The 54,390-nt window shown below is 65.8% G+C and carries 59 protein-coding genes and 1 tRNA gene (2 of these 60 only partly in view); 13 read left to right on the plus strand and 47 right to left on the minus strand.

Annotated elements, in window-relative coordinates; genetic code table 11:
• The 10 genes from K3551_RS16235 to def (K3551_RS16280) all read right to left on the minus strand — a co-directional run.
• Positions 1-95 carry the start of a LysE family translocator gene (locus K3551_RS16235; protein ID WP_259915679.1) on the minus strand. Its footprint begins 523 nt before the window's first position, so only the first 95 of its 618 coding nucleotides appear in the window; the start codon lies at positions 93-95; its stop codon lies off the left edge, out of view.
• Positions 96-144: 49 nt separating this feature from the next.
• Positions 145-270 carry a hypothetical protein gene (locus tag K3551_RS16240; protein WP_259915681.1) on the minus strand — a complete coding sequence of 42 codons (126 nt, stop codon included), beginning with the start codon at positions 268-270 and terminating at the stop codon, positions 145-147.
• 410 nt (positions 271-680) lie between these two features.
• A complete protein-coding gene (locus K3551_RS16245) occupies positions 681-1,496 on the minus strand; it encodes an N-acetyltransferase (RefSeq protein WP_259915684.1) in 816 nt (271 codons plus the stop codon).
• A gap of 34 nt (positions 1,497-1,530) precedes the next feature.
• On the minus strand, positions 1,531-2,481 hold the full coding sequence (ispH, locus tag K3551_RS16250) for a 4-hydroxy-3-methylbut-2-enyl diphosphate reductase (protein WP_259915686.1): 951 nt from the start codon (positions 2,479-2,481) through the stop codon (positions 1,531-1,533).
• Positions 2,482-2,505: 24 nt separating this feature from the next.
• Positions 2,506-2,937 carry a GNAT family N-acetyltransferase gene (locus K3551_RS16255; protein WP_259915687.1) on the minus strand — a complete coding sequence of 144 codons (432 nt, stop codon included), beginning with the start codon at positions 2,935-2,937 and terminating at the stop codon, positions 2,506-2,508.
• The gene (locus K3551_RS16260; RefSeq protein ID WP_259915690.1) at positions 2,934-3,179 is read right to left on the minus strand and encodes a hypothetical protein; all 246 of its coding nucleotides are present in this window, start codon (positions 3,177-3,179) and stop codon (positions 2,934-2,936) included. Before K3551_RS16260 ends, K3551_RS16255 begins: the two co-directional genes overlap by 4 nt.
• Positions 3,176-4,759: a GMC family oxidoreductase gene (locus K3551_RS16265; protein ID WP_259915693.1), complete on the minus strand. Its 1,584-nt coding sequence runs from the start codon at positions 4,757-4,759 to the stop codon at positions 3,176-3,178. The genes K3551_RS16260 and K3551_RS16265 overlap by 4 nt, the downstream gene beginning before the upstream one ends.
• A gap of 116 nt (positions 4,760-4,875) precedes the next feature.
• Positions 4,876-5,112 (minus strand): hypothetical protein, encoded by a 237-nt coding sequence (locus K3551_RS16270; RefSeq protein ID WP_259915695.1) that lies wholly within the window; start codon positions 5,110-5,112, stop codon positions 4,876-4,878.
• A gap of 57 nt (positions 5,113-5,169) precedes the next feature.
• Complete coding sequence (gene fmt / locus K3551_RS16275) at positions 5,170-6,087, minus strand: methionyl-tRNA formyltransferase (RefSeq protein WP_259915696.1); 918 nt, start codon at positions 6,085-6,087, stop codon at positions 5,170-5,172.
• Between the two features lie 40 nt (positions 6,088-6,127).
• Positions 6,128-6,616 (minus strand): peptide deformylase, encoded by a 489-nt coding sequence (def, locus tag K3551_RS16280; protein WP_259915700.1) that lies wholly within the window; start codon positions 6,614-6,616, stop codon positions 6,128-6,130.
• Between the two features lie 107 nt (positions 6,617-6,723).
• On the opposite strand from def (K3551_RS16280), the gene K3551_RS16285 reads away from it, so the two are divergent.
• Positions 6,724-7,614, plus strand: coding sequence for an NAD-dependent epimerase/dehydratase family protein (locus tag K3551_RS16285; protein ID WP_259915708.1), 891 nt, complete (start codon positions 6,724-6,726; stop codon positions 7,612-7,614).
• On the opposite strand, the gene K3551_RS16290 is transcribed toward K3551_RS16285, so the two are convergent.
• The 3 genes from K3551_RS16290 to def (K3551_RS16300) form a co-directional block, all read right to left on the minus strand.
• Complete coding sequence (locus K3551_RS16290) at positions 7,611-8,060, minus strand: peptide deformylase (protein WP_259915709.1); 450 nt, start codon at positions 8,058-8,060, stop codon at positions 7,611-7,613. The genes K3551_RS16285 and K3551_RS16290 overlap by 4 nt on opposite strands.
• A gap of 108 nt (positions 8,061-8,168) precedes the next feature.
• The gene (locus tag K3551_RS16295) at positions 8,169-8,609 is read right to left on the minus strand and encodes a hypothetical protein (RefSeq protein ID WP_259915711.1); all 441 of its coding nucleotides are present in this window, start codon (positions 8,607-8,609) and stop codon (positions 8,169-8,171) included.
• Entirely contained in the window at positions 8,602-9,120 is a 519-nt protein-coding gene (def, locus tag K3551_RS16300) for a peptide deformylase (protein ID WP_259915712.1), read from the minus strand. Before def (K3551_RS16300) ends, K3551_RS16295 begins: the two co-directional genes overlap by 8 nt.
• 141 nt (positions 9,121-9,261) lie before the next feature.
• Here def (K3551_RS16300) and K3551_RS16305 point away from each other — a divergent pair, with 141 nt between their 5' ends.
• The gene (locus K3551_RS16305; RefSeq protein ID WP_259915714.1) at positions 9,262-10,446 is read left to right on the plus strand and encodes a MalY/PatB family protein; all 1,185 of its coding nucleotides are present in this window, start codon (positions 9,262-9,264) and stop codon (positions 10,444-10,446) included.
• Positions 10,447-10,449: 3 nt separating this feature from the next.
• On the opposite strand, the gene K3551_RS16310 is transcribed toward K3551_RS16305, so the two are convergent.
• Complete coding sequence (locus K3551_RS16310; protein ID WP_259915715.1) at positions 10,450-11,289, minus strand: hypothetical protein; 840 nt, start codon at positions 11,287-11,289, stop codon at positions 10,450-10,452.
• Positions 11,290-11,400: 111 nt separating this feature from the next.
• Here K3551_RS16310 and K3551_RS16315 point away from each other — a divergent pair, with 111 nt between their 5' ends.
• Positions 11,401-12,150: a helix-turn-helix transcriptional regulator gene (locus K3551_RS16315; protein ID WP_259915717.1), complete on the plus strand. Its 750-nt coding sequence runs from the start codon at positions 11,401-11,403 to the stop codon at positions 12,148-12,150.
• Positions 12,151-12,159: 9 nt separating this feature from the next.
• Here K3551_RS16315 and K3551_RS16320 read toward each other — a convergent pair.
• Together K3551_RS16320 and K3551_RS16325 are read right to left on the minus strand one after the other, a co-directional pair.
• Positions 12,160-12,236 (minus strand) — tRNA-His (locus tag K3551_RS16320).
• Between the two features lie 53 nt (positions 12,237-12,289).
• Complete coding sequence (locus K3551_RS16325; protein ID WP_259915718.1) at positions 12,290-12,772, minus strand: GNAT family N-acetyltransferase; 483 nt, start codon at positions 12,770-12,772, stop codon at positions 12,290-12,292.
• A 44-nt stretch (positions 12,773-12,816) separates the two neighbouring features.
• Here K3551_RS16325 and K3551_RS16330 point away from each other — a divergent pair, with 44 nt between their 5' ends.
• The gene (locus K3551_RS16330) at positions 12,817-13,017 is read left to right on the plus strand and encodes a DUF6324 family protein (protein ID WP_259915720.1); all 201 of its coding nucleotides are present in this window, start codon (positions 12,817-12,819) and stop codon (positions 13,015-13,017) included.
• Positions 13,018-13,040: 23 nt separating this feature from the next.
• Entirely contained in the window at positions 13,041-13,865 is an 825-nt protein-coding gene (locus K3551_RS16335; protein ID WP_259919656.1) for a serine hydrolase, read from the plus strand.
• Positions 13,866-13,894: 29 nt separating this feature from the next.
• On the opposite strand, the gene K3551_RS16340 is transcribed toward K3551_RS16335, so the two are convergent.
• Positions 13,895-14,353, minus strand: a complete 459-nt coding sequence (locus tag K3551_RS16340) for an MmcB family DNA repair protein (protein ID WP_259919658.1) — start codon at positions 14,351-14,353, stop codon at positions 13,895-13,897.
• A 580-nt stretch (positions 14,354-14,933) separates the two neighbouring features.
• Positions 14,934-15,527, minus strand: a complete 594-nt coding sequence (locus K3551_RS16345; RefSeq protein ID WP_259915725.1) for a 2-hydroxychromene-2-carboxylate isomerase — start codon at positions 15,525-15,527, stop codon at positions 14,934-14,936.
• Between the two features lie 208 nt (positions 15,528-15,735).
• Here K3551_RS16345 and K3551_RS16350 point away from each other — a divergent pair, with 208 nt between their 5' ends.
• Positions 15,736-16,770 (plus strand): ribose-phosphate pyrophosphokinase, encoded by a 1,035-nt coding sequence (locus K3551_RS16350; RefSeq protein WP_259915727.1) that lies wholly within the window; start codon positions 15,736-15,738, stop codon positions 16,768-16,770.
• Between the two features lie 18 nt (positions 16,771-16,788).
• Here the strand turns inward: K3551_RS16350 and K3551_RS16355 are convergent, their stop codons facing one another.
• The gene (locus K3551_RS16355; protein ID WP_259915728.1) at positions 16,789-17,031 is read right to left on the minus strand and encodes a hypothetical protein; all 243 of its coding nucleotides are present in this window, start codon (positions 17,029-17,031) and stop codon (positions 16,789-16,791) included.
• A gap of 99 nt (positions 17,032-17,130) precedes the next feature.
• Between K3551_RS16355 and K3551_RS16360 the strand changes: the two genes are divergently transcribed.
• Positions 17,131-18,237, plus strand: coding sequence for a class I SAM-dependent RNA methyltransferase (locus tag K3551_RS16360; protein WP_259915729.1), 1,107 nt, complete (start codon positions 17,131-17,133; stop codon positions 18,235-18,237).
• A 66-nt stretch (positions 18,238-18,303) separates the two neighbouring features.
• Here the strand turns inward: K3551_RS16360 and K3551_RS16365 are convergent, their stop codons facing one another.
• The 19 genes from K3551_RS16365 to hmgA form a co-directional block, all read right to left on the minus strand.
• Positions 18,304-19,221 (minus strand): dihydrodipicolinate synthase family protein, encoded by a 918-nt coding sequence (locus K3551_RS16365; RefSeq protein ID WP_259915730.1) that lies wholly within the window; start codon positions 19,219-19,221, stop codon positions 18,304-18,306.
• Entirely contained in the window at positions 19,211-19,879 is a 669-nt protein-coding gene (locus tag K3551_RS16370; RefSeq protein ID WP_259915731.1) for an aspartate/glutamate racemase family protein, read from the minus strand. Before K3551_RS16370 ends, K3551_RS16365 begins: the two co-directional genes overlap by 11 nt.
• Positions 19,876-20,268, minus strand: a complete 393-nt coding sequence (locus tag K3551_RS16375) for a VOC family protein (protein WP_259915733.1) — start codon at positions 20,266-20,268, stop codon at positions 19,876-19,878. The genes K3551_RS16370 and K3551_RS16375 overlap by 4 nt, the downstream gene beginning before the upstream one ends.
• A complete protein-coding gene (gene hydA / locus K3551_RS16380; RefSeq protein ID WP_259915734.1) occupies positions 20,265-21,653 on the minus strand; it encodes a dihydropyrimidinase in 1,389 nt (462 codons plus the stop codon). The genes K3551_RS16375 and hydA overlap by 4 nt, the downstream gene beginning before the upstream one ends.
• Before the next feature lie 55 nt (positions 21,654-21,708).
• Positions 21,709-23,085, minus strand: a complete 1,377-nt coding sequence (gene cysG / locus K3551_RS16385; protein WP_259915735.1) for a siroheme synthase CysG — start codon at positions 23,083-23,085, stop codon at positions 21,709-21,711.
• Positions 23,082-24,017, minus strand: a complete 936-nt coding sequence (locus tag K3551_RS16390; protein WP_259915737.1) for a glycosyl transferase family protein — start codon at positions 24,015-24,017, stop codon at positions 23,082-23,084. The genes cysG and K3551_RS16390 overlap by 4 nt, the downstream gene beginning before the upstream one ends.
• Positions 24,014-26,596 (minus strand): nitrate reductase, encoded by a 2,583-nt coding sequence (locus K3551_RS16395; protein ID WP_259915739.1) that lies wholly within the window; start codon positions 26,594-26,596, stop codon positions 24,014-24,016. Before K3551_RS16395 ends, K3551_RS16390 begins: the two co-directional genes overlap by 4 nt.
• Positions 26,593-26,931: a nitrite reductase small subunit NirD gene (gene nirD, locus K3551_RS16400; RefSeq protein WP_259915740.1), complete on the minus strand. Its 339-nt coding sequence runs from the start codon at positions 26,929-26,931 to the stop codon at positions 26,593-26,595. The genes K3551_RS16395 and nirD overlap by 4 nt, the downstream gene beginning before the upstream one ends.
• Entirely contained in the window at positions 26,928-29,363 is a 2,436-nt protein-coding gene (gene nirB, locus K3551_RS16405) for a nitrite reductase large subunit NirB (RefSeq protein ID WP_259915742.1), read from the minus strand. The genes nirD and nirB overlap by 4 nt, the downstream gene beginning before the upstream one ends.
• Positions 29,360-29,785: a globin family protein gene (locus K3551_RS16410; RefSeq protein WP_259915743.1), complete on the minus strand. Its 426-nt coding sequence runs from the start codon at positions 29,783-29,785 to the stop codon at positions 29,360-29,362. The genes nirB and K3551_RS16410 overlap by 4 nt, the downstream gene beginning before the upstream one ends.
• Before the next feature lie 28 nt (positions 29,786-29,813).
• Positions 29,814-30,230 (minus strand): globin domain-containing protein, encoded by a 417-nt coding sequence (locus K3551_RS16415; protein WP_259915744.1) that lies wholly within the window; start codon positions 30,228-30,230, stop codon positions 29,814-29,816.
• A gap of 93 nt (positions 30,231-30,323) precedes the next feature.
• Positions 30,324-32,012 carry an ABC transporter ATP-binding protein gene (locus K3551_RS16420; protein ID WP_259915746.1) on the minus strand — a complete coding sequence of 563 codons (1,689 nt, stop codon included), beginning with the start codon at positions 32,010-32,012 and terminating at the stop codon, positions 30,324-30,326.
• 5 nt (positions 32,013-32,017) lie between these two features.
• Complete coding sequence (locus tag K3551_RS16425) at positions 32,018-33,091, minus strand: ABC transporter permease (RefSeq protein ID WP_259915748.1); 1,074 nt, start codon at positions 33,089-33,091, stop codon at positions 32,018-32,020.
• An 85-nt stretch (positions 33,092-33,176) separates the two neighbouring features.
• Positions 33,177-34,547 (minus strand): CmpA/NrtA family ABC transporter substrate-binding protein, encoded by a 1,371-nt coding sequence (locus K3551_RS16430; protein WP_409197385.1) that lies wholly within the window; start codon positions 34,545-34,547, stop codon positions 33,177-33,179.
• Between the two features lie 257 nt (positions 34,548-34,804).
• Complete coding sequence (locus K3551_RS16435; RefSeq protein WP_259915749.1) at positions 34,805-35,956, minus strand: CmpA/NrtA family ABC transporter substrate-binding protein; 1,152 nt, start codon at positions 35,954-35,956, stop codon at positions 34,805-34,807.
• Positions 35,953-36,537 carry an ANTAR domain-containing response regulator gene (locus K3551_RS16440; RefSeq protein ID WP_259915750.1) on the minus strand — a complete coding sequence of 195 codons (585 nt, stop codon included), beginning with the start codon at positions 36,535-36,537 and terminating at the stop codon, positions 35,953-35,955. Before K3551_RS16440 ends, K3551_RS16435 begins: the two co-directional genes overlap by 4 nt.
• Positions 36,538-36,649: 112 nt before the next feature.
• On the minus strand, positions 36,650-37,915 hold the full coding sequence (fahA, locus tag K3551_RS16445; protein WP_259915751.1) for a fumarylacetoacetase: 1,266 nt from the start codon (positions 37,913-37,915) through the stop codon (positions 36,650-36,652).
• Complete coding sequence (maiA, locus tag K3551_RS16450; protein WP_259915752.1) at positions 37,912-38,544, minus strand: maleylacetoacetate isomerase; 633 nt, start codon at positions 38,542-38,544, stop codon at positions 37,912-37,914. The genes fahA and maiA overlap by 4 nt, the downstream gene beginning before the upstream one ends.
• Positions 38,541-39,902 (minus strand): homogentisate 1,2-dioxygenase, encoded by a 1,362-nt coding sequence (gene hmgA / locus K3551_RS16455; protein ID WP_409197386.1) that lies wholly within the window; start codon positions 39,900-39,902, stop codon positions 38,541-38,543. Before hmgA ends, maiA begins: the two co-directional genes overlap by 4 nt.
• Positions 39,903-39,970: 68 nt before the next feature.
• Here hmgA and K3551_RS16460 point away from each other — a divergent pair, with 68 nt between their 5' ends.
• On the plus strand, positions 39,971-40,405 hold the full coding sequence (locus K3551_RS16460) for a MarR family winged helix-turn-helix transcriptional regulator (protein WP_259915754.1): 435 nt from the start codon (positions 39,971-39,973) through the stop codon (positions 40,403-40,405).
• Positions 40,406-40,943: 538 nt separating this feature from the next.
• Here the strand turns inward: K3551_RS16460 and K3551_RS16465 are convergent.
• The 7 genes from K3551_RS16465 to K3551_RS16495 all read right to left on the minus strand — a co-directional run bounded on the left by K3551_RS16465 (position 40,944) and on the right by K3551_RS16495 (position 47,291).
• The gene (locus tag K3551_RS16465; protein WP_259915757.1) at positions 40,944-42,083 is read right to left on the minus strand and encodes a substrate-binding domain-containing protein; all 1,140 of its coding nucleotides are present in this window, start codon (positions 42,081-42,083) and stop codon (positions 40,944-40,946) included.
• Positions 42,084-42,139: 56 nt separating this feature from the next.
• Entirely contained in the window at positions 42,140-43,273 is a 1,134-nt protein-coding gene (locus K3551_RS16470; RefSeq protein ID WP_259915759.1) for an ABC transporter permease, read from the minus strand.
• Entirely contained in the window at positions 43,270-44,064 is a 795-nt protein-coding gene (locus K3551_RS16475; protein WP_259915761.1) for an ATP-binding cassette domain-containing protein, read from the minus strand. Before K3551_RS16475 ends, K3551_RS16470 begins: the two co-directional genes overlap by 4 nt.
• A 94-nt stretch (positions 44,065-44,158) precedes the next feature.
• On the minus strand, positions 44,159-44,770 hold the full coding sequence (locus K3551_RS16480; RefSeq protein WP_409197387.1) for an alpha/beta fold hydrolase: 612 nt from the start codon (positions 44,768-44,770) through the stop codon (positions 44,159-44,161).
• Between the two features lie 117 nt (positions 44,771-44,887).
• Positions 44,888-45,649, minus strand: coding sequence for an HpcH/HpaI aldolase/citrate lyase family protein (locus K3551_RS16485; protein WP_259915764.1), 762 nt, complete (start codon positions 45,647-45,649; stop codon positions 44,888-44,890).
• A 21-nt stretch (positions 45,650-45,670) separates the two neighbouring features.
• Positions 45,671-46,738: an Ldh family oxidoreductase gene (locus K3551_RS16490; protein WP_259915765.1), complete on the minus strand. Its 1,068-nt coding sequence runs from the start codon at positions 46,736-46,738 to the stop codon at positions 45,671-45,673.
• On the minus strand, positions 46,731-47,291 hold the full coding sequence (locus K3551_RS16495; protein ID WP_259915766.1) for a cupin domain-containing protein: 561 nt from the start codon (positions 47,289-47,291) through the stop codon (positions 46,731-46,733). Before K3551_RS16495 ends, K3551_RS16490 begins: the two co-directional genes overlap by 8 nt.
• A 115-nt stretch (positions 47,292-47,406) precedes the next feature.
• Between K3551_RS16495 and K3551_RS16500 the strand changes: the two genes are divergently transcribed.
• From K3551_RS16500 to K3551_RS16520, 5 genes are all read left to right on the plus strand, one after another.
• Positions 47,407-48,441 carry a rhamnose ABC transporter substrate-binding protein gene (locus K3551_RS16500; RefSeq protein ID WP_259915768.1) on the plus strand — a complete coding sequence of 345 codons (1,035 nt, stop codon included), beginning with the start codon at positions 47,407-47,409 and terminating at the stop codon, positions 48,439-48,441.
• Between the two features lie 84 nt (positions 48,442-48,525).
• Positions 48,526-50,007 carry a sugar ABC transporter ATP-binding protein gene (locus K3551_RS16505; RefSeq protein ID WP_259915769.1) on the plus strand — a complete coding sequence of 494 codons (1,482 nt, stop codon included), beginning with the start codon at positions 48,526-48,528 and terminating at the stop codon, positions 50,005-50,007.
• On the plus strand, positions 50,004-50,981 hold the full coding sequence (locus K3551_RS16510; RefSeq protein ID WP_259915771.1) for an ABC transporter permease: 978 nt from the start codon (positions 50,004-50,006) through the stop codon (positions 50,979-50,981). Before K3551_RS16505 ends, K3551_RS16510 begins: the two co-directional genes overlap by 4 nt.
• On the plus strand, positions 50,978-51,946 hold the full coding sequence (locus K3551_RS16515) for an ABC transporter permease (RefSeq protein ID WP_259915772.1): 969 nt from the start codon (positions 50,978-50,980) through the stop codon (positions 51,944-51,946). Before K3551_RS16510 ends, K3551_RS16515 begins: the two co-directional genes overlap by 4 nt.
• 3 nt (positions 51,947-51,949) lie before the next feature.
• Positions 51,950-52,243: a GYD domain-containing protein gene (locus tag K3551_RS16520; RefSeq protein WP_259915773.1), complete on the plus strand. Its 294-nt coding sequence runs from the start codon at positions 51,950-51,952 to the stop codon at positions 52,241-52,243.
• 3 nt (positions 52,244-52,246) lie between these two features.
• On the opposite strand, the gene K3551_RS16525 is transcribed toward K3551_RS16520, so the two are convergent.
• Positions 52,247-52,948, minus strand: coding sequence for a GntR family transcriptional regulator (locus tag K3551_RS16525; protein WP_259915775.1), 702 nt, complete (start codon positions 52,946-52,948; stop codon positions 52,247-52,249).
• Positions 52,949-53,110: 162 nt separating this feature from the next.
• Positions 53,111-54,390 carry the 3' portion of a PLP-dependent aminotransferase family protein gene (locus K3551_RS16530; RefSeq protein WP_259915777.1) on the minus strand. Its footprint extends 88 nt past the window's final position, so 1,280 of the gene's 1,368 nt are visible here — the last part of the coding sequence; the start codon falls outside the window, past its right edge; its stop codon occupies positions 53,111-53,113.

Raw genomic sequence — 54,390 nt, forward strand, 5'->3', positions numbered from 1 at the left:
CCCCGGCCCAGCCCCATGGCCAGCGTATAGATCGCCCCGGTGCCGGGGGTGAGAACGACCACAAGGGCGGTCAACAGGAATTGGATCGAAAGCATGAGGGGACCCTGCCCGAGGCGACACCATCGGGCAAGGTCAGCGTGGCCCCTAGTTGTCCAGCGGGGCGTCGATACGCACCGGCATTGCATCAGCCGAAATCGCCTGCGGCAGGATCGCGACCGACATGAGCAGGGTTAGCAGCATCGTCAGGGGAATGGTCAGTGTGTAGGGCATCGTCGTCTCCATCGGCAGAGGGATGCGGCATCGGCCGCCTATGCACTGACAATAGCGGTGCGGCATCCGGTCGCATAACCACATCTGATCACGGATCGCGGCGCAGACGTGAGCGCCCCCTGCGCGCGTCGCTTGTCCAAGGCTCAGCCGATGCTTCGGTCCGGGACCATGACCCGCTCCGTCGCCCAGGTCGCAGTGATCCTGTTGGCCGCGCCACACGCCTGGGCGCAGTTCTGTCACAGCAGCCATGGCGGGGCCTGCGTGCCGGTGGACGTTGCAGACGTGGATTGCGCGGGCGGCAACGGGGCTGGACCGGCCCTTTGCGCAGGAACCGCTGCGGGGGGTCGGGCCGGACGTCTACCAGTTGGACCGCGACGGCGGCGCGATCGCGTGCGACCGCCCGGCGGCGGTCACTTGGTCATGCGCCCGCCCGGCAACAGGGCGGGATCGGCAAGCCCCAGGACCGCGGTGTCCGTTTCAGACAGGGCCGCGCGGCGGCAGATCGCCTCCGACGGGGCATTGCCCGGCTCTACCCCGGTAAAGAAGGTGCTGAAGCCGTAACGGTCCGCCATGCGCAGCGTGACCTCTGCCCCCAGTCGCAGGGACAGGCGCGCGCCCCGGCGGTCGGGGTGGGTCGCCAGCATCCCCCACCAGCAGGTCGTCGCCCCCTGCGGGTGATCGGGGTGGTAATAGGCCGCCGCCGCCGCACAGGCCACGACGCGGCCCGACGGCTCGACGGCCAACAAGGCGGCACCGGGCCGGGTGGCCCCGGTCAACACGTCCAGCGCGGGCGGCAGGACGCCACAACCCAGCGCCATCTCACCAAAGGCGGCAAGGACATCGTCCGGCGTTTCCGCATCCAGCCAGACCATCGACAGGTCGCCCGGCCAGCCGTCGCCCGCCACCTCCTTGCGCGCCGCGTCCACCACAGGCGCACCCCCTGCCCAGATCGCATAGTGCACAACGCCCAGGCCAAGGGCCTCGGCCTGCTGCCGGAGGGTGGAAACGGAGGAGTGCGGGACGTTGCAGCAACTGCCGTTGCCCTGCAGCCGGGCCAACGACACCAGACGGCCCAACCCCTCCGGGTCGGGCGCGGCCAGGCCGACGGTGCGTCCATAATAGGTCAGCCCCGGATCGTCGCCCAGCAGGTCGAACATCGCCCGCCCCCGCGCCAGAAGCGCGCGTTGCGCGTCATTTCCAAGGTCCTGCCGATCGTCTGTGCCCATGATGCCGCCCCCTGCGGGGCAAATCGTGCAACGGTCAGGCCGGTTCGCGCAAGACGCGCGGCACCTTGAATTCCACGTTTTCCTCGGCGGTGACGACCTTTTCGACCGTCATGTCGTAGCGGTCACCAAAGGCAGCCACCACCTCGTCGATCAGAACCTCGGGGGCCGAGGCGCCTGCCGTGATCCCGACGGACCCGATACCGTCAAGCGCGCGCCAATCGATATCCGTCGCCCGCTGCACCAATTGCGCATAGGCACAGCCCGCACGCGCGCCCACCTCGACCAGCCGCCTGGAGTTCGAGGAATTCGGGGCCCCCACCACGAGGATGGCGTCGCACTTGGGGGCCATCACCTTCACCGCTTCCTGTCGGTTGGTGGTGGCATAGCAGATGTCTTCCTTGTGGGGGCCGACGATGGCCGGGAACCGCGCCTGAAGTGCGGCCACGACCTCGGCCGTGTCGTCGACGGACAAGGTGGTCTGGGTGATGAAGGCCAGGCGTTCAGGGTCCCGCGGGGTCAGGGTCGCGACATCGGCGGGGGTTTCGACCAACAAAACCTCCCCTTCGGGGAGCTGGCCCATGGTGCCCACCGTTTCCGGGTGACCGGCATGACCGATCATCACCATTTGCAGGCCGTTGTCGTGATGGCGCGCGGCTTCCAGATGGACCTTCGAGACCAGCGGACAGGTTGCATCGACAAAGACCATCTCTCGCGCCTGGGCGGCGGCGGGGACGGATTTCGGAACGCCGTGGGCCGAGAAAATCACCGGGCGGTCGGGCGGACATTCCTCCAACTCCTCGACGAAAACGGCCCCCTTGTCGCGCAGCCCGTCCACGACGAAGCGGTTGTGCACGATCTCGTGGCGGACGTAGACGGGCGCGCCCCATTTCTCCAACGCCAGTTCGACGATCTTGATGGCGCGGTCCACACCGGCGCAGAACCCGCGCGGCGCGGCAAGGTAAAGGGTCAGGGGCGGCTTCGTCATCGGCGGTCTCCTTCGTAGTCGGACCTAAGGATCGGCGGGCGTCCCGTCCAGTGGCAGGGTGGCGCGGCGGTAGGTCACGCCAGACTTGTCAAAGGGCACCCCCGAAAGCGTAAAGCCCAGCCGCGTATAGAACGCCCCTGCGGTCACACGCGCGTCACACCACAGCAGGCGCGCGCCCTGGGCGGCCAGATGTCGCGCCCCCGCCCGCACCAGACGCGCGCCGATCCCCTGCCCCTGCCGATCGGCAGCAACCGCCAGCTTGCGCAGCCGCGCGCCGGTCCCATCGCGATAGAAAGACCCGACACCGATCAACCCGCCATCAAAGGCCCCAAGGTGCAGCGCGTCTGCATCCCCGTCCACCGCCAACGCCGCCAGGGGCAGATCCGGCCACAGCACCGACTGGCGCAGCGGCAACGTATCCTGCGCCGCGATCTGGCGCACCTGCGGCGCGCTCATCGGGCGAACGCAGCCCGCATCGCCCCGCGTTCCTCGGTCACGCCCCCGGCAAAGGGCGCGCGTCCGGCCCGAGCATACCAATAGGCAGCATTGCCAGCGTCGCCTTCCACCCGGTGCAGATGGGCGTGCAGCCAGGCGCAGGCCTCGCCCCGTCCGGCCTGTGCGATGTCATGGGCCGCGTCCCAGCCGCCGGCCTCCAACGCGGCAAGGCCACGCAGGGCGGTGTCTGTATCCTCGCTCATGCCTCTCCCCTTTTCCGATCTTGCAGCAGCATCGCCGCCGCCTTTTCCGCGATTGCCAGAACCGGCGCATTGGTGTTGCCACTGGTAATCGTCGGCATGACGCTGGCGTCCACCACCCGCAACCCGCCGATGCCCCGCACCCGCAACCGGTCGTCCACCACACGACCCATGCCGCAAGTGCCCGTCGGATGAAAGATGGAGGAGGCATTGCGCGCCACCTCCGTCAGCAGCGTGTCACGGTCGGCGTGCCCCTCGCCGGGGCGGATTTCCCGAGGTGCATAGCGGGCCATCGGGGGTTGCCGCATCAAGGCGCGGGTGATCTGCATGGCACGCAAGGCGGTGTTCCGGTCGACCTCCTCCGCCAGGTAATTGGGCTGGATCGAGGGGGCCTGCAACGCGTCCGGTGTCACCGCGTGGACCGAGCCGCGCGAATGGGGCCGCAGGTTGCAGACGCTGGCGGTAATCGCGTCGAACGGGTCCAGGTTCTCGCCAAAGTGTTCAAGGCTGAGCGGCTGGAAATGAAACTGCAGATCCGGCGTCGCCAGATGATCGGCAGAGCGGAGAAACGCCCCCAGCTGACTGGGGGCCATCGACAGGGGACCGGATCGGCGGAGCGCATATTCCGCCGCAATCCGCGCCTTGCCCAGCCAGCCCGCGCTGCGCGTGTTCAGCGTCTCTGCACCGCTGACGCGAAACACCGGGCGCATCTGCAGATGATCCTGCAAATGGCCCCCTACCTGCGGCAGGTCGGCCCGCACTTCGATCCCCAGCCCCTGAAGGTGCGCGCCATCCCCCACCCCCGACAGTTCCAGCAGGTGCGGCGAGCCGATGGCCCCCGCCGCCAGTACAACCTGCCGCGCCGCGATCCGCGTGCCGTCGGTCAGCGTGACGCCGCAGGCGCGCCCGCCGTCCAGATCGACGCGCGCCACAGGGGCGCTCACCCGGACCTCCAGGTTGGTCCGGTGCCGTACCGGATGCAGAAACGCGCGCGCCGCCGACAGCCGCCACCCGCCGCGCTGCGTCACGTGGTAATAGCCGACGCCGGCATTGTCGCCCCGGTTGAAATCAGCCACCTCCGGCACGCCGGTGGCGGTGACAGCGGCCTTGACCGCATCCAGGATCGGCCAGTGCAATCGCTGCCGATTGACGTGCAGCTCACCCTCCCGGCCATGGGCCACGTCTTCGCCGCCAAAGAACGCTTCATGGGCGCGGAAATGCGGCAGCATGTCGTCCCATCCCCACCCGCGATGTCCGGCCTGCGCCCACCCGTCCCAATCGGCGGCCTGGCCGCGGATGTAGATCATCCCGTTGATCGACGAACAGCCGCCCAGCACGCGCCCGCGCGGATAGGCCAACGCCCGCCCGGCCAGCCCCGGCACCGGGTCCGTCCGGAAACACCAGTCGGTGCGCGGGTTGCCCATGGTAAAGAGGTATCCGGCAGGCACATGGATCCAGGGATAGGTGTCGCGCCCGCCCGCCTCCAGCAGTAGGACGCGCGTGGCGGAATCGGCGCTCAGCCGGTTGGCCAGAAGGCACCCGGCCGTGCCCGCCCCGACAATGACGACATCACACGCTCCCATGCCCTCAGACGACCACGATGGGCCCTGTCTTGGCAATGATCCGTTCCGGGTGCCGCAGGGTCACCCCTGTTTCTCTGCTTTGAAAATATCCCGGGGGTCCGGGGGCTGGCCCCCGGCTATCGCCGCCAATGGGTCGGCACGACGATCAGGGCCCCGACCGACGCCAGGATCGCATTCAACCCCGGAGAGCCGAACCCGAAGCCGAACATCAGCGCCACGAAGTAGAAGACAAAGGCCCCGCCCACGCAAATGATGATGCTGGGCAGGATCCCGTTATGCGTAAAGCCCGTGCGCTCCGCAGCATACCCCACGATGCCTGCAATCACGACAGTTCCGATCAGCGTTGGAAACATGCGACCTCCGTTGCGGTCAGTGGGCAGGATTGCGGACCGGGTATCGGCGCGCAAGGGTCACTCCGACAGCGCGTCGCCGGGGTCCAGTCTCGCCCCGTTGATCCAGTCGCTGCCGGCTATGGGGCCGCGGCCCGCGGGCTGCACCTCCAGCAGGTCGACCAGACCCGCCCCCGTGCCCACACGCAGGCCCGGTCCTTCGGCCAACGTGCCCGGCGCGGCCTGGCCCTCGTCTGCAATGGCCTGGGCGCGCAACAGTTTCAGCCGGCCGCCGTCGCGGGACACGAAGGCGCCCGGAAACGGCGACAGGCCGTTGATCTGCCGGGCAATGGCGGGGGCCGCCAGGGTCCAGTCGATCGCCGCCTCGGCCTTGTCGATCTTGTCGGCGTAGGTCACGCCGTCCACCGGTTGCGCCACCGGCGACAACGTGGCCAACTGCGGCAAGACGCGCCCGATCAGACGCGCGCCCATCTCTGACAGGCGGTCGTGCAGATCGCCCGTGGTCTCGGTCTCGCCGATGTCTGTGGCCTCGCGCATCAGGACCGGGCCGGTGTCCAGCCCGGCCTCCATCTGCATGATGCAGACGCCCGTGCGCCGGTCGCCCGCCATGATGGCCCGGTGAATAGGGGCCGCCCCGCGCCAGCGTGGCAACAGCGAGGCGTGGATGTTCACGCAACCCAGCCGGGGCGCGTCCAGCACCGCCTGCGGCAGGATCAGCCCGTAGGCCACGACCACGGCCACGTCCGCCTGCAACGCGGTGAATTCGGCCTGGGTCTGGGCATCGCGCAACGTTTTCGGATGGCGCACCTCCAGCCCCAGCGACTCGGCGCGGGCCTGCACGGGCGACGGGCGCAGTTTCTTGCCCCGCCCCGAAGGCCGCGGGGGCTGGCTGTAGACGGCCACGACCTCATGCACCTCGGCCAGCGCATCCAGCACCGGGACCGAGAACTCGGGCGTTCCCATGAAAATCACACGCATCTGCGCCTCCCCTCAGGGCGGGGCCTGTCCCCGCCATGCCTCAAACGATCCGCGCGGCTTTCTTCAGCAGCATGTCGCGTTTCAATTTCGACAGGCGATGGATATAGAGCTTGCCGTCCAGATGGTCGATCTGATGCTGCACCGATGTCGCGCGCAGCATAACGAAATCCGTCTCTTGCTGGGTTCCCGTCTCATCCAGGTAGGCCACCGTAACGGCGCGGGGGCGTTTCACGACAGCCGAAACGCCAGGCAGGTTGGGCGAGGCTTCCACGTGTTCGCGAAACTGGCCCGAGGCATGCAGGATGCGCGGATTGGCCAGATAGGTGACGCCTTTGCCGTCGTCATCGACGATGGCCAGACGTTGCGGGATGCCCAGTTGCGGCGCGGCCAGGCCCACGCCCGGCATGGCGCGCATCGCCTCGACCATCTCGGCCCAGATGGCGCGGGTTTCGTCGGTCACCGTATCCACAGGGGCGGCGGGGGTTGTCAGGCGCCGGTCGGGCCAGCGCAGAAAGGGGCGGTGCGTCATGAGCGTTAGGTGGCGCAAACCGGCCCGGAGGTCCAGCGCGCAAAGGGCTTGACCTCGACCATGGTCGAGGTCGCAGACCTGCAACCAGAACGACGATGGAGACGGATATGCGGGTATTGATCCTGGGAGCAACGGGGCTGATCGGCCGCGCCGTGGCGACGGAGCTGGCGGCAGCGGGGCATCGGGTCACGGGCCTTGCCCGCGGCACCACCGCGGCGGCCCGTCTGACCGCGGCTGGCCACAAGGTGCTCAGCGGCGACCTGAGAGCACCCGATACCTGGAGCGCGGCCACGCGGGGGTTCGATGCGGTCGTGCACTGCGCCGCTACCTTCGAAGCCGACATGGGGCCGGTGGACCACTTGGCTATCGAAGCTCTGGCACGGGCCAACGCCGGGCGCGCTGTATCCCTGCGGCTGTTGCTGACCGGCGGCTGCTGGCTCTATGGCGACACGGGCGGGGGAATTGCGACCGAATCGACGCCCTTCGCCCCGATCCCGGCCTTCGGCTGGATGACCCGCAGCATGGCATTGGCGCAGGCGGCGGCGGAACTCGCTCCGGCCATGGTGCATCCTGCGATGGTCTATGATGCCGGGGGCGGCGCCTTGCGACGTCTGATCCAAGAAATCGCGGCAGGGGGAGCGGCGACGATCTGGGGCGGGGTCGGTGCGCGCTGGCCGCTGATCCACGCGAAAGATCTGGCGCGCGCCTACCGCCTCGTGCTGGAAACACCCGAACCGGCGGGTCATTGGAACGCCGCCGCGCAGGAGGGCGTCGCGGTGACCGAGATCGTCGCGACACTGGCCCGCCGGATGGGCCGCCCGGCGCGCCATCGGTTCCTGCCACTGTCCGAGGCCCGCTCCCGAGTCGGCGACTGGGCCGAGGGGCCTGCGCTGACCCAGCGCATGTCGAGCGCGAAACTGCGCGCGCGCCTCGCATGGGAGCCCCGTCACACCGATCTGGCGCAGGTTCCCCTGCACTGCTTGCCGGTCGTCGCCTAGCAGGGGTCGGCAACCTCCGGGTGATCGAGGATCAGCACACCGTCCAGATGGTCCATCTCATGCAGGACGCAGGCGGCGGCAAAGCCGGTGAAGGTCTCGCTCCGGCGTCCCCCCGCCGCGTCGAAGGCCAATGTCACACGTGCCGCCCGTGCCACCCGACGGGGCGTGTCGGGAATGGACAGGCAGCCCTCGGTATTGACCTGCCTGCCCGCGCGGCCCGTGACCACCGGGTTCACAAAGACGCGAGGGTCCGGCAGACCCTCTTTCCAGGTGCAATCCATCACAAACAGGCGCAACGCGCGGCCCACCTGCGGGGCGGCGAGACCTCGGCCAGGGGCGGCGTACATCGCCGCAAGCATGTCACGTGCAAGATCCGTCACATCGCCGGTGACAGGCGCACAGGGCGCGCGCAGGATCGGATCGGGGTGCAAGCGGATCGTCAGCATGGGCCAATAGGTGACCCGGACAGGCAGGGACCGCAAGCCGAGCGTGCGCCAGGGTCGAGTATTGTTGCCAAGAAGAAGACCAGGGCCGCGCCCCGTCCCAACGCCGTGTCAGGCCGCAAGCCAGGCGGCGCGGTTGGGATGCGGGCGCATCATGTGATCGATATAGGCCTGCCGTTCCTGTGCGATGACCTCCAGCTCCCAGAGGCAGGCCATCAGCGGGCGATCGTCGACCCAGTCAAAGACATTGTAGCCCGGATCCGCACGGGCGAGCCGCTGGCACAGGATGTCGCCATGCGCCCACCAGTCCATCAGCAACCAGATGCCGTCATGTCCCCGATGCAGAATACAAAAAGCGGCCCCTTCTGCCCCGCCTTCGCGTGCCATGGCGTCGGGCAGCCCCTCGGCGACCTGCGCCCAGGCCCCCCGCAGCAGCGAGGCAGGCGGCGCGGCCTGCCCTTCGGCGTCGATCCAGTGCATCTTGACCGGTACGCCCCACAACTCCCCATCGGCCAGGCGGGCGCGGGGGCGGGGCGCGTAGGGGTCAGGCACGCGCGCGTTCACGCTTCAGCTTGACCATCTTGCGGGTGATCATCTGGCGGCGCAGCGGCTTCAGGTAGTCGATGAACAGCTTGCCCTCCAGGTGGTCGATCTCATGCTGGACGCAGGTTGCCCACAGACCGTCCATCGTCTCGGTCTGCTCGGCCCCGTCGCGGTCGATCCAGCGAACGGTGACCTCGGCGGGGCGGGTCACCTCGCCGTATTGATCGGGGATGGACAGGCAGCCTTCTTCGTAGACGCTGGTTTCGTCGCTGGCGGCAATGACCTCCGGGTTGAACATGATCAGGGGGCGCGGGGCCTCCCCCTCCTCCTTGATGCAGTCCAGAACGATCAAACGATGGGCGAGGCCCAGCTGCGGCGCGGCCAGACCGATGCCGGGGGCGTCGTACATCGTTTCCAGCATGTCGTCGGCCAGGGTGCGAAGGTCATCGGACAGGTCGGCCACGGGTTTGGCCACCTGTTTCAGGCGCGGATCGGGGTGGATCAGGATCGGGCGTTTCATGCCCCGGCAGATAAGCCGCGCGGCACAGGCGCGCAACCGGCAGCCGAGCCCGATTGTGTTGCGCACAATTCTGTGCGCCTGCGCGCCTTGCAAGCCCCTGCCCTGCCTGCCAGACCTGCCTGAACCTATGCAGGAGCAACCATGACCGCCGATCCTCGTTTCGACCCGATCATCGACCGCCGCGACACCCATTGCTCCAAATGGGACGCGATGGAGCCGATCTATGGCGTGCCGAAAGACGATGGACTGGCGATGTGGGTGGCCGACATGGACTTCCGCCCGCCCGCTTGCGTGGCCGAGGCGCTGAAGGCGCAGCTGGATCACGGGATCTTTGGCTATTTCGCAGACGAAGGCCCCTACCGGGAGGCGATCCGATGGTGGATGCGGACGCGGCACGGCTGGGACCTGGAGGCGGACGCGATCTTTTCGACCCATGGGTTGGTGAACGGCACGGCGCTTTGCGTCGACACCTATACCGCGCCCGGCGATGGCGTGGTGTTGTTCACGCCGGTCTACCATGCCTTTGAACGGGTGATCCGCGCCAACAACCGCCGCGTCGTGGAATGCGAACTGGCCTATGACGGCACCACCTATACCCCCGATTTCGACGCCTGGGATGCCCAGATGGACGGCGCAGGTGCCAAGATGATGATCCTCTGCTCGCCGCACAATCCCAATGGGCGGGTCTGGACCAAGGCAGAGCTGGAGGGCTTTGCCGCCTTTGCCCGCCGCCACGATCTGATCCTGGTATCGGACGAGATTCACCACGATCTGGTCTATCCCGGTGCCACGCATATCCCCATGGCCAATATCGACGGCATCGCCGACCGGCTGGTGATGATGACGGCCACGACCAAGACCTTCAACATCGCGGGCAGCCACACGGGCAATGTCATCGTGGCGGACCCTGATCTGCGGGCGCGGTTCGCAGGCAAGATGTCCGCATTGGGCCTGTCGCCCAATTCGTTCGGATTGCACATGACCACGGCGGCCTATTCCGAGGAAGGCGCCGCCTGGGTCGACGCCCTGATCACCTATCTGGATGGCAACCGCCAACTGTTCGATGCGGGCATCAATGCGATTCCGGGCCTGTCGTCGGTGCCGATGCAGGCCACCTACCTCAGCTGGGTCGATTTTTCGGGCACCGGGATGGCGCGTGCGGAATTCACCGATCGGGTTCAGAAGACCGCCAGGATCGCGGCCAACCACGGGCCGACCTTTGGCAAGGGTGGCGAGGATTTCCTGCGGTTCAACATCGCCACGCCCCGCGCCAATGTCGAAGAGGCGGTCAGACGGATGCAGGCCGCCTTTGGCGACCTGCAATAAACGTCAGGGGACCGACCAGCCTTCGACCGCGCCGTCCAGCATCAGCGGCATCAACAGACCATCCGGACCAGGGGCGATGTCGGCCAGGCCCGCCGGGCCGGTCGCGACCTGTGCGGCCTGACCTTCGGTCACGGCAAAGAGCGCGCCGGTCACCCAGTCGTTGACATAGAGTGACGCCCCCAGTCGCGCGACACCGTCAAGGTTGCCCAGCCCCGCCGCCAGGACGCGCTGTGACTGATCGGCGCGCGAAATGGCAATCAGATCGCCGGGCGTCTCGGTCGAGAAATCCTCGCGCAAACCCTTGCCCCAGGTCGCGACCAACAGGTCATCGCCGTCGATCAGCAATCCGTTGGGATGTGGCAGATCCGGGTCGTTCAGCCAGGGCAACAACGTGCCCCCGGCATAGCGCCAGATCGTGCCGGTCATCAGGTCGCTGACAAAGGCCTCGTCTGCGGTCGCCGTGACATCGTTCAAGAAAACCATGTCCCGTGACGTCAGGCTGTCCAGCACCGCCCCGGTGTCGACGTCGATCACGTGCAGACGCGTCAGATCCGCGACCAACAACCGATCGCCCATCAAGGCCAGACCCTTGGGCGCGTCCATGCCGTTGACCCAATCCGCATCCAGCACCACGCCTTGCGCGGAGAGAAGCGCGAGCCCGCCCTTGCCATCCGCCGCACCGGGATGCCCCTGCATGACGCTGACAATCAGACGGTTGCGCGGCGCATCGAACAGGACGGATTCGGGCATGTCGAAACCCTCCGCTCGCCAAAGCGGCTCTGCCAGGACCGGGGCAGCGGCAAGAACAAGGGCGGTGGCCAGATATGCGGGTGTGACTTTCATCGTATTCTCCGTTGAAGACCCGCCTCGGGTAGCGTTCCGGGCGACCAATCGGCCATAGTTGGCCTGCAAGGGATCATCAGATGATCCCTGACCCGACTCAGAAGGATCGACATGCGCGGTGATATCTTTGAAACCCTGCGGCTGGCGTTGCGCGCGCGGGGCATGACCTATGCGGATCTGGCGGGGGCGCTGTCGGTCTCGGAACCGACGATCAAGCGGCTGTTTGCCGGGCGCGATGCCAAGTTGAGCCGGGTGGAGCAGATCTGCGATGTGCTGGGCGTGACCCTGGCCGAGGTGATGGATCGGGCCGCCCGCCCGGACGCCGAACCGGTGGAATTGCCCCCCGAAACAGAGGCCGCGCTGGCCGCCGATCCTTCGCTGTTTCACCTGTTCATTCTGTTGCGCGACCATGTTCCGCAGGCGACCATCCAGGCAGAATTCGGCCTGTCCGCCGGGCGCATGCTGCGGCTTGGGCTTGCCTTGGAAAGGCTGGGCCTGGCCGAAGTCGCAACGGATGGTATGGTTCGCCTGCGCCTGCGCCATCCGATCCGGTTTCGCAGGCGCGGGCCGTTGCATGCCATGCTGCGCGCGGTGAACCTGCGATTCCTGAGCGAGGTTGTAGATCGCGCGGATGCGCCGGGAACGGCCTTCCTGAGCCTGACCCGTCGAATGGCCCCCGACACCGCGCGGCAGATCACCGAAGAGTTGGAGGCCCTGCACAAGCGAATCCGCCAGATGGCCCGGCAGGACATGTTGACCCGGCCAGAGGCCGATTTGCGCAGCTACAAGCTGTCGGCAGGCTGGGCGGAGGTCGACTTCATGCACCTGATCACCATCACGGAAGATGGATCGAAGAGGTGATGAGGGAAATGGTACCAGCGCCCCGGCTCGAACGGGGGACCTCCTGATCCACAATCAGGCGCTCTAACCTACTGAGCTACGCCGGCACTGGCGCGGCTTTAGCGAAGCACCCGCCGGGGTGCAAGACCGCGCGCGTCAATTATAGCATCAACTCCCAGGTCTGTTCCACCGTCGCCTGACCAAAGGCCTCGACCGGGGCTTCGTGGATCAACGCGAACCCGGTCCGTGCATATAGCCGCCCGGCCGCCCGGTGGCTTTGATGCGTCCACAGCACCAGCCGGGCCGCCCCGGTCGCCCGCGCGTGGTGGATGACCTTGCCCAGCAACTGCTGCGCCAGACCGGTGCCGCGCCGCGCGGGTTCCACCAGAAACATCCGCAGTTTGGCCACCTCCGGCTTGGGCCGCACGCAAAAGATGCAGCCCTGCCGCCGGCCTTTGGCATCGACGGCGATCCAGGCGCGTTCCTGCGGACCCCTGTTGGCGATGAAATCCGACAGGATGGCGGCAACCAGGCCTTCGAACCGGATGTCATAGCCTTCATCGGCCCAATACAGCTCTCCGTGGCGCTGCATGACCCAACCGGCATCCCCCGGTTCCAGGTCGCGAAAGGTGATCATATCCATGCCTCAGACTTGCGCGGGACGCGGCCCGCGTCTAGGCAAACCGAATGGGTATCAACGACGAATCCGACATCGAAGCCAACCTGCAGATCGGCCCGACCGACGCAGGGATGGTCCGCCTGTTCATCGAAGGCACCGGCAACGGGGCGGGAATCGAAATCCCGATGGATTTCGAACCCGATGAGGCGCTGGAAATCGCCGAGGAAATCCGCGCCGCCGCCGCCATGGCCGCCAAGGTCCGCCGCTGACCGCCACGCTTGCCGTCGCGGGACTGCGCGGCGGAGACGGGCGTGACTGGCCCTGGTGGAGCGTGACGAAACTGGCCATCGCCGCCTGTGCCCTGCGCCTGGCCGCCAAGGGCGTGATGGATCTGGATGCGCCTCTGGACGAGCAAGCCTATTCCCTGCGGGACCTTTTGGCGCATCGGGCGGGTGTGCCCTGTTATGCCGCCCTGCCCGGCTATCATGCCGCCGTTGCCGATGACCGGTCGCCTTGGTCAGTGGCCGAAGTGCTGGCGCGAACCGGGGACGGGGTGCCGGTGACGCCGCCGGGCCAGCGCTGGGCCTATTCCAACATCGGCTACCTGCTTGTGCGGCTGCGGTTGCAGGATGCGGCGGGTGTCGGTCTTTCGACGCTGCTCCGCTCCGAGATCCTCAGCCCTGTGGGTGCCAAGGCTGCTTTCCTGGCCGAGGGACGCTGTCCGCGCCCACATCTGCCGGGGTTGGCCGGCTATGACTACGGTTGGGTCTATCATGGCTGCCTGATGGGGCCGCCGGGGGACGCGGCGCGGATGGTTGCCGGTATTCTGGACGGCACGCTCTTGCCGCCAGATGCTTTGCGCGCGCTGCGCCGACTGACGCCGCTGGGTGGGGCACTGCCGGGACGGCCCTGGCAGACCGCCAACTATGGCCTGGGCCTGATGGCGGGCGAGGCATCGGGGCTGGGCCCGGTCGAGGGCCATTCCGGCGGCGGACCATTTTCCACCTGCGCGGTTTACCGCGGACCGTCAGGACAGGTGGCAGCCGCCTTTGCCACGACGCGCAGCGAAGCCGCACCAGAATGGGCCGCCGTGCGCGCGTTGCGACACCTGACCTAGCCATATCCCGTCAGGAATGTGATCGCGCCTCAGCCAGCCGCGCGCCCCATCGGATCGCGCAGCCCCTGCAACCGGATCGCCGCGCATCGTGCGAATTTAGCAGTCTGCGCCTTGCGCCGCGCCGCGGCCAACGGCGTGGCCTGCGGCATTCGCACCATCTCTGCCCCGAAGGCATCCGCGATGATCAGCCCCGTCTCAGCCGGCAACACCTCTGCCGGGAAAGCCGTATCGACCGCCCAGAAAAACCGGTCGGCGAAAGGCAGATAGCCCTGCCACTTCGTGTCCGAGGTGTAATCCGCCCGGCTTGACTTGCACTCCACGATCCACAGCTCTCCTTTCGGGCCCAGCGCCATCACATCGACGCGCAGGCCCCGGTCGGGGACGAATTCCTCCAGGCAGGCGAAGTCATGGTCGCGCAGATGGCGACACACGCCCCGTGCAAGCAGCTGTCCGGGGGCAAGCCCCGGATCGGGCAGAAGATCGGTCATGGTCATTCGACGAACATGAACAAATCAGAAACATTCGTCCAGTCACTTTCGCGCGGCACCTTGTCAGACCCATGGGGGACGACTAGATGACGCGGTGGCGGTGCTTCTGTGCTTCGCGTCACCAGGGCATAATTCCGGTGGCCTTAAGCAACTCCGAGGGAGCTGGCTCTGGCACGATCCTGGTCGTGTTACCTGGCGCCCACCTGTACATACAGGTCCTCGGGAATACATGTCCGACGGTTGCCACGGTTCACCGCCACCGCGCCCGGCCCGGCGTCGGGCCCTCCGAATCTCCCTGAATGGAATGGGGTGGCAAGGCCGAGGCCTTATACGGCCATCAGTCCGGTTGGCGAGATGGCGTCGCCGTTTCGGCCGACACCGGCCCCGAACGCACCCCAGCCAGCCTTCGTCAGCGATTGCCCCCGCACCACCGCAGTGGATCGGGCAAACCTACCGGCACCCTGTCACGGCAGATGACAAGCGTTCCGGGACACCGCCTTGCCCCGGAACATCGGACGAACGTGCCACGCGTCCGCGCAGTACGCAGCCCAGCCTTGAAAGGGGCCGAACCCGGCGTGCGTCACCCCTTGGTGGCGAGGTAGGCGTCCAGATCGTCCAGGCTGTCCTGGCCCCAGAACTTCTGCCCGTCCACGATGAAGAAGGGCGCGCCGAAGACGCCTGCCTCGACCGCGTCTTCGGTGTTGCGGGCATAGATTTCAGCCCCTTCCAGCATGCCACTGGTGACCAGCGACCGCGGGAAGCCGTTCGCCTCAAGCACGTCGCCGATGACGTCGTCCTGGGCGATGTCACGTTCCTCGGCCCAGCAGGCGCGGGTGATCCCCGCGACCAGTCCGCCCAGATCGCCAGAGCCGTCCTTGGCCGCCGCGATCACGGCGTAGGACGAGGGTGCCGGGTTGGTTGGCCAATGGGCCGGTTGCAGATTGATCGGCATGCCCAGCTTGTCCGCCGACCGCTGCATGTCGATCAACCGATAGGCCTTGCGGCTTTCGTGGCGGTCCTTGGGCGGCGTGCCGCCGGTCCGGCCAAAGAGGTCCATGATCGACATCGGCTTGTAGGCGATAGTCGCACCGTGTTTCCGGGCAATCGCCTCCAACCGGGTGCCGGTCAGATAGGTAAAGGGCGAAATGGTCGCGAGGTAATAGTCGATCTGCATGGTGCGGGCCTCCGATTGGGTCAGACAAAGGCCTAGACCGTGCGCAGGGGCGGGGCAATCGCGCCGGACTGCGATCCGATTGTGCAAGCGTGCCGCAATCTGCACCTCTTGCGGGGATATGCGTTCCCCGCACAGCAGACGGGTGTTAGGCGGACGCTATTCCTGCCCGGCAGCGATTCGACGGGCGATCCTCTCGAAAGGCGCGCCCATGCCCTCCCCCGATCCCAAGCTCATCTCCGGCAACGCGAACCGACCCCTGGCCAAGGCCATCGCACGGCGGATGTCGCTCCACCGGGGAATGCGGGTCGGATTGGTCGATGCACGGGTGGAACGGTTCAACGACCAGGAGATTTTCGTCGAGGTTTTCGAGAACGTGCGCGGCGAGGACATGTTCATCATCCAGCCCACGTCGAACCCGGCCAACGACAACCTGATGGAGCTTCTGATCATCTCGGACGCGCTGCGCCGGTCGTCGGCCGCGCGGATCACCGCCGTGATCCCCTATTTCGGGTATGCACGTCAGGACCGCCGGACCAAGGCCCGCACACCCATCAGCGCCAAGCTGGTCGCCAACCTGATCGCAAATTCCGGGATCGAGCGGGTCCTGACGATGGATCTGCATGCCGCGCAGATCCAGGGGTTCTTCGATATCCCGGTGGATAACCTCTATGCCAGCCCGATCTTTGCGCTGGATATCATGCACCACTTCAAGGACGAGATGGACGATGTGATGGTCGTCAGCCCGGACGTCGGCGGAGTCGCCCGTGCCCGCGAACTGGCCCAGCGGATCAGCGCCCCGTTGTCGATCGTGGACAAACGGCGCGAGAAGGCGGGCGAAGTGTCCGAGATGACCGTGATCGGCGATGTGACCGGCAAGAAGGTCATCATCGTCGACGATATCTGCGACACCGCCGGAACCCTGTGCAAGGCGGCTGATGTGCTGGTCGACGCGGGCGCGACCGAGGTTCACGCCTATATCACCCACGGCGTTCTCTCGGGCCCCGCGGTGGAACGGATCACGAATTCGCAACTCAAGAGCCTGGTCATCACCGACTCGATCAACCAGCCGCAGCCCGTGCTGGATTGCGCGAACATCCGCATCGTGCCGACCGCGCCGATGCTGACCCAGGCGATCCTGAACATCTGGGGCGGCACCTCTGTGTCGTCGCTGTTCGACACCACCACGCTGGAACCGATCTATGAGCCGCTCTATCCCGGCTTGGCACTGGGCCAGACCGGCTGAGCCGACCCGGCCGAGGCGTCAGTCCCAGACCGACAGCAGCAGGGCGATAGGGGCCAGGAACACGAACCAGATGCAAAACAGCATCGCCCAATAGCCCCCCTGCGCCCAAAGCCGCGCCTCCAGGTCTTCGGGGTCGCTTTTGGGCATCGTCCCACCGGTACGCCGCGCATGGTCCGCGCCCGCCTCGACGGCGGCGCGGGCGCGCGCCATCTCTGCCTCCAGGCGGCTGCGGTGAAAGGCGGTGGTGTCCTGTGCAATCATGCTCGTCTCCCTGTTGTGCAGGGCGAGAGGTGGGGCGCGGCGGCCCCAAGTCCAACAATTCCGCTATCCGCCCCCGGTCGAAGGCGCTAAGCCGCCGGAATGAGTGATTTCGAGATTTTCCTGATGGCCCCGCCCGGCCTGGAAACCGTGCTGGCCGAAGAGGTCCGCGCCAAGGGCTTTGCCACCCCCACCGTGGTGCCCGGCGGCGTCACGATCCAGGGCGGCTGGCCCGAGGTGCGGCGCGCCAATCTGGTGCTGCGCGGGGCCGGGCGGGTGACCGCGCGGATCGGTGAATTCCGGGCCTTTCACCTGGCGCAGCTGGACAAGCGCGCGCGCAAGTTCCCCTGGGGCGATGTTCTGCGCCCGGACGTGCCGGTCCGGGTCGAGGTCGCGACCAACCGCAAGTCGAAGATCTATCACGCGGGCGCGGCGCAGGAACGCATCGAACGCGCCATTTCCGAGGAATTGGGTGCCCCAATCGACCCCAAGGCCGCCGTCACCGTTCGGGCGCGGATCGACGACAACCTGGTGATCCTCAGCATCGACACCTCGGGCGAACCTTTGCACAAACGCGGCCACAAACAGGCCGTGGGCAAGGCCCCGATGCGCGAAACCATGGCCGCGATGTTCCTGGCCGCCTGCGGCTATACCGGGCGCGAAACGGTTGTGGATCCGATGTGCGGGTCCGGCACCTTCGTGATCGAGGCCGCCGAGATCGCCGCCGGACTGCACCCCGGCCGTGCCCGCGCCTTTGCTTTCGAGTTGCTGGCAGGTCACGACGCCGATGCCTGGGCCGCGGAAAAGGACCAGCCCCCCGCCCCCCTGCCCGACCTGCGGTTTTACGGGTCAGACCGCGATGCCGGATCCTTTGGGGCCGCCCGCGCGAATGCGGACAGGGCGGGATTGGGCGCGCTGTGCAGTTTCGAAAAGATCCCGGTCAGTGACCTGACCGCACCCGACGGCCCGCCCGGACTGGTCATCGTCAACCCGCCCTACGGCGGGCGGATCGGCGACAAGAAGCCGCTTTACGGGTTGCACGGCGCACTGGGTCAGACGTTGAAGACCCGGTTTCAGGGGTGGCGCGTTGGCATCATCACAAGCGAGGCATCGCTGGCCCACGCGACCGGCCTGCCCTTCGCCGACGAAAGCGCCCCGGTCGCCCACGGCGGTCTGCGCGTGCGCCTGTATCGAACCGATCCGCTTTAACCTGGCGGCAGGCGGGGCCTTCGTTGCCGGATCCGCGACGCTGTGGCCGCCGTCGCCAATTCCGCCTCAGTCGAGGTCGAGCGCCCGCAGTTTCGCCGCCTGACGCAAGGCCAGCGCGTCCACCTCGGCGCGCGCCGCATCGCTCAGGCTGGCCCCCGGTTGGCGCAGGGTCGGGTGGGCAATGACCCCCCGGCTGGCCAGCGTGTGCTTGCGGATCGCAAGACCCAGACCCGGCTGCGCCTCGTACCGGATCATCGGCATGTAGGCGTCAAAGATATCGCGTGCGCGGCCCTCGTCCGTTGCCACGGCCGCGACCACGCGGGACATCATCTCTGGATAGCCGAAGCCGGTCATCGCGCCATCGGCACCGCGCAGTATCTCTTCCAGCAGATACAGCCCTCCGTTCCCACACAGGATCGAGATCCGCCGGCCACCCGCCGCCGAGGCCGCGCGCAGGGCGCTGATCTTTTCCAACCCCGGCCAATCTTCGTGCTTGAGCATCACGCAGGTCGGCACGTCTTCGATGATGCGGACAATGACCTTGGTCGGGATCTGCACGCCGGTCGCCAGCGGGAAATCCTGCAACACGAACGGCACCGGGCCCAGCGCCGCGCCGACCTGCCGGTAGTAGCCCTCGATCTGGTCGTCGCTGCGCAGCGATCCCGGTGGCGCGACCATGACGCCCGCCGCCCCCGTTTCCATCGATGCCTCGGACAAGGCGTGCATCGCGGCAAAGCCGGGGGCCGAGACGCCGACCACCACCGGCACCGAGGCCCGTGCCACCACGCGGCGGACCAAGGCCACGGATTCCTCTGCGGTGAGCTTTCCGGCCTCGCCCATCATACCAAGGATGGTCAGGCCGGTCGCCCCGGCCTCGATGTAGAAATCGACCATGCGATCGACGCTGTCCCAATCAATTGCCCCATCGGGCAGAAAGGGCGTCACCGCGATCGTAAAGACGCCTTTGGCGGTTTCATTCAACATGACGTTTCCCCCTCAATCCCAATGCGATCTGCCCCAGCGCCATCGCCACCCCGGCCTGACAGGGTTCCACCACCGGCAGGCCGCATTCCGTTTCCAGATGGGCGCGGTATTGCGCCATCCCCGCGCAGCCCATGATCAGCACATCGGCCCCGTCGTCGTCCCGAAGGCGCCGCCCGGTGGCAACCATGGCCGCCACGGTCCGGTCCGCATCCGCCAGGTCCGCCACGCCGAGGCCCAGCGCCCGGTCCCCCGCCAACCGGTTGGTCACCCCCATAGCGCCAAAGGCCCGAAGGTGGCGCGGGATGGACGCAGGCAGGATCGCGATGACGCCGAAACGCTGCCCCAGGGTCAGCGCGGTCATCACCGCCGCCTCTTGTATGCCCACAACCGGCTGGTCGGTCTGGTCGCGCAGGGCATGCAGGCCGGGATCGCCGAAACAGGCGATGACATACCCGGTCGCATCGGTCTGCGCCGCCGCCAGTCGCAGCATCGGCGCGATGGTCAGATCGGCCTGCTGCTGGCTCTCGATGCCCGGCGGGCCCTCGGGCAGGGTCAGGCACCGGATCTCCGACCCCCAGGCGCGCAGGGGCGCGACGGCGGCGTCGATGCCCGCCGTCACCCGGTCAGACGCGTTGGGATTGATGACGATCAGGGTCATGCGCCCGGCCGCGTCGCGGTCTGGATCTCGATCTGATAGCCCTCCGGGTCGCGAAAGACGAAGGCGCGGATGCCCAGCGCGTCGTTCTCGAACAGCTCCGACAGATCGGTCAGGGCCTGCGACCGGGCATAGCCATGCCACCCGTCCACATCGGCCACCCGCAGGCAAAGCTGCACGGGCTTTTGCGCCTGCCATTTGTTCATGCCCCGCGCCTCGTCCACCAGCCCGACGTGGGCACCGGGGCAAATGCGATAGATCTTGCACCACCCCTGATCGATGGCCAGCGGCAGGCCCAGCACCCCTTCGTAGAAACGCATCGCCGCAGGCAGGTCGCGGTAATAGAGGAACGTGATGGCCAGCTCGGCGGGGCCTTCGGGTCGGTCGGTCATGATTGTCCCTTTATCCGTGACACCCAACGGCCCGCACCCGGCGCGCCATGATAGACCCCGTCCCGCATCACGGTTCGTCCGCGCAGCAAGACATGGACAGGCCAGCCGGTCACGCGATGGCCATGCCACGGGTTGTAGCCCACGTTGTCGTGCAGATCGTCCGCGCCATAGGTCACCGCGCGGTCCGCGTCCCAGATCACCAGATCGGCGTCCATTCCAGGTGCGATGGCCCCCTTGCCGGGCAGGCCGTGGGCCGTGGCAGGTGCCGTGGCGGTGAGCCTTGCGAAAGCCTCCGGGCCCAGCCCGTCAGGCCGCATCATCGCATCGAACATCAGCGGCAGCCGCGTTTCCAGCCCCGGCAACCCGTTGGCAATCTGATCGAAACGGGCCTGCGGCCCCGCAGACAGCTTGCCCGAGGCGTCATGGCGATAGGGCGCGTGGTCCGACGACACCACCGACAGCGTCCCGTCCGTCAGCGCCGCCCAGAGAGCGGCCTGATCGGCAGGTGTCCTTTGCGGCGGAGAGCACATCCACTTCGCCCCCTCCAACCCCGGACGGTCCAGCACGGTTTCGTCCATGAACAGATAGTGCGGGCAGGTTTCGGCCATCACAGGCACGCCGCGCGCCTGCGCCCGGCGGACCACATCCGCCCCCTCGGCGGTCGAGATATGGAACAGCATGACCCGCGCCCCGGTGTATTCGGCAAAACGACACATCCGCGCCACCGCCTCCACCTCGGCCATGGGGGGGTGCGACGCGGCGTGGTCGCGCGGGGCGGTCCGGCCCTGCGCCAGCAGGCGGGCCTTGGCCTCGGTCAGGATCGCATCGGTTTCGGCATGGACGCAGACCAGCGCGTCCAGGTCCCGGGCCAGTTGCATCAGGCGCAGGATCTGGCCGTCATCCAGACGGATATTGTAGGTCGTGAACAGCTTGATCGACCGGTGCCCCTGCCCCACCAGACGGGCGAGATCGGCCTCGAAATCGGCGACGGCTGGGTCGCTGACGATCATGTGGAAGGCATGGTCGATGGCCGCCCCGCGCCGCGCCCGCGCGGTGTAGTCGTCAACGGTCCGGGCCAGGCCCTGCCCCTTGGCCTGCGCCGCAAAGGCCACGACCGTCGTGGTGCCCCCCATCGCCGCCGAGCGGCTGGCGCTTTCCCAGGTATCCGCGTTCATCAGGCCCATGCCGGACATCTGTTCCACGTGGGCATGTACGTCGACGCCGCCCGGCATCACCCAGCGACCCTGTGCGTCCACTTCGGGTGCTGTGCCCGCCGCCACCCCGACCGAGGCGATGCGGCCTGCCCGCACCCCTAGATCGCCTTCGACCACGCCCTCTGGCGTGACGAAGCGCCCGTTGCGCAGGATCAGATCGGGATCGTCCATGGCCCCTCCGCCGTTTCGGAGGAAGAAACGTCACGCGCGGCCCGGTGGCAACCCCTCAGGCGATGCGAAGCGTCTGTACCGCCACGGATTTCGCCAGCGTGACAAAGATGATGGCGGTGTTGCGGATGCCGTGACGGTCCAGTGTTTCGGCCAGGTCGGCGGGCCCGCAGGTGACCACCTGCTGATCGGGGCGCTGCGCGTTGGCGACCACCGTGATCGCGATGCTGTCCCGGTGCTGGCTGTTCATCAGGCGGGCCGAAACCTCTGCCGCCGCCGTGACCGCCATATAGAGCGCGACGCGCGTGCCCGGACGCAGCTGATCCATCCAGTCCGGGACCTCTGGCCCCACCTGCGAATGGCCCGTCGCCAGAACCAGCGTATCGACCACCCCTCGTTCGGTCAGCACTTCGCCCGCCGCAGCCGAGGCTGCCGCAGCCGAGGTGATGCCCGGCACGATTTCCACCGGAATGTCGGCCCTGCGCAGCGCCGACAATTCCTCGGCCGCGCGACCGAAAATGCCGGGATCGCCACATTTCAGGCGCACGACCCGTTGGCCCCGGCGGGCGGCGGCGACCAGCATCGCGCTGATCCGGTCCTGTGGCCAGGCGTGGCAACCGGGGGCCTTGCCGACATAGACCCGCTCGGCGTCTCGGCGCGCCAGGTCCAGGATCGCCGGGTCGACAAGGCGGTCATAATAGATGACATCCGCCTCTTGCAGGCGTTGAACCCCGCGCAGGGTGATGAGATCGGCAGATCCGGGTCCGGCCCCGACCAGCGCGACGCTGCCCTGCGCCTCGGCGAAATGTCCGGTCTCGATGGCATCCTTGATCAGCTGGGCGGCCTCGCGTTCGGACCCGCGCGCGTGCACGGCGCGCGGCGCGTCGTTGAACACCCAACGCCAAAGGTCGCGGCGGTCGCGCGGGCCCAGCCGTTGGGCCGCCACCCCCCGCAGACGCCCGGCCAGCGCCGCCAGATCGCCCAGGCGCGGCTCCAGCAATTGCTCCATCCGGGTCTTGATCTGGCGGGCCAGGACAGGGGCGGTGCCCTCGGTGCCGATGGCCACGACGACGGGCGCGCGGTCGACGATCGAGGGCGTGATCGCGTCGCAAAGGTCGGGTTGATCCACCACGTTGACCGTGGCCCCCGCCACCTTGGCCAATGCATGCACCGCCGCGTCCGCCCCCGGACAGCCGGTGGCGACAAAGACCAGTGCGGCATCCGCGAAGACCGCGGGGGAAACAGGTCCCGCGCGGTGGGTGATGCGGCCCGCCTCGGCCAGGGCCTGCAACTCCGGCTCCAACGCCTGGGCCAGGACGTCGATCCGGGCCTCGGTCTTCAGCATCAGGCGCGTCTTCTGCGCGGCCTGTTCGCCACCACCCACCACCACGACGCGGCGACCGGCCATCTGCAGAAACATCGGAAAGGTCTTCATGCGCTCAGGCTTTCGGATTGGTGGCGCCGCACCCAGAGGTCGCGCGCCAGGGTTTCACATTCGGGGATCGTCGCCGCCGCCTTCAGGGTCCAAAGCGCCAGCGCCGCCGTCCCGGTCACCGTCGCCTCGGCAAAGGCATCGCGCGCAGCCCCGGACCAAAGCGCCGCCAGATCGGGCGCGGCCTCGGGCACGTGCAGACGGCGGGTATCGTCGAGGATCGGCGCGGCGGGCACCTCGATATGGGTGCCGTCGCGCAGACCGAACAGGGTGCAGGTCTTGGCCGGGTGCCGCTCGAACTCTCCGCCACCGCCTTTGATGACGATCAGGTCACGCTGGCCAAGCAAGGCCGCCGCCTGCGCCTGCAGGGATCGGTAAGAGGGGTGAAAGACACCCTGCACCGTCGCGGGCGCATTGCTGGGATTCCACATGCGCAGCACCGTGTTGATGCAGGACCGCAAGCCGAAGGTATCGCGCAGGCGCAGCAGATCGAACGCCGCAGGCGAAAGGGTTTCGAGCGGCGCGTACTGCACCCCCGGCCCCGCCAGGGGCAGGGCCGCGCGCAGGTCGGCCTCGGCCTCCTGGTGCGAATTCCAGCCATGCAGCGACACGCGGTAGCCGGCCTGCGCCACCAGACGGGCGGCGAGCAGGAACAGGGGTGCCCCCCGCGTGCGCCCGGCGGCGTAGCAGGGCCAATCCAGATCGGCCTTTGGTAAGTTTCCACTGACGCTTTCGCGAAGGGCCGCGGTGAACCCGGCAATTTCACAGGGCACCTCCCCGCGCAGGCGCAGGACCATCAACAGGGCACCGACCGCCTCTGGCGCGGCGTGTCCTGATAGGATCAGGCCCATCGCCGCGCGCGCCTCCGGCAAGGTCAGCGGCCGTGCACGCCCCTGCCCGCGCGCGACAATGCGGACATAGGGCGCGAGGGTCATTCGGCGGCCACCGGCAGGACGGCCTGCCCGATCAGGGCCGCAAGCTCCGGCTTGCAGGATCCGCAGTTGGTCCCGGCGCAGGTCGCAGCCCCCAGCGCCTCCACGCTGCCCGCGCCCTGGGCCACGGCGGTCAGCAGGGTGTTGCGCCCGACGTTGAAACAGGCACAAACCGTCGCGCCCGGATCGGGCCGGTCCGCGGGCGCGCGCCCGGCCAGTGCCGTCAGCGGAGCCTCCGGCGACCCGATGAGCGAGACCGCATGGGCCCGCGCCACTTCGACCGGGGTCGGCGCGGCAAAGAACAACGCGCGAATGCGCCCGTCCTGGCAAATGGCGACCCGGACCTGGCCGGTCACCGGATCGATGACCGAGGCCGCGTCGCCCGTATCCAGACCCAGCGTGGCGCGGGCCTCCGCCTCCCAATTCTGCGGTGTGCGCGTGCCTGCCAGTTCGACCTGCCAGCCGCTGCGGCTGCGGGCGACGGCGGCATAGGGGTGGGTCGGCTGCAGTGGCGCATCGGAGACGGCGAAGCCGAACCACCGGGCCGCAAAGCGCGCCACCTCGACCGGCGCCGCCTTCAAAGCGGGTTGCCCGGACACCGGATCGACCACCGGGGCCGTGACCGCATTCACCGTCCCGCCAGAGGTCACCTGACGGGTCCAGTGCATCGGTGCAAAGGGCTGTCCCGGGGCGACCCGGTCCGTCACCAGCGCGCGCAGCACGACCGAGGCGCCGCGCCCCGTGACCCGAACCAGATCGCCGGGAGAGATGTCGCGGGCATCCGCATCAACCGGATGCAGTTCCAGATAGGGTTCGGCCAGGTGCGCCCCCAGGCGCGGTGCCTTTCCGGTGCGCGTCATCGTATGCCACTGATCCCGGTTGCGACCGGTGTTCAGACGCAACCCGGTCAGCGGCGCGGGGGCTGCGACCGGCACCATCCGCGCGCGGCCATCGGCGTGGTAGAACCCGCCGTCCGCAAAGAACCGGCTGTCGTTCCGGGGCCACTGGGTCGGCAGCAAGTTGGCGTAATCGACATCGGCAAACACCGACAGATCCAGATCACACCCGAAATCGCGCGTGGCGGCGGACAGCGCCACGTATTCGGCAAAGACCTCCGCCGGGCTGTCGAAGGCAAAGGCCTCGGCCCAGCCCATGCGCGCGGCCACATCGCAGATGATTTTCCAATCCGGGCGGGTGTCGCCGGGTGCCGGCAGGAACGCGCGTTGCCGCGATATCCGGCGTTCCGAATTGGTGACGGTGCCGTCCTTTTCACCCCATCCCGCCGCAGGCAACAACACATCGGCCAGATCGCCGGTATCGGTCCGCTCCATGATATCAGAGACGGCCACAAAGGGCACCGCCCGGATCGCATCGGCCACGCGGGCCGCATCGGGCATCGACACGGCCGGGTTTGTCGACATCACCCAGAGCGCCTTGATACGCCCCTCGGCGCAGGCCTCGAACAGGTCCACGGCCTTCAGGCCCGGCTTGTCCGCAACGCTGGGCGCGGCCCAGAATCCCTGCACTGCCTGCCTGTGCGCGGTGTTTTCCAGATCCAGATGATTGGCCAGCATGTTCGCCAGCCCGCCCACTTCGCGCCCGCCCATGGCGTTCGGCTGACCGGTGACCGAGAACGGCCCGCATCCGGGCGTGCCGATCCGCCCCGTGGCCAGGTGACAATTGAGGATGGCGTTGACCTTGTCGGTGCCAGTGGCGGATTGGTTCACGCCCTGACTGTAGACGGTCACCACCTTGGCCGTTCCCGACCAGGCACGGTAGAAGGCCGCAATCTCGCCCGCCGTCAGCCCACTGTCTGCGGGCGTCGTGGCGCGGGCGGCGGCGATGGCGGCCTCGACCCCGGTCACATGCGCGTCGACGTAAGCTGCGTTGACCGCCCCGGTATCCGCAAGATGCGCCAGCAGCCCGTTGAACAGTGCCACATCCCCGTCGGGCACGATCTGCAGATGGGTATCGGCCAGGTCCGTGGTTGCCGTGCGGCGCGGATCGACATTGATGACCCGCAAGCCGGGTCGGGTGGCCTTGGCCGCCGCGATCCGCTGATGCAGGACCGGATGGCACCAGGCCAGGTTTGACCCGACCAGGACGATCAGATCCGCCTCCTCCAGGTCCTCGTAGGTGCCCGGCACCGTATCCGAGCCGAAGGCGCGTTTATGCCCCGCTACCGACGAGGCCATGCAAAGCCGCGAATTGGTGTCGATGTTGGCGGACCCGATGAAGCCTTTCATCAGCTTGTTGGCGACGTAGTAATCCTCGGTCAGCAACTGGCCCGAAACGTAGAAGGCAACGCTGTCGGGGCCATGGGCGTCGATGGCTGCGCGGAATGTGTCCGCGACCAGATCAAGCGCCGCGTCCCATCCCGCGGGCCGCCCGCCGATCTGCGGGCCGAGAAGACGACCCTGGAGATCCAGGGTCTCGCCGAGGGCCGATCCCTTGCTGCACAGCCTGCCGAAATTGGCCGGGTGATCCGCGTCGCCGCTGATCGCGGCCCCCCCCTGCCCGTCGGGCCGGGCGATGACGCCGCAGCCGACGCCGCAATAGGGACAGGTGGTCCGCACGGTCATTCCGCGGCGACCCGACCGCGCAGGAAGGCCGCGTCCAGCAGAACGCGCCCGCCTTCGACCCGTGCGGGATAGGTTGCGACCCGCCCCTCGTCCGCGCCCTGGGCCAGGCCGGTTTCCAGCGAAAACACCCAGTTGTGCAGCGGACAGGTGACCGAGGCCCCGTGGACGATCCCCTCGGCCAACGGCCCGCCCTTGTGCGGGCAGCGGTTGTCGAGGGCGTGGACGCTGTCTTCGGCGGTGCGGAACACGGCCACGCAGCCCAGCGCGGTCTTGACCACCCGCGCGCCCCGGCGGGGGATGGCGTCCAGGGCGCTTACGTCGATCCAGGTGCTCATTCGGCGGCCTCCAGCGACAGGTTGGCAAGGGGTTGGTAGGTGTCGGCCTGTTTGGTGACATGTTCGGCCCAGGGGTCGTGGCGATAGATCGACTGGCTGACCTCGAACCGCTCGATAAGGGCGGCCCGCTCGGTCGGATCTTCGATCCGCTCCTTGATCCAATCAAGCCCGACAAGGGCCATCCACTTGTAGATCCGGTGCAGGTAGCGCGCGTTTTCGCGGTAAAGCTGCGTGACCGCGCGGATGACGTCGATCGCCTCCTGCTCGGTGGGAACCGAGATCAGTAGCTCCGTCTCCTTCACATCCATGCCCGCCGCGCCACCGATGCTGACCTGAAAGCCGCTGTCGACGCAGACCACGCCGATGTCCTTGCAGGTCGCCTCGGCGCAGTTGCGGGGGCAGCCGGACACCGCCAGCTTCAGCTTGTGCGGCGTCCAGGCCCCGTGGAGGATCTTTTCCAGCTTGATCCCCAGCCCCGTCGAATCCTGCGTTCCAAACCGGCAATGGTCGGTGCCGACGCAGGTTTTCACCGTGCGCAGACCCTTGGAATAGGCATAGCCGGACACCATGCCCGCGTCGTTCAGATCCTTCCAGATCGCGGGCAGATCCTCGCCCTTGACCCCCAGCAGGTCGATGCGCTGACCGCCGGTGACCTTGACGGTCGGGACGGCATATTTGTCGGCCGCGTCTGCAATCGCGCGCAATTCGTCGGGCGTGGTGATGCCGCCCCACATGCGCGGGACGACCGAAAAAGTCCCGTCCTTCTGAATGTTGGCGTGCTTGCGTTCGTTGATGAACCGGCTTTGCGGATCGTCGGCATACTCCAGCGGCCAATCGGCCAGCAGGTAGTAGTTCAGCGCCGGGCGGCAGACGTGACAGCCATCGGGCGTCTTCCAGTCGCAGGCCTGCCAGACAGCGGGCATCGAGGTCAGGCGCTGCGATTTGATCATGCGGCGCACGTCTTCGTGCGTCATGTCGCAGCAGCCGCAGATTCCCTGCGCCGCCGGGATGACAAACTCATCGCCCAGCGTCACCGCCAGCACCTGTTCCACCAGCCCCGTGCAGGTCCCGCAGGACCCGCTGGCCTTGGTCACGGCGCGCACGCCCCCCAGGTCGGTGGCCCCGCCCAGAATCGCATCCTCGATCTGTCCCTTGCAGACGCCGTTACAGCCACAGATCTCCGCGTCACGCGGTAAGGCTGCAACGGCCGCCATAGGGTCCAGGGGGGCACCCCCCTGAAAGGCCGGCCCAAAGATGACTGTGTCGCGCATCTCGGCGATGTCGGTCTTGTCGCGGATCAGGCCAAAGAACCAGTTGCTGTCCGCCGTGTCGCCATACATCACCGCGCCGACAATCACGTCTTTCTCGATCACCAGACGGCGATACACCCCGCGCGCCGGGTCGCGGAAGACGATGTCTTCGCGGCCCTCGCCCTCGGCGAAGTCACCGGCCGAAAACAGGTCGCAGCCGGTAACCTTGAGCTTGGTCGACAGTTCCTTCTGTACGAAGGCGGCCTGCTGCCCCAGCAGGGTCGCGGCGGCCACCTTGGCCTGATCATAAAGCGGCGCGACGAGGCCGAAGACCGCGCCGTCGTGCTCGACACACTCGCCCACGGCCAACACGTCCGGGTCCGACGTCACCATCTGATCGTCGACATGGATGCCGCGCCCCACGGCCAGCCCGGCGTCGGCCCCCAGCGCCACGTTCGGGCGGATGCCCACGGCCATGACCAGCAGGTCACAGGGCAATTCGGTGCCGTCGTCCAGCTGCAGTGCACGGACATGGCCGTCCTGACCCAGGATCTGTTTGGAGTTGGCCTGACAGCGAACCGTGATGCCTTTGTCCTCCAACGCGCGGCGCAGAAGGAAGCCGGCGCTTTCGTCCAGCTGCCGTTCCATCAAGTGACCCATGATGTGCACCACGGTGACCTCGGCCCCGCGTGCGGCCATGCCGGCCGCCGCCTCCAGCCCCAGCAGACCGCCACCGATAACCACGACGCGCTTGCCCGCGTCCATGGTCATCATCCGTTCGGTGTCTTCCAGGTCGCGGTAGGCGATCACGCCCTGCAGGTCATGGCCCGGCAGCGGAATGATGAAGGGGTTGGATCCGGTGCCCAGCAGCAGCTTGTCATAGGACAGCACCTCGCCACCCGGTGCGGTCACGGTCCTGGCGGCGCGGTCGATGCCCGCCACCCGTTCGCCGAACCGACAGGTGATGCCGTGGTCGGCATACCAGGCGTCGTCATGGGTGACGATCTCATCATAGGTCTTGTCGCCGGACAGGACGGGCGAGAGCATGATGCGGTTGTAATTGCCGCGCGGCTCGCCGTTGAAAAGGGTGATGTCGTAGGCCTCGGGGGCCTGTTCCACCAGGTGTTCGAGCACCCGGCCAGAGGCCATCCCGGCCCCGATGACAATCAGCTTCTGTTTCATGATGTGGCCTCTTTCGTGCCGTAGGCGGCGTCGATCATCACCGCCGAAAGGGTTCCGTAAGCGGTGAGCCAGGCCTGCTTCACGTCGTCGGTGAAGTCATCCTCCAGGCCCTGCGACAGCGCGTAGATCAGCGCCGCCCCAACCGGTTGATAGTGTTCGGCGCGCACCCCGTAGGCGACATGCTGGCGCGCCAGCTTTTGCGCGACGGGCACGATCGGCCCGAGGTCGCGCAAGCCGTTCACCACGACCGACAGCGTGGCCATCAACTTGGCCCCCTGCTCCGTCATGTCGCCCTTGAAGAGCGGCCGCACCTCGGGCGCGATGTCGAAAAGCCGGGCATAGAAAATCGCGGCGGCGGCGTCCTTGATGGGCGCAACCTTGGCGAAACTATCCTGTACGAGGGTGATCTGGTCGGGGGTCATCGCTGCCCCCCGGTCCAGTTGTGGGCGACTAGGCCGTGACGGTCCGCGTTTCGTCCATCATGACGGACGCCACATGGGACAGCAGCGTCGACCAGGCCGACAGTTCCGCGCCCGTGAACGCGCCCGAATCCCAGTCTTCCAGCGTGTCGAGCAGCAGCCGTGTGACGATCGGGTAGTGGTCCGCCTGCGCCCCAAAGGACACGTGCCGCCGCGCGAGATCGCGCAACACGCCGTCCAGCTTGCGGGCGTCCATGGCCGAACTGACCAGCACCAGCAGCGTGTCCATCAACTTGCGTTCCTGGTCCGCCATGTCGCGCGGGAACAGGGATCGTACCTCTGGATGGGCGGCGAAGAGACGCAGGTAGAAGTCCTGCGCCACCCGTGTCGCGTGACGCGACAGCGGCCCGAGCGTGCGCAGCAACACCTGCCCCTGTCCGTCGGTCAAAATCCTGTCCGCCATCCCGTACCGCCGTCTTGGTCCACAGGCCCCCCCTAGCGGCAGAGGCTTTCGTATCCGTTAAGATCAATGCCATATCCGTCACTCCGCCGCGATTGCCGCGGGTTTCGGTTTTGGCTTTGCCCCGTGCTCGTATTCCTCAAGGAAATCGAGCACATCCTGCCGGTACTTGTAATAGTCAGGATGCTCCAGCAGGGCCTTGCGGGTGCGCGGGCGCGGCAGGTCGACATCGACGATCTTGCCGATGGTGGCCTGTGGTCCGTTGGTCATCATGACCACCCGGTCGGCCAGCAGGATCGCTTCGTCGACGTCGTGGGTCACGCAGATCGCGGTCACCTTGGTGCGTGACCAGACCTCCATCAGGACTTCCTGCAGTTCCCAGCGCGTCAGGCTGTCGAGCATCCCGAACGGTTCATCCAGCAGCAGCAGCTTGGGCGACAGGGCAAAGGCCCGCGCGATCCCGACCCGCTGTTTCATGCCGTTCGACAGGCTGGCCGCGCCCTTGTCCATGCTGTCGGCCAGGCCCACCCGTTCCAGGTAGTATTCGACGACATCCTGCCGTTCCGCCTGGGACGCGCGGGGATAGACCTTGTCGACACCGATCGCGACATTCTCCTTGGCGGTGAGCCAGGGGAACAGGTTCGGCGACTGGAACACGACGGCGCGTTCCGGGTCGGCGCCTTCGACGTGGCGCCCGTCCAGCTTGATCGCCCCCTTGGAAATCTCGTTGAGCCCGGCGGCCATGGTCAGAACCGTTGACTTGCCGCAGCCCGAATGCCCGATCAGAGAGATGAATTCGCCCCGATTGATCTTCAGGTCGAAGTCCTCGACCACGGTCAGCGGGCCCTTGGGCGTCGGATAGACCTTGTGCAGCTGGCTGAAGTCCAGGAACCGGTTCTCGATCAAGCCTTCCTGCGCCTCGGCGACGACGGCGGGCAGATCGGTGGCAACGCCGTGGATCGGGGTCACATCCGGCAGTTGGCGCGTCTCTTCGACCTTGGCCGCGATACCTACATCCATCAGGTAATTGGTGACCTGGGCGCGCAGCGTCTTGAAGGTCTCGTTGTGGTTCATCTCCATCCGGTCGCGGGGACGCGGCAGGGTCACGCGGAATTCCTGGCCCAGGGTCCCGTCGGGGTTCAGCGCGATGATCCGGTCGGCCAGGATGATCGCCTCATCCACGTCATTGGTGATCAGAACGCAGGTCTTCTTGTCCGCGTCCCAGATCCCCTCGATCTCGTCGGCCAGGTTCGCCCGCGTCAACGCGTCCAGCGCGCTCAGCGGCTCATCCAGCAGCAGGACTTCGGGGTTCATGGCCAACGCGCGGGCCACGTTCACCCGCTGCCGCATCCCACCGGACAGTTCCGCCGGGCGGCGCGTGGCGGCGTGGCTCAGGCCCACCATGCCGACATAATGCGCGACCTTCTCGGCCCGCTCGGCCTTGGACAGGCCGGGGAACATCGTGTCCACCGCCAGCGCCACATTGCCGGACACCGTCAGCCAAGGCATCAGGGAATAGCTCTGAAAGATCACGCCCCGTTCCGGCCCCGGCCCTGTGATCGGGACACCCTTGAAGGTGACCGCACCGCTTGTGGGGCTTTCCAGCCCGGCCATCAGGTTGATCAGCGTCGTCTTGCCGGTGCCGGAAAACCCCAGCAGCACAAGGAATTCCCCCTCTTCCACGCTGAGGCTGATGTTGTTGAGTACGTCGACCTTTTGCGTGCCTTCGCCGAAGCTCTGGCTCACGTTGTCGAATTCAATCACGCCCATATCGCTCACCGGTTGTTCGAGAAGGTGAACATCGACTGGAGCGCGAACATCACCCGATCCAGCAGAAAGCCGATGATCCCGATGGTGAACACCGCCACCATGATCTTGGCCAGCGACTGCGACGATCCATTCTGGAACTCATCCCAGACGAATTTGCCCAGGCCCGGGTTCTGCGCCAACATTTCTGCCGCGATCAGAACCATCCAGCCCACGCCCAGCGAAAGCCGCAGCCCGGTAAAGATCAGCGGCAGGGCCGAGGGCAGCACCAGCTTGGTGATCTTGGTCCAGGTCCCCATCTTCAGCACACGGCTGACCGACACCAGGTCCTTGTCGATGGAGGCGACGCCCAGCGCCGTGTTGATCAACGTCGGCCACAGCGAACACAGCGTGACTGTGATGGCCGAGATCAGAAAGGACTTGGAAAACAATCCGTCGTTGGTGGCATAGACCGCCGAGACGATCATCGTCACGATCGGCAACCAGGCCAGCGGCGACACCGGCTTGAAGATCTGTATGAGCGGGTTCAGCGCGGCATTGGCCGTCTTCGACAGACCCGCGGCAATACCCAGCGGAATGGCCACGACCGAGGCGATCAGGAAGCCAAAGAAGACGGTGACGATCGAAGTGCCAATCTGATCGTAATAGGTCGGCTTGCCGGTATAGGCGCGTTCTTTCACGCGTTCGGGCTGACCGTCGGCGATGAACTTGGCGTTGCGGGTGTCCTGACGCGCGTAAAACGCTTCTTCCTTCTCGCCTTCGCGGACCGCATCGGCGTGCAGGTTTCCGACCTGCTCCCAGACTTCGGCCGGACCGGGCACGGCACCCAACGAGGTTTGAACCTTGGGGGCCAGCGCCCCCCAGGCGATCAGAAACAGCCCGATGGCCAGCAGCGGCACGCCCAGCAACTGCCAGATGTCCTTCAATTGCGCCTTCGGATTGTCACCGGCCAGCGCCTTCAGCACCGGGGTCATCCACGCCAGGCCGAGGACCTGAAACCAACCGTCGGCCTTGTTGATGCGGGTGAAGAGGCGCGCGCGCCGCTCTTCGCGGGAGAGGGTATCGGGGTCGATCGCGGTCATAGGGGTCTCGCTACGGATAGAAGTTGCGGGAGGGTGGGCGGGGCGACGCTCCGTCAGGAGCGAGCGTCGCTCCGCCCGACAGGGATCAGCCCTGGATCTCGGAGCCGACGACGATCTGCTGGCCCTTCAGGCCGATCGGCAGGCTGTCGAGATAGGCGTTCGGCGCCCGGCCGTCGTAGGCGATGCCGTCGATGATGTCCTCGGACGGGGTCGGTGCCTTGAAGCCGTCGCTGTCCCAGGGGAAATCGGCCTCATCGGCCAGGCCTTCGTCGACCAGCAGGCGCGCGGCCTCCAGGTAGATGGCGGGCTTGTAGACTTCCTTGGCGGTCTCGATGAACCACTCGTCGGTCTGCGGCTCTGCGATCTGGCCCCAGCGGCGCATCTGGGTCAGGTACCAGATCGCGTCGGAATAGAAGGGATAGGTCGCGTTGTAGCGGAAGAAGACGTTGAAGTCGGGGATCTCGCGGACGTCGCCCTTCTCGAACTCGAAGGTGCCGGTCATGGAGTTGGCGATGACGTCGTAGTCGGCGCCGACGTATTCAGACCGCGACAGGATCTCGACCGCTTCTTCGCGGTTGGCGTTGTCGTTCTCGTCCAGCCACATCGCCGCGCGGATCAGCGCCTTGGTCACGGCCAGCGTGGTGTTCGGGTTTTCTTCGGCAAAGGCGGCGTTGATGCCAAAGACCTTCTCCGGGTTGTTCTTCCACAGCTGGTAGTCGGTGATGACCGGCACGCCGATGCCCTTGAACACGGCCTGCTGGTTCCACGGCTCGCCCACGCAGTAGCCAAAGATCGTGCCGGCCTCCATCGTGGCGGGCATCTGCGGCGGGGGGGTCACCGACAGGAAGACGTCGGCCCCGATCTGGCCGGACACGTCGTCGGGCGAATAATACCCCGGCTCCAACCCACCGGCGGCCAGCCAGTAGCGCAGCTCGTAGTTGTGGGTCGACACGGGGAAGACCATGCCCATGTTGAACGGAATGCCCTGATCCTTGTAATCCTCGACCACCGGGGCCAGGGCCGCGGCGCTGATCGGATGCTGGGGGCGACCGTCTTCCATGGTGGGGATGTTCGGCTTCATCTGTTCCCAGATCTCGTTGGACACGGTGATGCCGTTGCCGTTCAGGTCCATCGAGAATGGCGTGATGATATGCGCCTCGGTGCCGTAGCCGATGGTTGCCGCCAGCGGCTGACCGGCCAGCATGTGCGCGCCGTCCAGCTGCCCGCCGATGACGCCGTCCAGCAGGACCTTCCAGTTGGCCTGCGCCTCCAGGGTGACGAACAGGCCTTCGTCCTCGAAATAGCCCTGCTCATAGGCAACGGCCAGAGGGGCCATGTCGGTCAGCTTGATGAAGCCGAAGGTCAACTCGTCCTTTTCCAGCTCCAGGTAGGCCGAGGCCGGAAGCGTGAACAGGCAGGTGGAGGCCAGCGCAAGGGCCGTAAGTTTCGTCATCATCAGATCCTCTGAGTGGGGCCGGAAGGAAAACCGGCAAACAAAAAAAGCCGCGCGTTCTGATCCACGGGAGGGAGGGTCCGTGGTCTGAACGAGCGGCTTTGCTCTGGGTGAGTTGCAACACCAGCGTCGGTGTCGGAAGTCTGTCGGGGCGTCTGTGCCCTTGCGTTGATGGTGTGCGACCCGGCGCGGGACCTCAATGCGAAATGCCGCCACGCAGCATGAATTCGGGGCGCAGACATGATCCGCCCAAATAATAATCAGCTTTCGGGGGTCGGATCGAAGGTTTCGCCATCAAAGAAAGCATCCGGCCCCAGAATCATGTGCCCCTTGGTCGAGGCGACAGCCGTCGCGTGGCGCATCGCGCCCTCGATCTTTTCGGAAGCCCCCGGCAAATCCGCGCCCAGCGGTCCCAGCACCTCCCGGTAGAGGTCCGACCGGAACGAGGCCCGCGCCAAGGCTCGCGCCTCTGCGTCCGCACCCAGCCGCTCGGCGATCCAATTGGCCTGGGACCGCCAGGGAAAATTGGCGGTATGACGGTGGAACAGCTGGAACTGAGGCACCTCCACCGGCGAAGCCCCCTGCGCTGGCGTCAATCGGCCGGTGATCGCGGGGTCGATGGTCTGATCCGACAGGTCCAGATGTTCGCTGCGCGCCAGGATCTCGATCGCCAGCGGCTTGTTGCGGGGCGCATCCAGCCAACGACAAGCGTGGTAGACCGCGCGCATCAAGGCCCGCGTCGTCCCCGGCGCGGCCTGAATGCGGTCATGGCGCATGGCCAGCACCTTTTCCGGTGAAAAGGCCCAGATCGCCTGGCCCGGCAGCCACAGCTCTGCCACGCCGCGAAGGACGGCGTCCGATCCCCAGGGTTCACCGACCCACAGGGCGTCCAGCTCGCCCCGCTCCATCGCGTCAGCCATCCGCCGGGGCGGCACGGTCACGACCTCTATCGCCGCGCCCTGCAACGCGGGCGCGCGTTCCAGGAAATAATCCAGCAACAGCCGGTGCATGGAATAGGGAAACGGCACACCGATCCGCACCCGTGCCTCGGGGGCCAGGGCAGAGGCCACCGCCGAGACGTCGCCAAAGACCGCGCCCCGGTCCCGCATCCGCGCAGCCAGCGCGCGGGAAACGCCGAACACCGTCCCGTTCACCGCCAGCACCATCAGCGCATCAACCTGCGCCGACAGACCGCCCAGCCCCATCGACATGGCCACCGGCATCGGCGACAGCATCTGCGCCGCATCCAGATGGCCCAGCACCAACATGTCGCGCAGCGCCGACCAGGACGGTTGCGGCATCAACGACAGCGACAGGCCTTCCTCGGCGGCGAACCCAAGTTCCCGTGCGATGACCAGCGGTGCGCAATCCACGAGCGGCACATAGCCGATATTCAGCACCTGCCCGGTCATGACAGCAGATCCGCCGCAGTCACCAGCGCCTGCGCCACGTCGATCACCTTGCGACCCTGATCCATCGCGGTCTTGCGCAGCAGGCCATAAGCCTCCTCCTCCGAACAGCCCCGCTGCCGCATCAGGATACCCTTGGCGCGGTCGATGGTCTTGCGGTCGTGCAGCGCCCGCTTGGCGGCGTCCAGCTCCGACTGCATCTGTCTCATCAGCTGGAACCGGGCGATGGCCGTTTCCAGCACCGGCTTGATCCGGTTCATTTTCAGCCCGTCCACAACATAGGCGCTGACGCCTGCGTTCAGGGCGGCCCGCGTCAGCTCATCGTCGGTCTGGTCCACGAACATGGCGACGGCCCGCGCCTTGGGGTCCGAAACCAGGCTGAGATGTTCCAGCGTGTCGCGATCCGGGTTCGCCAGGTCGATCAGCACGATATCCGGCGAGATCTGCTTGATCGCGCGTTCCAGACCGCCGGGATGGGCCAGGGCATGGACATCGGTCATCCCTGCTTCGCAGAGGGCGTCGATGATCTGGCGCGCCTTGTCGGCGTCGGCTTCCACCACAAGAATGCACAGGCTGTTTTGCATGAGGCCTGCCTATCCCTCCGGTCGGGGCAGGCCAGATGCGGCGCGCACGCACAGGCCCCGCTACGCGTCGGTGGTCAAACCGGCGGCAGAGCCGGTGGCATCTGCCGAATTATTAAGCGCTCGCCGCATCCCGCCCAAAGGGGTCCGGCAAGGCAGGCAGCAGCTGTCCCGCGCAGGCACCAAATCCGATCCGCACGCCCTGACCCCAGGCATCGCCGCGCAGCACGACGGTATCGCCATCGTCCAGAAACGCCCTTTCTGCCCCGCAGGTCAGTTGGATCGGCGTCTTGCCGCCCCATGACAATTCCAGAAGGGATCCGCGCGCCCCCTGCCCCGGCCCCGAAATCGTCCCCGACCCCAGCAGGTCCCCGACCCGCATCGGACAGCCGGAACTGGCATGATGCGCCAGTTGCTGTGCCGCCGCATAATACATCGTGTCGTAGTTGGTGCGGGCGATGACCGTCTCGGTGCCGCCCTGGGGCGTCAGACCAACCGTCAGGTCGATGTCATAGAGCAAGGGCGCGTCACTGGCCAAATGCGGCAGCAGCGGCACCTCGCGCGCGGGCAGCGGGCGGCGGAATGGGGCGAGCGCTGCGGCGGTCACGATCCAGGGACTGATCGTCGTCGCCGTGGCCTTGGATTGGAACGGGCCGAGCGGCTGGTATTCCCAGGCCTGAATGTCCCGCGCCGACCAGTCGTTCAGCAGAACGTAGCCAAAGATATTCGCCTCTGCCTCCGCCACCGTCAGCGGACCATCCGAGGGCGTTCCGACGACGGCACCCAGCTCCAGCTCGATATCGAACCGCTGAGACGGCGCAAGGCGCGGGGCGGCGTCATCTGGCCCCTTCAGCTGTCCCCAGGGACGCCGGACCGGCGTGCCGGACACCACCACCGAAGACGCCCGTCCGTTGTAGCCGATGGGAATATGCAGCCAGTTTGGCGGCAGGGCGTTCTCGGCCCCCCGGAACATGGTGCCGACATTGGTGGCGTGATGCCGGCTGGCGTAGAAATCCGTGTATTCGGTGACATCGAACGGCAGGTGCAGCCGCGCATCGGTCAGTGGGATCAGATGGGGGGTCAGCTGCGCCTGCCTGTCGCTGCCTTCGGACAACAACTCGGTCAGGCGCGCGCGCAGGACCGCCCAGGCGGCGTGTCCGGACGCCATGTGCGCGTTCCAGCCCGGCGCGGCAAAGACACCCCTGGTGCCCAGCAGTCCCGCCGCCTCGGCCCCGCATAGATCCAGCGCCTGATCCCCGATCGCCACCGCGCAGCGCGGGGCCAAAGTGGCGGTGGAAACCACGCCGCATGGCAGGTTGTTGAGCGGAAATGGCGTCTCGGCGGAATTGGCCGAGACCACCCAGGAGCGAAGCAAGGTCATCGAGAAGCGTCTTTCTGGTTTTCCGGTCGGGCCGCGTCAAAGGCAGGCAGGGCAAGGCACCGCGCCTCGATCTCGGCCAGCCGGGCAAAGGGTGCCAGGTCCACGCCCCAGCGGTGCGCGTTGTAAAGCTGGGCGGTCAGGCAAATGTCCGCCAGATCGGGCGTGTCGCCAAAGCAGAACGGAGTATCGGGGTCGATCAGGGCCGCAAAGGCCGCGAGCCCCTCGGTCAGCCAGTGACGCACCCAAGGCAGGCCCGCGTCTTCGCCTGTCAAACTCTGAAGCCGTCGAAGCACCTTCAGGTTGTTCACCGGATGCACGTCGGTGGCCAAGACCATGGCCGCCGCAAGAACCCGTGCCCGACGCACAGCGTCATCCCGGGGCAACAGGGGCGGTTCCGGCACGATCTGATCCATATAGTCCAGGATCGCCATCGACTGCGTCAGCACGTCGCCCGCGTCGGTCACCAGGGTCGGCACGGCCTTGATCGGGTTCAGCGCCGCATAGGCATCCGACGCCTGCTGTCCGGCAAGCAGATCGACGGGCACCACCTCTGCGTCGATCCCTTTCAACGCCAGCGCGATCCGCACCCGATAAGCGGTGGAGGAGCGCCAGTAGGAATAGAGCCTCATTTCTTCCCCGGCGTGCCGTCGAACTTCTTCTCCAGATCGGCCCAGCAGTCGATGTAGTCGTCCTGAAGCGGGGCCTCCTGCGCGGCGAAGCGGGTCAGATGCTGCGGGAAGCGGGTTTCGAACATGAAGGACATCGTGTCGGACAGTTTTTCGGGCCCAAGCTCGGCGTTGGACGCCCCCTCGAAGGCCGTCTTGTCCGGCCCGTGCGGCAGCATCATGTTGTGCAGCGAAAGCCCGCCAGGGATGAACCCCTTTGGCTTGGCATCATAGATGCCGTGGATGTTGCCCATCAGTTCGGACATGACGTTCTTGTGGTACCAGGGCGGGCGAAAGGTGTCCTCGGCCACCATCCAGCGGTCCCGGAACAATACGAAGTCGATATTGGCCGTGCCCTCGACGCCCGACGGTGCGGTCAGCACGGTAAAGATGGACGGATCCGGGTGGTCGAACAGGATCGCGCCGACCGGACAATAGGTGCGCAGGTCGTATTTCACCGGCGCATAGTTGCCATGCCAGGCCACCACATCCAGCGGCGAATGCCCGATCCGCGTCTCATGAAACTGACCCGCCCATTTGACCGTGACGGTGCTGGGGACGTCGCGATCTTCGAAGGCGGCCACAGGCGTCTTGAAGTCGCGGCGGTTCGCCATGCAGTTGGCCCCGATCGGGCCGCGCCCGGGCAGATCGAATTTCTGGCCATAGTTCTCGCAGACAAAACCACGGGCCGGCCCCTCCAGCACCTCGACCCGGTAGACGAGGCCGCGCGGCAGGATGGCGATTTCCTGCGGCTCCAGGTCGATGACGCCCAGTTCGGTGCAGAACCGCAGCCGCCCTTCCTGCGGAACGACCAGCAGTTCGCTGTCGGCAGAGTAGAAATAGGCGTCGACCATGCTTTCGGTCACCAGATAGACATGCGCCGCCATGCCCACCTGGGTGTTCACATCCCCCGCCGTCGTCATCGTGCGCATCCCCGTCAGCCAGGTCAGCGCCGCGTCCGCATGGGGCACCGGATCCCAGCGATACTGCCCGAGCGAGATGACATCCGGGTCCACATGCGGGGCAGATTTCCAATACGGCAGGTCGATCCTTTGGAACCGGTGGGTGTGCTTGACCGACGGGCGGATGCGATAGCACCAGGTGCGCTCGTTCTGGTGGGTGGGCGCGGTGAAGGCGGTGCCCGAGAGCTGCTCTCCGTAGAGGCCATAATTCACCTTTTGAGGCGAATTCATCCCCTGTGGCAGGGCACCTGGCAGGGCCTCCGTCTCGAAATCGTTGCCGAAGCCCGGCATGTATCCCGGCGTCGTGCCCACGGGGGTCCGGGATGTTTGCAGGCTGTGATTGGGGCTGTCTGACGTCATCGGCTCTCTCCCTCGCTCTACATTGGGGTATTGGTTGGTTTTGTAACTAACAACGGGTACCTGACCCCATGGCCCAAGACAGCGATTTCGACCTGGTGGATTTTCTGCCCTATCTTCTGAACCAGGCGGCCGAGGAATCGGGGCTGGCCTTTCAGCGGTATTACAAGGCGACCTATGGGATGCTGCGTACCGAATGGCGGGTGCTGTTCCACCTGGGTCGACATGGATCAATGACTGCGCGCGACATCTGTACACGGGCACGGGTGCACAAGACCAAGGTCAGCCGCGCGGTCGCGGCGTTGGAGGCGAAACGCTTCGTCACGCGGCACGTGTTGGAAACTGACCGGCGGGCGGAACGGTTGCGGCTGACGCCAGCGGGCGCACGCGCCTACGCCGATCTGCACGACAAGGCGCAGGCCTTCGACGCGCGCCTGATGGCCCCCTTCGACGCCGAGGAACAGCGCGTTCTGCGCCGCTGCCTGGTGCGCATCGCCGGACTGTGACGGATGATGATGGAGCTCCCTCAACGGCCTCGTTTCCTGGCGCCCCCTGATGAAGGGTTCTAGACGCGGCAGGCGCGGGATCGGTTGCCATGTGCTTTTGGTGACCAGGGGCCGATGATCGGAATGCCCATGACCTTGCCAGCAGGCATTTTTCGCGAGCGGCGGGAACAAATGCGTGCTGTGCGAGGCCTGTGGGCGGGAGCGGATCAGCCCGCGTGACACCTGGTCGATGGCGATGCACGAGTATCGAGGGGAAAGCGGCCTGACGCGCCATCAAATACATAGGCCGCACGATCCGGCGGCTTTAGATGGTGGCCCTTGCCCAAGACACACCGAGCCGCACGCATCGCGGGTTCGCATTGTCCTGCGGGCCCGCCGCTGACCGCATAGGCGCGGCAAATCCGTGGTGCGTTGATATGCTGCGCCGTTTCATCCGGGCAATCCGGGGTGCCGAAGACCGCCGAAGGATCGGCCCAACCGGCCAAGGTCCGCAGAACTCGTGGAAAAACCGGCTCTCCTGAGAGAGCCGGCTTTCGTCTTACTTGACCGGAGCGAGGCCCGAATACCGGAACGCCTCCTTCTCCAGCGCGTCGATCTCGTCGGCGGACATGTTCTTGTTCGCGATGGACATCCGCCCCAGGAACACCAGCGGAAGCTCATCCGTGCGGCCCTCAAGCACCGCCTTGATCGCCTCGGCAGCCGCTGCGCCGATGTCGTCGGACATCCGCATAGGCGTCGCGTCGAGCGTGCCCGCCCGGATGGCATCCAGTTCCACCGAAGTGCCGCCCCAAGCCGTCGTGAACAGGTCCTCGGTCCGTCCCGCCGCGATCTGTGCTTCGACCGCACCCATGCCCATAGCCGTGTTGGCGGTATGGACCACCTCGACCTCCGGGAAGGCCGTCATGATCTGCTCCATCGCGGAATAGCCAAGTTCGCGGTTGAAGTTGGCATATTGCTCGGCCGCCTTGACCCATCCGCCCTTCTCTTCCACGCAGTCAGCGAACGTCTCTGATCGCAGGTTGTCGATGGACCCGGGCAGACCACGGATAAGCGCGTAGGTCTTGTCCGATCCCAGTTCGCCGATCATGTAGTCACAGATCGCCGCCGCGCCCGACGGGGAATCGAAGTTGAACCAGGTAACCGGTTGCTTGGTCAGGGCCTTGAGCGGGGTGTGGTTGCCCCAGATCATCGTCGTGAACCCTTCGGTGTCGACCAGGCGCTGAATGTTGTCGCCCTGCGCCATCAGCTCGGACGGGGCATACATCACGAAATCCCAGATATCCGCATCGTTGACCGCCTGCGCGACGAACTGGTTCTGCAATTCACCTTCGTTCATCCGCGTCGCGAATTCCGTCGTCTCGTAGGGGATGCCAAGTTCATCCAGACGCGTGGTGAACGCGACATAGTTCCGGTTGAAGAAGTCGGAGGTATCCGCCGAAGGATAAATCAGGGCGATCTGGATGGGATCGTCGATCGCGACGGACACCTTGACCGGATCTGCGGCGATGGCCGCCTGAAGCGCCTCTAGCGTGCCGGGCTTGGTCACCTGCTCGGGACGCCAGACGTCGCGCTCACCGTCGTCGGGCAGCGTGAACAGCGGCAGGTCCTGTGCGAGGACCGGCGCGGCCAGTCCCAGGCAGATCGCCGAGGCGAATGTGGCTGCAATTGTAAGTTTCATGATCTTCTCCCTTTATCTTGAAATGGCGGGCGCGGGGGATCCCCGCGCCACGCCGGTTAGCCAACCGGTGCGCCCGGAAGGGCGAAACCAATGATGAGCAGTGCTGCAAGACCGGCGAGCAGGCCCCCGATGAACTTGAGGATCGACATGTTTTCCTTGCTGAGCAGCGCGGCACGGACACCGCCCCCGCCGTCGCGGTCCGTGGCCTGAAGCCAGGAATACGCAGCGACCGAAATCACGATGACCAGACCCGCGGCCACCGATTGCCAGAAGAACTCGATCCGAAGGATGATCGTCGCGTTGGTGATCATCGCCAGCAGGATGACCCCACACAAAGCGCCCAGCATCGAGGCCCGCCCACCGAAGAGCGACGTGCCGCCCACCACAACCGCCGCAATCACGTGCAGGTTGAGGAAACTGGCCGACGTTGCCTGGATCGAATTGAGCTTGCCCGCCAGCATGACGCCCGCGAACCCGGCGATCCCCCCCATCAATGCATAGGCAAAGATGCGTTGCTTGTGCACGGCGATCCCCGCCATCGACGCCGCATCCGGGTCCGACCCGATGCCCAGGGCATAGCGCCCGAAAAAGGTGCGCGTCAGGACGATGTGACCAATCACGATGGCTGCAAAGCCGATCAGCACGGGAACCGGCAGGAACCCCTCGATCCGGCCGCGCCCGATGGTGGTGATGATATCCGGGAAGGATGCCAGCACCAGACCCTTGGCCAGCACCAGCGCGATGCCCCTATAGACAAGATCCATCGCCATGGTCCCGATCAGGTCGGGCACGTTCAGCTTGGTCACGACCAGACCGTTGATGGTGCCCAGAACCGTGCCCAGCACGATCGCCACGCAAATCCCCGCGAACGGAGAAAACCCGTATTCCTTGACCAGAAAGGCCATGACGAGGGCGCTGAGCGCCGCGACGGAACCGATCGACAGGTCGATGCCCCGCTGCGCGATGACGAAGGTCATGCCGACAGCCATCGGCATGAAGACGGCCGCTTCCAGCAGGATGATCTCGAAGTTCGACGCCCGGAAGAAACGCGCGGGTTCCACCACCAGCATGAACAGCATCAGGAGGGCGATCATGAACACCGGCCCCAAGATCGAAAGATACGGCAGGACCCGGCTCCAGGTGGATGGACGGGGCATCGCGCCGGCCACGTTTGTCGTTGCCTGGGTCATGCGACCACCTCTTCCTGCTTGGTGCCGACGATCATGCCGAGCACCTCTTGTTGCGTCGTCTCGTCGATGCGGACCGTCCCGACCTTCTGACCACGCCGCATCACCTGAACGCGGTCGGCGACGTCAAACACGTCATCAAGAGAGTGGGAGATGAGCAGAACGGCCATGCCCTGATCGCGCAGGGCCTTGATGAGGCTCAGGGTTCTTGCGGTTTCCTGCGGGCCGAGCGCGGCGGTGGGCTCATCCATCACAAGAACCCGCAGATCCGCGTGATAGATCGCGCGGGCAATCGCCACGGCCTGTTTCTGGCCGCCAGAAAGGCTGTCCGTGGGGGCATCCATGTCTGGCAGGCGCGTGCCGAACCGGTCCAACAGAACCTTGGTCGCCTCTGCCTTCATCTTGGCATTGTCGAGAAACGGGATGCCCAGGATCGAGCGGGTCAGCTCGTTTCCGAAGAAGATATTGGCCGCCGGGGTCAGGTGATTGGCCAAGGCGAGGGTCTGATAGACCGCGTCAATCCCCAGGTCGATCGCGTCTGCGCGGCTCGTCAGGTTTACTTCGCGGCCATCGACAAAGATGGCACCCGAGGTCGGTTGCAGAACGCCCGTCAGAATCTTGATGAGGGTCGATTTCCCGGCACCGTTGTCGCCCACAATGGCGAGAACCTCGCCGGAACGTGCCTCCAGATCAACGTCGTTCAGCGCCACAGCGCCTCCGAACCGTTTGTGAATGCCACGCATGGCGATGATCGGACCGTCCGACCCCCTCGCCGTGGGCTTCAATGTGTCCATCGTAACAATTCCTCCCGAAATCCCGATTTCAGCATGGTTGATCATCGGTTAAATTGTCAACAATATATTTGACAATACTTTATGCCATTGTTTTTCATTGATTTAACCCACGAACCCAAGTGTGAATCACCGCAGCAGTCGCCTCGGGTTCCTCGAGCAGGACGAAATGCCCTGCGGCGGGGATGACGCTGTGCATCCCGTTGCGGGCGGTCGAGGCGATCTCCGCGCCCAGATCGACAGGCGTGAGCCGATCCTCCTGGCCGTTGATCATCAAAACCGGCGCGTCGAGACATGACAGCGCCGGTCGCGAATCCGGCCGCCCGATGGCCAGTTCGATCTGGGCCGCGAGATGGCTGCTAGGCGTCTCGTGGGCCATGCTGTGGATCAGATCCTTGGCCGGATGCCCGGGTCGCTGCGGCTCCGCGACGTAGCGGGGCCACAGGTCAGCCTCGACCAAGGCCGCCGCGCCGTCGCACTGAAACCGGTTGACCATCGCGCGCCGATCGGGCGCGAGGTCCGGCGTATCAGGCCGCGCAGTGGTGCTGATCAGGGTGATGCCGGCACAGCGGTCCGGTGCTTGCCGCATGATTTCAAAAGCAACCTGACATCCGAGCGAAAAGCCGACGACGTGAATGCGCGCCCCCAGGCCCTCGACCGCGCGATGCGCAAGCGCCGACAGGTCATCCTTGTCCAGCGCCTGCACCACCCTGATCGACCCTGACGCCGTCTGACCAAGGTGCTGGATCAGGGGCGCAAAGACCCGCCCATCACACAGCGTCCCGGGAATGAAGAGCCAGTCCGCTTTGCTCATCAAGGCACGCCCCTACTGCCCCAACGAGCGTTTGACCGCGCTGGCCATGGCCCCCGTCGCAAGCGCGAAATCGTTGCCGGGCGTCACCATCTGGAACCCTTCGTCGAGGCGTTTACGGGCCAGCTCGGGGCTGGCGCAGAAAATACCGACGGGGATCCCCGCCGCATTCGCGCGGGCAAGGATGTGCGCGATGGCCTTCGCGGTCTTGCTGTCTTCGGTTTCGGCGCTCGGACGCTCTCCGAGTTCAAGGGCGAGATCGTTGGGACCGACGTAGATCATGTCCAATCCGGGCACCGCCAGGATGTCATCGATGTTGTCCAGCGCCTCTGCTGTCTCAATCATGGGGATCGCCATGACCGCTTCGTCGGCATGATCGAAATAATCGGCCCCGCCATAGAGCTTTCCGCGCGCCGGTCCGAAGGAGCGTCGTCCCAAAGGTGGATAGCGGCAGGCCGACAGCAGCGCCCGGACGTCGTCCGCCGTGGATACCATCGGGCAGATGACGCCGTAGGCCCCGGCATCCAGCAGGTGCATGATCGAATGCCCCTCCAGCGAGGGGGCGCGCACGATCGGGACGGCCGGTGTTGCAGAAATCGCCTGCATCATGCCGACTGCAGCCTCGAACCCGATCATGCCATGCTGCAAGTCGACGGCGACGCAATCGTAACCGGAATGCCCTGCCCCTTCCGCAAGATAGCTTGAGGGGATGGCAAGCCAGCCGCAAACGATTGGCCTGCGCTCGGCGATCAGGCGGCGAAGTTTGTTCGGTCTCATGGATCGTACTCCGTAAACTTACTAGGCGGTCGCCGGGACGGCGGGCAAATCGCATCCGTGGCGGTCGGCAAGCGTGGCGATCTCGGCCATCAGCTTGGCAGGAATGGGCAGGCCATCCCTGCGGCGCGCGACGCTCGTTTCGTGCTCAAGCTCACCAGGCAGCAGCATCCGCCCCTTCGGGTCCCACATCGGTGAGGCGCGCAGCGTCTCGTGCATGTCCCGCATCCGGGCTTCGAGGGCCTCACGCCCAAGGAACGCCTCGGGGTCGATCACGATGAACATGTGACCGGTGTCGCTTGGGTCCTGGGGGGCGGAATACATGCTCTTGATGTCGAACTGATATGCCCCGCCGGTCAGCACGCCGCACAGGATGTCGATCATCAACGACAGCCCGAACCCCTTGTGCCCGCCAAGCGGCAGCAGAAATCCCTTGAAGCCGACAAAGGGATCGTCGGTCGGATGGCCCTGTGCGTCAGTGGCCCATCCAAAGGGAATCTTTTCCCCCTTTTCCTGCGCCAGCAACAACTTGCCCCCCGCGACCGACGACATCGAGATATCGAGGATCATCGGAAACTCCGCGCCCGTCGGTGCGCCGAAGGCCAGGGGATTGTTCCCTGTAATCGGCTTGGCCCCGCCCGGCACCACGAGGTTTGGGATGACGTTTGTCATGGCCAGCGCGATCATGCCCGCGTCGGTGGCCTGTTTGATATAAAGCGCCGCCGCCCCGAAGTGGTTCGAGTTGCGGACGGCGACCGCCCCGATCCCCTGGTCGCGGGCAATGTCGATCGCACGATCTGTCGCGCGGTGGCCCACGACGTAGCCAAGCCCGCCGTCGCCGTCCCAGACCTCAAACGCAGCCCGTCCGCCCAGGCATTTCACATCCGGTTGCTTGTTGACCGCCCCGTTCACCAGCCGTTCGGCATAGATCGGCAGCCGCAGCAGTCCGTGACTGTCGATCCCCCAGAGGTTGGTCTGAATCAGGTCACGGGCGCAAAGCGCTGCATCGGTCGACGGCAGGCCAAGACGGGTCAAAAGGTCGGCCACGAAATGTTCGGTCTCGGCGACCGGAAGCCGCGTTTCATCATTCATGGTGTGTGTCTCCCTTGGAGGCGAAAACCGCGAGCGGCTCTGCGCTGACCATGACGGATGCAAAAACGCAGGGCCGCCCGGATCGGTTGTGCCAGGTGTGTGCGGTGCCGCGCTGAATCAGGACGTCCCCTGCCTTCAGCAGCGTTTCACCCTCTTCGGTCACGGCAACGACTTCGCCGGACAGGATAATGTTGTAATCCACCGTCTCGTTGCGGTGCATCGTCGGGTCCTCGGCGCCCTGCACCTGAATGCCATCGGCCTGCAGGCTCTCGAAATCCCCGTCGACGGCCTCTGATGATCCGTCCGTTTCCGGCAAGAGCTCGACAATCCGGAACCGCGTTCCGCCGACGGGCGGGTGGTGGCGGACCGGGCCGGCGACCGCGTCGTTAGTCCCCAGATTGCTGGCAAGCGGCCCCCCGGTTTCCCACAATTCGTAGAACGTCAGGGCGCGCCCTGGCTGAACCATCGTTGTTTCGGGGGGGCCATCGGACAGGATGTAGGACCGCCCCCCATCCGTCGTCCCGGTTACCACTCTCTTGAAGTCCAAGGTCATCCGTCAATACGCCCCAATAAATCATCAATCATATTGTTGACAATTATACCGCCAATTGTAAAGCATGTTTCCAGGCCATCCCGTTTCGGGCGGCAAAAGGGGAGGGAGACCCGACATGTTTACAAAGATGCTGCGCCGCACCGTGCTGGCCGGACTGTGTTCCGGATTGGCGATCATGACACTGGGCACAGGCGCGGTCTCCGCGCAGGATCAGAAGCGGTACGCCATGGTCGTCCGTGTTCTGGGAAATACCGCGTTCGAGCTTGCCGGGATCGGCGCACAGGAAGCCGCCGACGAACTGGGGGTGGAGCTGATCTTCACCGGTCCGACCGAAAACACCGCCGAGGGGCAGGTTGCCTTGATCAACTCGCTCATCGCGCAGCGCATCGACGCGATCATGATCACCGCGAACGATGCCACCGCCCTGTCACCGGCCCTGCGCCGCGCTTCGCAGCGTGGCATCGCGGTCGTGACCTGGGACCAGGATACCGAAACCGCGGCGCGTTCCTTGCACATCGCGTCCGCAACCAACGAGCTGATCGCCCTTGCCCCCGTCAAGATCGCGCTGGATCTGACGGATGGCGGCGGCGACGTCGGCATTGTTTCAGGTCCCGCCAACTCGACCACCCAGAACGAATGGGTCGATGAAATGGTTCGCCTGACGACGCAAGACGACGCCTATAAAGGTCTCAACGTGGTCGAAACGGTCTATGGCGACGAACGGTCGGACAAGGCCTACAACGAGGCACTGGGCCTCGTGAACAAATACGAAAACCTGGAGGCAATCGTCGCCTACACATCCGTCGGCATCGCCGCCGCCTCGCAGATGGTTCGCGATCAGGGCCTGGTCGGCAAGGTCAAGGTGACCGGCCTCGGCTTTCCGACCGAGATGGTGGATCACGTCCTGTCCGGTGCCACGCCTGCCTTTGCGATCTGGAACATGGTCGACGTCGGCTACACGACCGTGATGGCGACCCATGCGCTGGTCGAGGGCGACATCACCGGCGCCCCCGGCGAGACGTTCGAAGCGGCGCGCATGGGGTCGATCGAGATTGGCGAAAACAACGTTGCCGTCATGGGTGAGCTGTTCGTCTACGATGCCTCCAACGTCGAAGACGCCGCAGCACTTGTCGAAAGCGCGGGCAAGTAGCGCTGCCCCCCTCACCACACCATCGCCGCCCGCCCCCGATCCGGGACGGGCGGCACGCCACAGGCGGATCCGAGGAACGCACGCATGTTGGAGATCGAGAATCTCACGAAACGGTTCGGCGGCGTCCGGGCGCTGACCGATGTGTCGCTGACGGCGCGGGCGGGCCGTGTCCTTGGGCTGATCGGCGAGAACGGGGCCGGTAAATCCACCATCGTCAAATGCCTGACCGGCATCCACCGTCCGACATCCGGCAACATAAAGGTCGATGGAACCGTACACGTCTTCAGCCGCCCCCAGGATGCAGCATCGGCAGGCATCGCGGCCATTCATCAGGAACCATCAATGTTCGACGACCTGACGGTGGCCGAAAACATCTTTGTCGGTGCCCTGCCCCGGCGGCGCGGCGGCTTTCTGGATTGGGGCGCCATGAACCGGCGCGCGACCGCGATGTTGCAGCGTATCGGCTCTGACCTGGCGCCATCCGCACTCGTCAAATCGCTGAGCGTGGCAGAACGCCATATGGTGTCCCTGGCCCAGGCGCTGGCAACGGACGCGGCGATCATCATCTTCGACGAACCGACCGCCGCTCTGTCGCAGGCCGAGATTCAGCATCTGTACGGCATCGTCGACAGCCTGACCGCCGAGGGCAAGGCGATCATCTTCATCAGCCACAAGTTCGACGAGATCTTCCGCATCTGCGACGACTATGTCGTGCTCTGCGATGGGGCGCTGGCCGGTCAGGGCCAGATCGCGGAGGTCACCGAAGACGATGTGATCTCGATGATGGTCGGGCGCACGGTCGGGGATATCTATCCCAAGTCCGCAGCCGACATTGGTGAGGTCGTGCTGGAGGTTTCAGGCTTCAGCCATCCGACGGAATTCGACAGCATCGACTTCGACGTGCGACAGGGCGAGATCCTTGGGTTTTACGGCCTTGTCGGCGCAGGCCGCACCGAAGTCATGGAGGCCGTTTTCGGCCTCAAGACCCGGTCGGCCGGCACCGTCCGCATCGACGGCGCGCCGGTCAGCATCGCGTCGCCTGCGGACGCGATGACGGCGGGCATTGCCTATGTCCCCGAAGACCGCCAACGCCACGGCGCGATCCTGCCATTCCCCATCACGTCAAACATCTCGCTGCCGCAGCTTGATCGATTGGGATCCGGCCCGTTCCTGAACCCCGCCGCCGAAACCCGGCTGGTCGAGGATTTCGCCGAACGCGTCTCGATCCGCGCCAGCAGCTGGCGTCAGAAGGTGTCGGAACTATCCGGTGGCAATCAGCAGAAAGTCGTCATCGGCAAGTGGCTGGCAACCAGGCCACGGCTGATCATTCTGGACGAACCGACCAAAGGCATCGACGTCGGGTCCAAGTCCGCGGTCCATGAGACGATCGGATCGCTCGTGCGCGAAGGTCTGGCTGTCGTGATCGTGTCGTCGGAACTGGAGGAAGTCCTGGGAATTTCCGACCGCATCGTCGTGATGGCGCGCGGCAGGGTGGTGGCGGAATACGCACGTCCCGATTTTTCGGCAGAGCGGATCGTCGCGACCGCGGCCGGGGGGGCGGCATGACCGCCGCCCTGCGTAGCCGCGAAGCCATCCTGGCCCTGGTCGTCACGGTGATGCTGGGCCTCGTCGCATTGCGCGCGCCCGGTTATCTGGCGTTCAGCAACGTGACGAACCTGCTTTCGAACTGGGGGTTTCTGCTGATCCTGGTCCTGGGGCAGCTCGGTGTGCTGCTGACGCGTGGGATCGACCTGTCTCAGGCGTCGATCCTGGCCTTTTCGGGCATGTTCCTGGCCCTGCTGTCGCAGGTTGCGCCGGACTTGCCGTCGGGGGCCTTTGTCGTTCTGGCGATGGCGATGGGCATCGGACTGGGCTTGGTGAATGCGGGCCTGATCGTGTTTGCGGGCCTGCCGCCGATCATCGCGACGCTAGGGACGATGACGGTCATCCGTGGCCTGATCTTCGTGCTCAGCGATGGGGCATGGATTTCGTCCCACGAGATGTCCGCCCCCTTCAAGGCCTTCCCCGCAGGCGCAGCCCTGGGCATTCCCAACGTGTTCCTGGTGGCGCTGGCCGCGACGTTCTTTGTCTGGATCCTACTGACGCAACGGCGGATCGGGCGCGATATCTATGCCTATGGCGGAAACCCGGAGGCCGCGCGAAATGCCGGCGTATCCGGTCGCCGGGTCGAGTTTCTGGTCTACGGCCTTTCGGGCGCGCTTGCCGGTCTGTGCGGCTATCTCTGGGCCGGGCGCTATGCCATCGCCTATACGCAATCGGCTGAGGGGCGCGAGTTCGCCATCATCGCCGCCTGTGTCATCGGAGGCGCGTCCATCACCGGCGGGCGCGGCACCGTCGCGGGGGTCGTTCTGGGCGCGCTGTTCATTGCGATCCTGGAAACCGCCCTGCCCTTCTTGCGCATCAACCCCTTCCTGCAACTTGCGCTGACCGGGGCCGTCATCCTGCTGGCCGTGGCGGCGAATGCACGGGCCGAGTGGCTGCCGGGCCGACAGATCTTGCCCCGGGAGGACCGCACATGAAACGTCTGGGATTGGGCCCTTGGGAACTGGCGCTGATCGTCATTCTGATTGGCGTCTGCGCCTTCATGAGCCGGCTGACGCCGTTCTTCCTTGATCCCTACAACCTGATCGACAGCACGGTGAACTATTCGGAAAAGGCGCTGATCGCGTTGCCGATGGCGTTGTTGATCATCGCGCGGCAGATCGATGTGTCGGTCGCGTCCATCGTGGCGCTTGCTGCCGTGCTGGTGGGGGTTGCCGCATCGGCCGGGGCACCAACGCCGGTCCTTGTCCTTGTCGGCCTGACCGTCGGCACGCTTGCGGGGGCATTCAACGGGTTGCTGGTGAATGTCCTGGGCGTGCACTCCATCGTTGTGACGATCGGCACGCTTTCGCTGTATCGGGGCATCGCGACCAGCATCGTGGGCGACGATGCCCTGACAGCCTTTCCGCAGTCCTACTTCTGGTTCGGGCAGCACTACATCGGCGGATATATCCCGGTTTCCTTCGTGTTCTTCCTGGTGGCCGCGGGGGGCGTTGGTGTCGTCCTTCATGCGACGACCTTTGGCAGACGCATTTTCGCCATGGGAACCAACCCGGACGCGACCCGGTATTCCGGTGTCGGTGTGGATCGCTACAAACTGGCCCTGTTCGCGGCGACTGGTTTCATGTGCGGCCTTGCCGCGATCCTGTTGTCCAGTCGGCTGGGCAGCGTGCGATTGAACATCGCGACCGGATGGGAATTGGAAGTCATCACCATGGTCGTGCTGGGCGGGGTCGGCATTGCCGGCGGCAGCGGGACGATCATCGGCGTGATCCTTGCCATCTTCGTGATCGGGTTCCTGACGTTCGGCCTGTCGCTCAACAACGTGCCTGGCATCGTCATGAACATCTATGTCGGCCTCATGCTAATCGGCGCGATCGCCCTGCCCAGACTGGCGGGCACGGCACGCGCAGTTCTGTTCTCAAAACCCAAGGAAGGTTAATCAATGCCCACCTACTACATCACCGAAGTCGTCACCCGCGAAGGCATGATGAGCATCGAAGAAGCACCAGAGCGTGCCAAGGGCGTCGTCGCCTTTGCGGCATCGATGGGCGTGACCGTAGAGGAATTCTCCTACTGCATCGCGCACTTCGACTTCATCATGAAAGTCACGGCCCCCGACGACGAGACGGTCGCGGCCTTTGGCATGGCGGTGCGGCGCACCGGCAACGTGACCGCCAATATCACGCGCGCTTTCACACCCGAAGAATGGGGCGGGATCGTAAAGCGCCTGCCGTGACGATCAGCTGATGGCACGCGCTCGGGGCGTCTCGACCTCCCTGGGCGCGTCTGCCCCGTGGCGAATGGTATACTGGTGATTGTATTGCCGGATCCGGGCGAGATCAAAATGGGACCGGATCGCCTCGATCAACGTATCGACCGAGGCTCCGGCCATGGCGTCGACAATCGCGAGATGCTGACTGACGACATTCTCCATCAAGGTGGGCGTCGCAAACTTCATCGAGGTTATGATGTGGGTGCGCGTCGCGTAATCGGCGATGGCCGCCGCGAGCACGGCGTTGCCGCAGGCCCCGTACTGAATTTCATGGAACGCCGCGTTGTGATGCAAGACGTCCCGGAATCGACCTTCGCGCGTCGCTTCTGCATGCAGTGCCTGAATCTCTCTCATCTTTTCGAGCACGTCCGCGGGCGCGGGCAGCTTCGTCAATCGCGCCGCCTGCAATTCAAGCAGTTCGCGGATCTCGAACAACTCCCTCACCTCGTCCGGATGCGGTTCCCGCACGAAAACGCCCCGGTTCGGAATCCGCGTAACGAGTTTGAGTTCCTCGAGTTGCGCGAAACTGTCCCTCAGGATGTGACGTTTCGTGTCGTAGCGCTCCACGAGTTGTTCTTCGCCCAGCTTTGCCCCGAAAGAGAAGGCCCCAACCACGATGTCGTCATAGAGGCGGGCTGTCAGGCTTCTCTCCGGCTGGCTAGGTGGCATCGATAACTCCGTCATTCATCTGTTCATCAACAAGGGGCGAACCGCTCGGGGGCGAGTGGAACACTTTTGTCGACAACAATGTACAAGACGCCCTGGCGATTTTGCAACACCTTCTGATCAACCGAAAGGCCGCGCGCCGCAGCCAGAAGATGTTGCTCCGCGTCATTCCCGGGACAACTGCCAGATCTGATTGTTGAGATGTGCCAGCGTTTGCGGCAGGGCCTTGCGATGCAGGCGCCCTCCAAGGCAGATCCGCACGAAACGGTCCTGATGGCCCAGGGTTCGAAATGCGCTTTCAGGCGAAATACCGATCTCGTGCTTGTGCATATGCGCCATCAACACCGCGCAGGTGACGTTTTCCGGCAGGCGAAGCCAGATGTTGAAGGCGTGAGGGTGGGACACGAAGTCGGCATCGATGATTGCCTCGGCAGCGATGTCCTGGCGGATGGCGGCTTCCTTGCGGATGAACCGACGGATCTGGTCCGCGGTGCCATCCAGCACCCAGCGCGTCGCAAGCGCTGCCGACACCGGAGAGGCCATGACAGACACCGCCCGGATCCCGTTTTCCAACGCGAACCCCGCGCGGGCGCTCGGGGCGATCGTATAGGCCAGGCGCAGCCCCGCGCCAATGCACTTGGCGAGCCCGCCAATATACCAGGTCAGGCCCGGCGCACTGGCCGCCATCGGAGGCGGCGCGTCGGGCAGGACAAAGCCGTATGCGTCATCCTCGATCAGGGGCAGGTCGTGGTGCTTCATCACATCGGTGATGTCCAGGCGACGGTCCTGCGGCACGATCATGGTGGTCGGATTGTGCAACGTCGGATTGAGATACAGCGCCTTTGGGCGGTGCTCACTGATCGCCGTCTCCAACGCATCAGGCAGGATACCCTGCCCATCCATCGGCACCCCGACAAGGCGCAACCCCAGCTGGGCGGCGATCTTCTTGACGCCCGCATAGGTGACATCCTCGCACAGGATACAGTCGCCAGGCTGCGTCAGGATCGTGAGGATCGTCAGCATCGTCGCATGGGCCCCAGGCGTGACGGCAATGCGCTCCAGGTTGGGAACCAACCCGCGCATGGACAGCCAGATCGAGGCCGCCTCCTTGTCGATTTCACCGCCGATCGGGTTTTGGTAGCGCAGCAGATGGACCAGGTCGTTCGACACGGCCGACAGCCCCCCGCGCATACGCTCCAACAGCTCGGGATCAGTCGGCTCCGGCGGGGCGTTCATGGTCAGATCGTGGGCCAGCGCCCGGCGTTCATCCCCGGTGTCGCTGAAACTGTGCTGCGGCAGCACAAAGGTGCCCCGCCCGACATGCGTTTCGATCAGGCCCCGGCTGAGCGCCTCGGTATAGCCGCGCGAGACGGTGGTGAAATCGACCCCGATCATATCCGCCAGCTTGCGCTGCGCTGGCAGTCGGTCGCCGGGCAAAAGCACGC

The sequence above is a fragment of the Jannaschia sp. M317 genome (genome assembly GCF_025141175.1).
Lineage (GTDB): Bacteria > Pseudomonadota > Alphaproteobacteria > Rhodobacterales > Rhodobacteraceae > Jannaschia.

Excerpts from the sequence above, each read along its gene's own strand:
- hydA (WP_259915734.1), bottom strand. The coding sequence starts at position 21,653 with ATGGACGATCCCGATCTGATCCTGCGCAACGGGCGCTTCGTCACGCCA.
- K3551_RS16515 (WP_259915772.1), top strand. The coding sequence starts at position 50,978 with ATGAAACGTCTGGGATTGGGCCCTTGGGAACTGGCGCTGATCGTCATT.
- K3551_RS16520 (WP_259915773.1), top strand. The coding sequence starts at position 51,950 with ATGCCCACCTACTACATCACCGAAGTCGTCACCCGCGAAGGCATGATG.
- K3551_RS16395 (WP_259915739.1), bottom strand. The coding sequence starts at position 26,596 with ATGACCGTGCGGACCACCTGTCCCTATTGCGGCGTCGGCTGCGGCGTC.
- K3551_RS16495 (WP_259915766.1), bottom strand. The coding sequence starts at position 47,291 with ATGACCTTGGACTTCAAGAGAGTGGTAACCGGGACGACGGATGGGGGG.
- K3551_RS16370 (WP_259915731.1), bottom strand. The coding sequence starts at position 19,879 with ATGACCCTGATCGTCATCAATCCCAACGCGTCTGACCGGGTGACGGCG.
- K3551_RS16490 (WP_259915765.1), bottom strand. The coding sequence starts at position 46,738 with ATGAATGATGAAACGCGGCTTCCGGTCGCCGAGACCGAACATTTCGTG.
- K3551_RS16460 (WP_259915754.1), top strand. The coding sequence starts at position 39,971 with ATGGCCCAAGACAGCGATTTCGACCTGGTGGATTTTCTGCCCTATCTT.
- K3551_RS16410 (WP_259915743.1), bottom strand. The coding sequence starts at position 29,785 with ATGACCCCCGACCAGATCACCCTCGTACAGGATAGTTTCGCCAAGGTT.
- K3551_RS16340 (WP_259919658.1), bottom strand. The coding sequence starts at position 14,353 with ATGACCGATCTTCTGCCCGATCCGGGGCTTGCCCCCGGACAGCTGCTT.
- fmt (WP_259915696.1), bottom strand. The coding sequence starts at position 6,087 with ATGCGTGTGATTTTCATGGGAACGCCCGAGTTCTCGGTCCCGGTGCTG.
- nirB (WP_259915742.1), bottom strand. The coding sequence starts at position 29,363 with ATGAAACAGAAGCTGATTGTCATCGGGGCCGGGATGGCCTCTGGCCGG.
- fahA (WP_259915751.1), bottom strand. The coding sequence starts at position 37,915 with ATGACCTTGCTTCGCTCCTGGGTGGTCTCGGCCAATTCCGCCGAGACG.
- K3551_RS16260 (WP_259915690.1), bottom strand. The coding sequence starts at position 3,179 with ATGAGCGAGGATACAGACACCGCCCTGCGTGGCCTTGCCGCGTTGGAG.
- K3551_RS16440 (WP_259915750.1), bottom strand. The coding sequence starts at position 36,537 with ATGCAAAACAGCCTGTGCATTCTTGTGGTGGAAGCCGACGCCGACAAG.
- hmgA (WP_409197386.1), bottom strand. The coding sequence starts at position 39,902 with ATGACGTCAGACAGCCCCAATCACAGCCTGCAAACATCCCGGACCCCC.
- K3551_RS16355 (WP_259915728.1), bottom strand. The coding sequence starts at position 17,031 with ATGATTGCACAGGACACCACCGCCTTTCACCGCAGCCGCCTGGAGGCA.
- K3551_RS16240 (WP_259915681.1), bottom strand. The coding sequence starts at position 270 with ATGCCCTACACACTGACCATTCCCCTGACGATGCTGCTAACCCTGCTC.
- def (WP_259915700.1), bottom strand. The coding sequence starts at position 6,616 with ATGACGCACCGCCCCTTTCTGCGCTGGCCCGACCGGCGCCTGACAACC.
- K3551_RS16470 (WP_259915759.1), bottom strand. The coding sequence starts at position 43,273 with ATGACCCAGGCAACGACAAACGTGGCCGGCGCGATGCCCCGTCCATCC.
- K3551_RS16270 (WP_259915695.1), bottom strand. The coding sequence starts at position 5,112 with ATGTTTCCAACGCTGATCGGAACTGTCGTGATTGCAGGCATCGTGGGG.
- K3551_RS16430 (WP_409197385.1), bottom strand. The coding sequence starts at position 34,547 with ATGATGACGAAACTTACGGCCCTTGCGCTGGCCTCCACCTGCCTGTTC.
- K3551_RS16465 (WP_259915757.1), bottom strand. The coding sequence starts at position 42,083 with ATGAAACTTACAATTGCAGCCACATTCGCCTCGGCGATCTGCCTGGGA.
- K3551_RS16510 (WP_259915771.1), top strand. The coding sequence starts at position 50,004 with ATGACCGCCGCCCTGCGTAGCCGCGAAGCCATCCTGGCCCTGGTCGTC.
- K3551_RS16365 (WP_259915730.1), bottom strand. The coding sequence starts at position 19,221 with ATGTTGAATGAAACCGCCAAAGGCGTCTTTACGATCGCGGTGACGCCC.
- K3551_RS16290 (WP_259915709.1), bottom strand. The coding sequence starts at position 8,060 with ATGCTGACGATCCGCTTGCACCCCGATCCGATCCTGCGCGCGCCCTGT.
- K3551_RS16255 (WP_259915687.1), bottom strand. The coding sequence starts at position 2,937 with ATGAGCGCGCCGCAGGTGCGCCAGATCGCGGCGCAGGATACGTTGCCG.
- K3551_RS16475 (WP_259915761.1), bottom strand. The coding sequence starts at position 44,064 with ATGGACACATTGAAGCCCACGGCGAGGGGGTCGGACGGTCCGATCATC.
- nirD (WP_259915740.1), bottom strand. The coding sequence starts at position 26,931 with ATGAGCACCTGGATCGACGTAAGCGCCCTGGACGCCATCCCCCGCCGG.
- K3551_RS16360 (WP_259915729.1), top strand. The coding sequence starts at position 17,131 with ATGAGTGATTTCGAGATTTTCCTGATGGCCCCGCCCGGCCTGGAAACC.
- cysG (WP_259915735.1), bottom strand. The coding sequence starts at position 23,085 with ATGAAGACCTTTCCGATGTTTCTGCAGATGGCCGGTCGCCGCGTCGTG.
- ispH (WP_259915686.1), bottom strand. The coding sequence starts at position 2,481 with ATGACGAAGCCGCCCCTGACCCTTTACCTTGCCGCGCCGCGCGGGTTC.
- K3551_RS16420 (WP_259915746.1), bottom strand. The coding sequence starts at position 32,012 with ATGGGCGTGATTGAATTCGACAACGTGAGCCAGAGCTTCGGCGAAGGC.
- K3551_RS16485 (WP_259915764.1), bottom strand. The coding sequence starts at position 45,649 with ATGAGACCGAACAAACTTCGCCGCCTGATCGCCGAGCGCAGGCCAATC.
- K3551_RS16525 (WP_259915775.1), bottom strand. The coding sequence starts at position 52,948 with ATGCCACCTAGCCAGCCGGAGAGAAGCCTGACAGCCCGCCTCTATGAC.
- K3551_RS16375 (WP_259915733.1), bottom strand. The coding sequence starts at position 20,268 with ATGACCGACCGACCCGAAGGCCCCGCCGAGCTGGCCATCACGTTCCTC.
- K3551_RS16350 (WP_259915727.1), top strand. The coding sequence starts at position 15,736 with ATGCCCTCCCCCGATCCCAAGCTCATCTCCGGCAACGCGAACCGACCC.
- K3551_RS16345 (WP_259915725.1), bottom strand. The coding sequence starts at position 15,527 with ATGCAGATCGACTATTACCTCGCGACCATTTCGCCCTTTACCTATCTG.
- K3551_RS16425 (WP_259915748.1), bottom strand. The coding sequence starts at position 33,091 with ATGACCGCGATCGACCCCGATACCCTCTCCCGCGAAGAGCGGCGCGCG.
- maiA (WP_259915752.1), bottom strand. The coding sequence starts at position 38,544 with ATGAGGCTCTATTCCTACTGGCGCTCCTCCACCGCTTATCGGGTGCGG.
- K3551_RS16325 (WP_259915718.1), bottom strand. The coding sequence starts at position 12,772 with ATGGATATGATCACCTTTCGCGACCTGGAACCGGGGGATGCCGGTTGG.
- K3551_RS16505 (WP_259915769.1), top strand. The coding sequence starts at position 48,526 with ATGTTGGAGATCGAGAATCTCACGAAACGGTTCGGCGGCGTCCGGGCG.
- K3551_RS16315 (WP_259915717.1), top strand. The coding sequence starts at position 11,401 with ATGCGCGGTGATATCTTTGAAACCCTGCGGCTGGCGTTGCGCGCGCGG.
- K3551_RS16330 (WP_259915720.1), top strand. The coding sequence starts at position 12,817 with ATGGGTATCAACGACGAATCCGACATCGAAGCCAACCTGCAGATCGGC.
- K3551_RS16285 (WP_259915708.1), top strand. The coding sequence starts at position 6,724 with ATGCGGGTATTGATCCTGGGAGCAACGGGGCTGATCGGCCGCGCCGTG.
- K3551_RS16310 (WP_259915715.1), bottom strand. The coding sequence starts at position 11,289 with ATGAAAGTCACACCCGCATATCTGGCCACCGCCCTTGTTCTTGCCGCT.
- K3551_RS16265 (WP_259915693.1), bottom strand. The coding sequence starts at position 4,759 with ATGGGAGCGTGTGATGTCGTCATTGTCGGGGCGGGCACGGCCGGGTGC.
- K3551_RS16245 (WP_259915684.1), bottom strand. The coding sequence starts at position 1,496 with ATGGGCACAGACGATCGGCAGGACCTTGGAAATGACGCGCAACGCGCG.
- K3551_RS16500 (WP_259915768.1), top strand. The coding sequence starts at position 47,407 with ATGTTTACAAAGATGCTGCGCCGCACCGTGCTGGCCGGACTGTGTTCC.
- K3551_RS16435 (WP_259915749.1), bottom strand. The coding sequence starts at position 35,956 with ATGACCGGGCAGGTGCTGAATATCGGCTATGTGCCGCTCGTGGATTGC.
- def (WP_259915712.1), bottom strand. The coding sequence starts at position 9,120 with ATGAAACGCCCGATCCTGATCCACCCCGATCCGCGCCTGAAACAGGTG.
- K3551_RS16390 (WP_259915737.1), bottom strand. The coding sequence starts at position 24,017 with ATGACCCTCGCGCCCTATGTCCGCATTGTCGCGCGCGGGCAGGGGCGT.
- K3551_RS16305 (WP_259915714.1), top strand. The coding sequence starts at position 9,262 with ATGACCGCCGATCCTCGTTTCGACCCGATCATCGACCGCCGCGACACC.